This window comes from Variovorax sp. P5_A3 (assembly GCF_056400665.1).
The window spans coordinates 1-57,501 of sequence record NZ_JBFUKW010000013.1 but is presented as its reverse complement, the minus strand read 5'-3'; the positions used below and the strand labels follow the sequence as shown (position 1 = coordinate 57,501).

At 65.4% G+C, this 57,501-nt stretch carries 52 protein-coding genes (1 of these 52 only partly in view); 36 read left to right on the top strand and 16 right to left on the bottom strand.

Translation table 11 applies throughout. The features are described from left to right. Positions 1–1,988, bottom strand: the 5' portion of a protein-coding gene (locus AC1D3B_RS20610; protein WP_478192532.1) for a [protein-PII] uridylyltransferase. The gene continues 598 nt to the left of window position 1, outside the view; only the first 1,988 of its 2,586 coding nucleotides appear in the window; its start codon is at positions 1,986–1,988; its stop codon lies off the left edge, out of view. A 29-nt stretch (positions 1,989–2,017) separates the two neighbouring features. Then, positions 2,018–2,842, bottom strand: a complete 825-nt coding sequence (map, locus tag AC1D3B_RS20605) for a type I methionyl aminopeptidase (protein WP_478192531.1) — start codon at positions 2,840–2,842, stop codon at positions 2,018–2,020. 127 nt (positions 2,843–2,969) lie between these two features. Between map and purL the strand changes: the two genes are divergently transcribed. Continuing rightward, the gene (gene purL, locus AC1D3B_RS20600) at positions 2,970–6,995 is read left to right on the top strand and encodes a phosphoribosylformylglycinamidine synthase (RefSeq protein ID WP_478192530.1); all 4,026 of its coding nucleotides are present in this window, start codon (positions 2,970–2,972) and stop codon (positions 6,993–6,995) included. A gap of 141 nt (positions 6,996–7,136) precedes the next feature. On the opposite strand, the gene AC1D3B_RS20595 is transcribed toward purL, so the two are convergent. From AC1D3B_RS20595 to AC1D3B_RS20575, 5 genes are all read right to left on the bottom strand, one after another. After that, on the bottom strand, positions 7,137–7,922 hold the full coding sequence (locus tag AC1D3B_RS20595) for a peptidylprolyl isomerase (protein ID WP_478192529.1): 786 nt from the start codon (positions 7,920–7,922) through the stop codon (positions 7,137–7,139). A 124-nt stretch (positions 7,923–8,046) separates the two neighbouring features. After that, positions 8,047–8,310, bottom strand: a complete 264-nt coding sequence (locus AC1D3B_RS20590) for a BolA family protein (RefSeq protein WP_478192528.1) — start codon at positions 8,308–8,310, stop codon at positions 8,047–8,049. Continuing rightward, positions 8,307–8,846 (bottom strand): septation protein A, encoded by a 540-nt coding sequence (locus AC1D3B_RS20585; protein WP_478192527.1) that lies wholly within the window; start codon positions 8,844–8,846, stop codon positions 8,307–8,309. The genes AC1D3B_RS20590 and AC1D3B_RS20585 overlap by 4 nt, the downstream gene beginning before the upstream one ends. Continuing rightward, complete coding sequence (msrB, locus tag AC1D3B_RS20580; protein ID WP_478192526.1) at positions 8,843–9,253, bottom strand: peptide-methionine (R)-S-oxide reductase MsrB; 411 nt, start codon at positions 9,251–9,253, stop codon at positions 8,843–8,845. The genes AC1D3B_RS20585 and msrB overlap by 4 nt, the downstream gene beginning before the upstream one ends. Then, positions 9,250–10,731, bottom strand: a complete 1,482-nt coding sequence (locus tag AC1D3B_RS20575; protein ID WP_478192525.1) for a protein adenylyltransferase SelO — start codon at positions 10,729–10,731, stop codon at positions 9,250–9,252. The genes msrB and AC1D3B_RS20575 overlap by 4 nt, the downstream gene beginning before the upstream one ends. A 101-nt stretch (positions 10,732–10,832) precedes the next feature. On the opposite strand from AC1D3B_RS20575, the gene AC1D3B_RS20570 reads away from it, so the two are divergent. The 22 genes from AC1D3B_RS20570 (at position 10,833) to AC1D3B_RS20465 (ending at position 35,266) form a co-directional block, all read left to right on the top strand. Beyond that, positions 10,833–12,497 carry a carboxylesterase/lipase family protein gene (locus AC1D3B_RS20570; RefSeq protein WP_478192524.1) on the top strand — a complete coding sequence of 555 codons (1,665 nt, stop codon included), beginning with the start codon at positions 10,833–10,835 and terminating at the stop codon, positions 12,495–12,497. A 118-nt stretch (positions 12,498–12,615) separates the two neighbouring features. Continuing rightward, a complete protein-coding gene (locus AC1D3B_RS20565; RefSeq protein WP_478192523.1) occupies positions 12,616–14,259 on the top strand; it encodes a 3-(methylthio)propionyl-CoA ligase in 1,644 nt (547 codons plus the stop codon). Between the two features lie 163 nt (positions 14,260–14,422). Continuing rightward, positions 14,423–15,670 carry a branched-chain amino acid ABC transporter substrate-binding protein gene (locus AC1D3B_RS20560; protein WP_478192522.1) on the top strand — a complete coding sequence of 416 codons (1,248 nt, stop codon included), beginning with the start codon at positions 14,423–14,425 and terminating at the stop codon, positions 15,668–15,670. 100 nt (positions 15,671–15,770) lie between these two features. Then, positions 15,771–16,718, top strand: coding sequence for a branched-chain amino acid ABC transporter permease (locus AC1D3B_RS20555; RefSeq protein WP_478192521.1), 948 nt, complete (start codon positions 15,771–15,773; stop codon positions 16,716–16,718). 3 nt (positions 16,719–16,721) lie between these two features. Continuing rightward, a complete protein-coding gene (locus tag AC1D3B_RS20550) occupies positions 16,722–18,026 on the top strand; it encodes a branched-chain amino acid ABC transporter permease (RefSeq protein WP_478192520.1) in 1,305 nt (434 codons plus the stop codon). A gap of 14 nt (positions 18,027–18,040) precedes the next feature. Then, positions 18,041–18,814: an ABC transporter ATP-binding protein gene (locus AC1D3B_RS20545; protein ID WP_478192644.1), complete on the top strand. Its 774-nt coding sequence runs from the start codon at positions 18,041–18,043 to the stop codon at positions 18,812–18,814. A gap of 1 nt (position 18,815) precedes the next feature. Beyond that, positions 18,816–19,511, top strand: a complete 696-nt coding sequence (locus tag AC1D3B_RS20540; protein ID WP_478192519.1) for an ABC transporter ATP-binding protein — start codon at positions 18,816–18,818, stop codon at positions 19,509–19,511. 190 nt (positions 19,512–19,701) lie between these two features. Continuing rightward, positions 19,702–21,807 carry a 3-hydroxyacyl-CoA dehydrogenase NAD-binding domain-containing protein gene (locus tag AC1D3B_RS20535; protein ID WP_478192518.1) on the top strand — a complete coding sequence of 702 codons (2,106 nt, stop codon included), beginning with the start codon at positions 19,702–19,704 and terminating at the stop codon, positions 21,805–21,807. A 19-nt stretch (positions 21,808–21,826) separates the two neighbouring features. Beyond that, positions 21,827–23,296 carry a M20 family peptidase gene (locus AC1D3B_RS20530; protein WP_478192517.1) on the top strand — a complete coding sequence of 490 codons (1,470 nt, stop codon included), beginning with the start codon at positions 21,827–21,829 and terminating at the stop codon, positions 23,294–23,296. Between the two features lie 31 nt (positions 23,297–23,327). Continuing rightward, complete coding sequence (locus AC1D3B_RS20525) at positions 23,328–24,503, top strand: acetyl-CoA C-acyltransferase (RefSeq protein WP_478192516.1); 1,176 nt, start codon at positions 23,328–23,330, stop codon at positions 24,501–24,503. Positions 24,504–24,526: 23 nt separating this feature from the next. Then, a complete protein-coding gene (locus tag AC1D3B_RS20520; RefSeq protein ID WP_478192515.1) occupies positions 24,527–24,970 on the top strand; it encodes a PaaI family thioesterase in 444 nt (147 codons plus the stop codon). A 20-nt stretch (positions 24,971–24,990) separates the two neighbouring features. Beyond that, a complete protein-coding gene (locus AC1D3B_RS20515; protein ID WP_478192514.1) occupies positions 24,991–26,823 on the top strand; it encodes an acyl-CoA dehydrogenase in 1,833 nt (610 codons plus the stop codon). Then, positions 26,823–27,020, top strand: coding sequence for a hypothetical protein (locus AC1D3B_RS20510; RefSeq protein ID WP_478192513.1), 198 nt, complete (start codon positions 26,823–26,825; stop codon positions 27,018–27,020). Before AC1D3B_RS20515 ends, AC1D3B_RS20510 begins: the two co-directional genes overlap by 1 nt. A gap of 10 nt (positions 27,021–27,030) precedes the next feature. Beyond that, positions 27,031–27,315: a Dabb family protein gene (locus tag AC1D3B_RS20505; protein WP_478192512.1), complete on the top strand. Its 285-nt coding sequence runs from the start codon at positions 27,031–27,033 to the stop codon at positions 27,313–27,315. 13 nt (positions 27,316–27,328) lie between these two features. Beyond that, on the top strand, positions 27,329–28,123 hold the full coding sequence (locus tag AC1D3B_RS20500) for an SDR family oxidoreductase (protein WP_478192511.1): 795 nt from the start codon (positions 27,329–27,331) through the stop codon (positions 28,121–28,123). Then, positions 28,120–28,578, top strand: a complete 459-nt coding sequence (locus tag AC1D3B_RS20495; protein ID WP_478192510.1) for a PaaI family thioesterase — start codon at positions 28,120–28,122, stop codon at positions 28,576–28,578. The genes AC1D3B_RS20500 and AC1D3B_RS20495 overlap by 4 nt, the downstream gene beginning before the upstream one ends. 22 nt (positions 28,579–28,600) lie before the next feature. Next, on the top strand, positions 28,601–29,617 hold the full coding sequence (locus tag AC1D3B_RS20490; RefSeq protein ID WP_478192509.1) for an NADP-dependent oxidoreductase: 1,017 nt from the start codon (positions 28,601–28,603) through the stop codon (positions 29,615–29,617). Positions 29,618–29,732: 115 nt separating this feature from the next. Further along, positions 29,733–31,415: an isovaleryl-CoA dehydrogenase gene (locus AC1D3B_RS20485; protein ID WP_478192508.1), complete on the top strand. Its 1,683-nt coding sequence runs from the start codon at positions 29,733–29,735 to the stop codon at positions 31,413–31,415. Positions 31,416–31,438: 23 nt separating this feature from the next. Continuing rightward, positions 31,439–32,377 carry a glutathione S-transferase family protein gene (locus AC1D3B_RS20480; RefSeq protein WP_478192507.1) on the top strand — a complete coding sequence of 313 codons (939 nt, stop codon included), beginning with the start codon at positions 31,439–31,441 and terminating at the stop codon, positions 32,375–32,377. Positions 32,378–32,476: 99 nt separating this feature from the next. Beyond that, a complete protein-coding gene (locus AC1D3B_RS20475) occupies positions 32,477–33,379 on the top strand; it encodes an SDR family oxidoreductase (RefSeq protein WP_478192506.1) in 903 nt (300 codons plus the stop codon). Between the two features lie 104 nt (positions 33,380–33,483). Further along, positions 33,484–33,843 carry a DUF1428 domain-containing protein gene (locus tag AC1D3B_RS20470; protein WP_478192505.1) on the top strand — a complete coding sequence of 120 codons (360 nt, stop codon included), beginning with the start codon at positions 33,484–33,486 and terminating at the stop codon, positions 33,841–33,843. A 142-nt stretch (positions 33,844–33,985) separates the two neighbouring features. Further along, positions 33,986–35,266: a tetratricopeptide repeat protein gene (locus tag AC1D3B_RS20465; protein ID WP_478192504.1), complete on the top strand. Its 1,281-nt coding sequence runs from the start codon at positions 33,986–33,988 to the stop codon at positions 35,264–35,266. A gap of 178 nt (positions 35,267–35,444) precedes the next feature. On the opposite strand, the gene AC1D3B_RS20460 is transcribed toward AC1D3B_RS20465, so the two are convergent. Next, positions 35,445–35,642, bottom strand: coding sequence for a hypothetical protein (locus AC1D3B_RS20460; protein WP_478192503.1), 198 nt, complete (start codon positions 35,640–35,642; stop codon positions 35,445–35,447). 187 nt (positions 35,643–35,829) lie between these two features. Between AC1D3B_RS20460 and AC1D3B_RS20455 the strand changes: the two genes are divergently transcribed. Then, positions 35,830–36,030 carry a hypothetical protein gene (locus AC1D3B_RS20455; RefSeq protein ID WP_478192502.1) on the top strand — a complete coding sequence of 67 codons (201 nt, stop codon included), beginning with the start codon at positions 35,830–35,832 and terminating at the stop codon, positions 36,028–36,030. Positions 36,031–36,077: 47 nt separating this feature from the next. Here AC1D3B_RS20455 and AC1D3B_RS20450 read toward each other — a convergent pair whose 3' ends face one another. After that, entirely contained in the window at positions 36,078–36,287 is a 210-nt protein-coding gene (locus tag AC1D3B_RS20450; protein WP_478192501.1) for a hypothetical protein, read from the bottom strand. 181 nt (positions 36,288–36,468) lie between these two features. Beyond that, positions 36,469–37,650, bottom strand: a complete 1,182-nt coding sequence (locus AC1D3B_RS20445) for an MFS transporter (protein ID WP_478192500.1) — start codon at positions 37,648–37,650, stop codon at positions 36,469–36,471. Positions 37,651–37,795: 145 nt separating this feature from the next. Between AC1D3B_RS20445 and AC1D3B_RS20440 the strand changes: the two genes are divergently transcribed. From AC1D3B_RS20440 to AC1D3B_RS20395, 10 genes are all read left to right on the top strand, one after another. Next, positions 37,796–38,044, top strand: coding sequence for a type II toxin-antitoxin system Phd/YefM family antitoxin (locus AC1D3B_RS20440; RefSeq protein WP_478192499.1), 249 nt, complete (start codon positions 37,796–37,798; stop codon positions 38,042–38,044). Between the two features lies 1 nt (position 38,045). After that, positions 38,046–38,546, top strand: coding sequence for a type II toxin-antitoxin system VapC family toxin (locus tag AC1D3B_RS20435; RefSeq protein ID WP_478192498.1), 501 nt, complete (start codon positions 38,046–38,048; stop codon positions 38,544–38,546). Positions 38,547–38,557: 11 nt separating this feature from the next. After that, on the top strand, positions 38,558–39,478 hold the full coding sequence (locus tag AC1D3B_RS20430; protein WP_478192497.1) for a LysR family transcriptional regulator: 921 nt from the start codon (positions 38,558–38,560) through the stop codon (positions 39,476–39,478). After that, positions 39,475–40,098 (top strand): paraquat-inducible protein A, encoded by a 624-nt coding sequence (locus tag AC1D3B_RS20425; protein ID WP_478192496.1) that lies wholly within the window; start codon positions 39,475–39,477, stop codon positions 40,096–40,098. Before AC1D3B_RS20430 ends, AC1D3B_RS20425 begins: the two co-directional genes overlap by 4 nt. Then, positions 40,095–40,793 carry a paraquat-inducible protein A gene (locus AC1D3B_RS20420; protein WP_478192495.1) on the top strand — a complete coding sequence of 233 codons (699 nt, stop codon included), beginning with the start codon at positions 40,095–40,097 and terminating at the stop codon, positions 40,791–40,793. The genes AC1D3B_RS20425 and AC1D3B_RS20420 overlap by 4 nt, the downstream gene beginning before the upstream one ends. Continuing rightward, a complete protein-coding gene (locus AC1D3B_RS20415) occupies positions 40,790–42,427 on the top strand; it encodes a PqiB family protein (protein WP_478192494.1) in 1,638 nt (545 codons plus the stop codon). Before AC1D3B_RS20420 ends, AC1D3B_RS20415 begins: the two co-directional genes overlap by 4 nt. Positions 42,428–42,429: 2 nt before the next feature. Beyond that, on the top strand, positions 42,430–43,062 hold the full coding sequence (locus AC1D3B_RS20410; protein ID WP_478192493.1) for a PqiC family protein: 633 nt from the start codon (positions 42,430–42,432) through the stop codon (positions 43,060–43,062). A gap of 14 nt (positions 43,063–43,076) precedes the next feature. Continuing rightward, a complete protein-coding gene (locus AC1D3B_RS20405) occupies positions 43,077–43,619 on the top strand; it encodes a methylated-DNA--[protein]-cysteine S-methyltransferase (protein WP_478192492.1) in 543 nt (180 codons plus the stop codon). Positions 43,620–43,686: 67 nt separating this feature from the next. Then, complete coding sequence (locus AC1D3B_RS20400) at positions 43,687–44,892, top strand: multidrug effflux MFS transporter (protein WP_478192491.1); 1,206 nt, start codon at positions 43,687–43,689, stop codon at positions 44,890–44,892. Between the two features lies 1 nt (position 44,893). Further along, on the top strand, positions 44,894–46,297 hold the full coding sequence (locus AC1D3B_RS20395; protein WP_478192643.1) for an MFS transporter: 1,404 nt from the start codon (positions 44,894–44,896) through the stop codon (positions 46,295–46,297). Positions 46,298–46,576: 279 nt separating this feature from the next. Here the strand turns inward: AC1D3B_RS20395 and AC1D3B_RS20390 are convergent, their stop codons facing one another. From AC1D3B_RS20390 to AC1D3B_RS20365, 6 genes are all read right to left on the bottom strand, one after another. Further along, complete coding sequence (locus AC1D3B_RS20390; RefSeq protein ID WP_478192490.1) at positions 46,577–46,876, bottom strand: colicin immunity domain-containing protein; 300 nt, start codon at positions 46,874–46,876, stop codon at positions 46,577–46,579. A gap of 151 nt (positions 46,877–47,027) precedes the next feature. Continuing rightward, positions 47,028–47,501 carry a hypothetical protein gene (locus AC1D3B_RS20385; protein WP_478192489.1) on the bottom strand — a complete coding sequence of 158 codons (474 nt, stop codon included), beginning with the start codon at positions 47,499–47,501 and terminating at the stop codon, positions 47,028–47,030. Between the two features lie 71 nt (positions 47,502–47,572). Further along, positions 47,573–47,962, bottom strand: coding sequence for a toxin C-terminal domain-containing protein (locus AC1D3B_RS20380; protein WP_478192488.1), 390 nt, complete (start codon positions 47,960–47,962; stop codon positions 47,573–47,575). Beyond that, complete coding sequence (locus AC1D3B_RS20375) at positions 47,949–49,229, bottom strand: ShlB/FhaC/HecB family hemolysin secretion/activation protein (RefSeq protein ID WP_478192487.1); 1,281 nt, start codon at positions 49,227–49,229, stop codon at positions 47,949–47,951. The genes AC1D3B_RS20380 and AC1D3B_RS20375 overlap by 14 nt, the downstream gene beginning before the upstream one ends. A 241-nt stretch (positions 49,230–49,470) precedes the next feature. Then, positions 49,471–50,925 (bottom strand): alpha/beta hydrolase, encoded by a 1,455-nt coding sequence (locus tag AC1D3B_RS20370; RefSeq protein ID WP_478192486.1) that lies wholly within the window; start codon positions 50,923–50,925, stop codon positions 49,471–49,473. A gap of 66 nt (positions 50,926–50,991) precedes the next feature. Further along, positions 50,992–52,434 carry an aminotransferase-like domain-containing protein gene (locus AC1D3B_RS20365; protein ID WP_478192485.1) on the bottom strand — a complete coding sequence of 481 codons (1,443 nt, stop codon included), beginning with the start codon at positions 52,432–52,434 and terminating at the stop codon, positions 50,992–50,994. A gap of 44 nt (positions 52,435–52,478) precedes the next feature. On the opposite strand from AC1D3B_RS20365, the gene AC1D3B_RS20360 reads away from it, so the two are divergent. Both AC1D3B_RS20360 and AC1D3B_RS20355 read left to right on the top strand, forming a co-directional pair. Further along, positions 52,479–54,077, top strand: coding sequence for an MFS transporter (locus tag AC1D3B_RS20360; protein ID WP_478192484.1), 1,599 nt, complete (start codon positions 52,479–52,481; stop codon positions 54,075–54,077). Positions 54,078–54,794: 717 nt separating this feature from the next. Beyond that, positions 54,795–57,501, top strand: a 2,707-nt coding sequence (locus AC1D3B_RS20355) for a DUF6531 domain-containing protein (protein ID WP_478192483.1), incomplete at its 3' end; no start/stop codon positions are given.

The following is a 57,501-nucleotide window of genomic DNA, read 5'->3' as shown; positions in this document are numbered from 1 at the left end:
ACGCCGGGATGGGGCACGTGACGCGACAGCTGCCTGGCATGCCATGCGATCTCTGATGCGTCGTGGCGCATGAAGTAGCCGACATCGAGGGTGTCCCAGAGTGCCCTGTGCGAATCCAGCGGCTCGGCGTGGAGCGCGAGTTGCACCAGGGCCTCGCGCTTGCGCGCCTCGATCTCCGCGCCCGGATCGGGCATGCGGCCGCCGAAGGCGCGCAGGGTGTAGCGGTAGAGGTCTTCGAGCAGCTTGCCTTTCCACGCGTTCCACACGCGCGGCGAGGTGCCCCGGATGTCGGCGATGGTGAGCAGGTAGAGGGCAGTCAGGTAGCGCTCGTTGCCGACGCGCCCGGCGAAGGCGCCGATCACCTCGGGATCGCCCAGGTCCTGCTTCTGCGCGACCTGGCTCATCACCAGGTGCTCGGAGACGAGGAACTCGATCAGCTTCGTGTCTTCGCGCGAGATCTCGTGCTGCCGGCAGAAGCGGCGGACGTCGCGCGCGCCCAGGGTCGAATGGTCGCCGCCGCGGCCCTTGGCGATGTCGTGGAACAGCGCGGCGATGTACAGGATCCAAGGCTTGTCCCAGCCGGCCGCGAGTTGCGAGCAGAAGGGGTACTCGTGCGCATGCTCGGCGATGAAGAAGCGCCGGACATTGCGGACCACCATGAGGATGTGCTGGTCGACCGTGTAGACGTGGAACAGGTCGTGCTGCATCTGCCCCACGATGCTGCGGAAGACGCGCAGGTAGCGCCCGAGCACCGAGGTCTGGTTCATCAGCCGCAGCGCGTGCGTGATGCCGCGCGGTTCCGTCAGCATCCGCATGAAGGTCATGTGGTTCGTGCGGTCGTTGCGGAACTTACTGTCCATCACGTGGCGCGCGTTGTAGAGCGCGCGCAGCGTCCGGGCCGACAGGCCGTTGACGCCGATGGTCTTCTGGTAGAGCAGGAAGGTCTCGAGGATCGCGTGCGGATTCCTGATGTAGAGGTCGTCGCTCGCGACCTCGATGAGCCCGCCCTTCTCGTAGAAGCGCTCGTTGATGGGCGTCGGCTCCTCGGCCTGCGGCTGCAGGCGGTCGGCGATGTTGAGCAGCAGGATCTGGTTGAGCTGCGTGACGGCCTTCGCGGCCCAGTAGTAGCGACGCATGAGCGCCTCGCTCGCCTTGCGCTGCGATTCGCCGACGTAGCCGAAGGTGGCGGCCACGGCAGTCTGCAGGTCGAACACCAGCCGGTCCTCGCGCCGGTTGGCGGTGACGTGCAGGCGTGCACGGATCAGGCTCAGCAGTGCCTCGTTGCGCTTGATCTGCTGGATCTCGAAGGTGGTGGCGAGGCCGTTCTTCGCGAGATCGTCCCAGCGCTTGCCGAAGCCTGCGGCCTTCGTCATCCAGAGGATGGTCTGGAGGTCGCGCAGGCCGCCGGGCGATTCCTTGCAATTGGGTTCGAGCGCGTAGGGCGTGTTCTCGAACTTCTGGTGCCGGTGCCGCATCTCCTGCGACTTGGCGGCGAAGAAAGCCTGCGGGTCGATGGCCGCGAGGAAGCTCTTGCGGAAGGTGGTGTAGAGCTTCTTGTCGCCGACGATCAGGCGCGATTCGAGCAGCGAGGTCTGGACCGTCACGTCCTTGGCGGCCTCGGCCAGGCATTCCGCGACCGTGCGTACGCTGGAGCCGATCTCCAGGCCGGCGTCCCAGCAATGGCCGATGAAGGCTTCGAGGCGGCCGGGTTCGATGTCCGCTCCATGCCCTTCGGGCAACAACAGCAGCACGTCGACGTCCGAATACGGAAAGAGTTCGCCCCGCCCGAAGCCGCCGACCGCGACCAGCGCGAGCTGGTTGCCGAAGCCGGCGTCCGACCAGAGCGCGCTCAGCGTTTCGTCGGACAGCGCCGCGAGCTGGCGCAGCACGGTGTGGACGCTGCGGGTGGGCGCGCGGGCGCTGCGAAGCTGGTCGAACAGCGCCAGCTTGTGCGTACGGTAGGCGTCACGCAATGATGGGATGTCCACCTCGAGCGCCCTCGGAAGCCGGCGCCGGGTCAAGCCGCGGCGCTGACGAACGCGGGCGGCGGCGGGCTGCCGGCCGACAGCGTGAGCACCTCGTAGCCGGTCTCGGTGACCAGCACCGTGTGCTCCCACTGCGCCGACAGCGAGTGGTCGCGCGTCACGATGGTCCAACCGTCGTACTGGCCGCCCTTGGCGTCTTCCTTGATGTCGCGCTTGCCGGCGTTGATCATCGGCTCGATGGTGAAGGTCATGCCGGGCTTGAGCTCCTCGAGCGTGCCGGGCTTGCCGTAGTGCAGCACCTGTGGCTCCTCGTGGAAGCCGCGGCCGATGCCGTGGCCGCAGAACTCGCGCACGACCGAGAAGCCGTTGCTCTCTGCAAAGCGCTGGATCGCGAAGCCGATGTCGCCAAGCCGGGCGCCCGGCTTGACCTTGACGATGCCGTGCCACATGGCGTCATAGGTGAAGGTGCACAGCCGCTTGGCCGCGATGGAAGCGTCGCCGACGACGAACATGCGGCTGGTGTCGCCGTGCCAGCCGTCCTTGATGACGGTGATGTCGCAATTGACGATATCGCCCTTCTTGAGCAGCTTGTCGTTCGGGATGCCATGGCAGACGACGTGGTTGACCGAGGTGCAGATCGACTTGGGGTAGGGCACGGTGCTGGCCCCCATGTAGTTCAGCGGGGCCGGGATCGCGCCCTGCACCTGCGTGATGTAGTCGTGGGCGAGCTTGTCGATTTCGTTCGTGGTCACGCCGGGCTTGATGTGGGGCGTGATGTAGTCCAGCACTTCGGAAGCGAGGCGGCATGCCACGCGCATGCCGGCCACGCCCTCGGCGTCTTTGTAGGTAATGCTCATGGCCGGAATTATCCCATCCGGACCGCTAAAATTCAGGGTTGGCGCGGATGGCCCCAGTCAGCGGCTGCCGCCTCTTTCTCTTCATTCTCAACGCGGCCGACCGGCCGATCCGACTGTGACGTTGCCCGTGAACCCGTCTTCCCATCCCGCACCCGTGGTGACTTTCTTCGAGGGCGGCAGCGCACTCAGCGAATTCCGGGCCCGGCAGATCCTGCCCCGCCTCCAGGCGGTCGATCCGCGCATCGAGGGCTTGGGCGCCCGCTTCATGCACCTGGTCGTCACCGAATCGCCGCTGGACGCCGTAGGGCGCGAGCGCTTCGCCGCGTTGCTGGGCTACGGCGAGCCTTTCGTCGCACCGGGCAAGGCGGGGCCGACGATCGTCGTCACGCCCCGGCTGGGCACGGTGTCGCCATGGGCCTCCAAGGCGACCGACATCGCCCACAACTGCGGGCTCGCCCTGCGCCGCGTGGAGCGCGTCACCGAATACCACCTGACGCTGAAGGCGCCGCTGCTCGGCAAGGCCCTGGGCAAGGCCGCCACGCTGGAGGGCGACAAGCTCGCCGCCATCGCCGACCTGCTGCATGACCGCATGACCGAATCGGTCCTCGCCCAGCTTGACCAGGCGGCCAATCTCTTCGCCGAGCTGCCGCCCCAGCCGATGGCGCAGGTCGACGTGCGGGACGGCGGCCGCGCGGCCCTGGTCGAGGCCAACAAGAGCTTCGGCCTCGCGCTGGCGGAAGACGAGATCGACTACCTGGTCGAAGCCTTCACCCGCCTCGGCCGAAACCCCAGCGATGTCGAGCTGATGATGTTCGCGCAGGCCAACAGCGAACACTGCCGCCACAAGATCTTCAACGCCGACTTCATCATCGACGGCGAGGCGCAGCCGCAGAGCCTCTTCTCGATGATCCGCCACACCGAGCGCCAGAACCCGCAGCACACGGTCATCGCCTATGCCGACAACGCGTCGGTGATGGAAGGCACGCAGGTGGAGCGCTTCGTCGCCGCGTCGGAATCGGGCAGCTACCGGAAGCAGGATGCCCTGAGCCATGTGCTGATGAAGGTCGAGACGCACAACCATCCGACCGCGATCTCGCCCTTCCCGGGGGCATCGACCGGCGCGGGCGGCGAGATCCGCGACGAAGGCGCCACCGGGCGCGGCTCCAAACCCAAGGCCGGCCTGACCGGCTTCACGGTCTCGAAGCTCTGGCCGGAAGAGGGCAGCTACGGCAAGCCGGGCCACATCGCGAGCCCGCTGCAGATCATGACCGAGGGCCCGCTGGGCGGCGCCGCCTTCAACAACGAGTTCGGCCGGCCCAACCTGCTGGGCTACTTCCGCGAGTACGAGCAGGCCATCGGCAGCGACGGCGACACCGTGCAGCGCGGCTACCACAAGCCCATCATGATCGCGGGCGGCCTCGGCAGCATCGACGCCGGGCAGACGAAGAAGATCCAGTTCCCGGCCGGCGCATTGCTGATCCAGCTTGGCGGACCCGGCATGCGCATCGGCATGGGCGGCAGCGCCGCCAGTTCGATGGCGACCGGCGCCAATGCGGCAGAGCTCGACTTCGACTCCGTGCAGCGCGGCAATCCCGAGATCGAGCGTCGCGCGCAAGAGGTGATCAACCATTGCTGGCAGCAGGGCGACGCCAACCCCATCCTCGCGATTCACGACGTCGGTGCCGGCGGCCTGAGCAATGCCTTCCCGGAACTCACGAACGACGCGGGTCGAGGCGCGCGCTTCGATCTGCGCGCCGTTCCGCTCGAGGAATCGGGCATGGCGCCGAAGGAAATCTGGTGCAACGAAAGCCAGGAACGCTACGTCCTCGCCATCGCCCCGGAATCGCTCGAACAGTTCCGCGCCTTCTGCGAACGCGAGCGCTGCCCGTTCGCCGTGGTTGGCGTCGCGACCGACGCTCGCCAGTTGCTCGTCGCCGACGAAGGTGCCGAGGCACAACCGGTCGACATGCCGATGGACGTGCTGCTGGGCAAGCCGCCCAAGATGCTGCGCGACGTGAAGACCGTCGAGCGTCGCTTCAGGCCGCTGGACCTCACCGGCGTGGACCTTCAGAAGGCCGCGATCGACGTGCTGTCGCATCCGACCGTCGCATCGAAGCGCTTCCTCATCACGATCGGTGACCGCACCGTGGGCGGCCTCAGCCATCGCGACCAGATGGTCGGACCCTGGCAGGTGCCGGTGGCCGATTGCGCCGTGACGCTGGCCGACTACAGAGGCTTCGCGGGCGAGGCGATGAGCATGGGCGAGCGCACTCCGCTAGCGTCCATCGACGCGCCGGCTTCGGGCCGCATGGCGGTGGGCGAGGCGATCACCAATCTGCTGGCAGCCCCCATCGACCTGTCGCGCGTCAAGCTGTCGGCCAACTGGATGGCCGCCTGCGGCGAGCCGGGCGAGGATGCGGCGCTGTACGAGACCGTCAAGGCGGTGGGACTGGAGCTGTGCCCGGCGCTCGGTATCTCGATCCCGGTCGGCAAGGATTCGCTGTCGATGCGCACCCAATGGCAGGACGGCGGCGAGCAGAAGAAGGTCACGTCACCCGTGAGCCTGATCGTGAGCGCCTTTGCCACGCTGGCGGACGTGCGCGGCACGCTCACGCCGCAACTCGATGCCGGCGAGGCCGACACGACGCTGGTGCTCATCGACCTCGGCCATGGCAAGCACCGCATGGCCGGCAGCATCCTGGCGCAGACGCTGGCGCAAAGCGGCGATACGGTGCCCGACCTGGACGATCCGCAAGACCTCGTCAAGCTCGTCGCCGCGGTCAACGTACTGCGCGCCGAAGGCAAGATCCTCGCGATGCACGACCGCAGCGACGGTGGCTTGTTCGCCGCCGCTTGCGAGATGGCCTTCGCCGGACACGTCGGCGTGGCGCTCAATGTCGACCTGCTGGTCACCGAAGGCGACGGCATCAGCGACAGCCGCGCGGAATACGGCGACGCCAAGAACTGGGCCGGGCAGGTCAGCGCCCGCCGCGAGGAACTCACGCTCAAGGCGCTCTTCAATGAAGAGCTCGGCCTGCTGCTGCAGGTGCGGACCGCCGAGCGCAACGAGGTCATGCAGACCCTCCGCGCGCACGGCCTGAGCGCTCACAGCCACTTCGTCGGCAAGACGCGTCCCGACAACTCGGTGATGGACGCGGGCAAGGGCAAGGTCGAAGTGTGGCGCGATGCCAAGTCCGTCTTCAGCGCCAGTCTCGCCGACCTGCACCAGGTCTGGGATTCGGTCAGCTGGAAGATCTGCCGCGAGCGCGACAACCCCGAATGCGCAGACGCCGAACACGCCGCGGCTGGCGATCCGAAGGACCCGGGCGCGCACGTGCTGCTCGCGGACGGCGCCGCCGAGAACGTCGCAGCGCCTTTCCTGAATCTCGCCCGGCCCAAGGTCGCGATCCTGCGGGAGCAGGGCGTGAACTCGCACGTCGAGATGGCCTACGCATTCACAGAGGCAGGCTTCGAGGCTTTCGACGTTCACATGACCGACCTGCAGACCGGCAGGGCGGACCTGGCCGACTTCAAGGGCGTGGTCGCCTGCGGCGGCTTCAGCTATGGCGACACGCTCGGCGCCGGCATCGGCTGGGCACGCAGCATCACCTTCAACCCGAAGCTGGCGGACCAGTTCAAGGGCTTCTTCGGCCGGACCGACACCTTCGGCCTCGGCGTCTGCAACGGCTGCCAGATGTTCGCCGAACTGGCCGACATCATCCCCGGCGCCGAAGCCTGGCCGCGCTTCACGACGAACCAGAGCGAGCGCTTCGAGGCGCGGCTGTCGATGGTCGAGGTACTCGATTCGCCCAGCCTGTTCTTCGCAGGCATGGCGGGCAGCCGGCTGCCGATCGCCGTGGCGCATGGCGAGGGCTACGCCAACTTCAAGCACCGCGGCGACCCGAGCAAGGCGATTGCTGCCATGCGTTTCGTCGACAACAACGGCCAAGCGACCGAGCGCTACCCGTTCAACCCGAACGGCAGCGCGGGCGGCCTCACCTCGGTCACCACCGCCGACGGCCGATTCACCGCGCTGATGCCCCATCCGGAGCGCGTGTTCCGCAACATCCAGATGAGCTGGACCTCGGGCAACAAGAGCGAGTTGAGCCCCTGGATGCGCATCTGGAGAAACGCCCGTAAGTGGGTGGCTTGAGCGCCGTTGCTTCCAAAGAAAAMGCGGCCCGAGGGCCGCTTTTTCTTCTACGAGGAACACCGCGGAACCGGCTTCGCCGGGCCGCTGGTGTTGCCCCCTGAAAGGGGGTGGGCGGCCACACGAAGTGGGCAAGCCTGGGGGTTATTCCACCTTCGCCTTTGCGCGCAGTTCTTCCTGGTACTTTTGCAGGCGCTGCTGCTGCAACTGCTGCGTGATCTGCGGCTTCACTTCCTCGACCTTCGGCAGTTGCGCCTGGCGGATGTCGTCGACGCGGATGATGTGATAGCCGAACTGCGACTTGACCGGTGCAGGCGAGGTCTCACCCTTCTTGAGTTTGATCATCGCTTCCGAGAACTCGGGCACGAAGCTCGCGGGAGCTGCCCAGTCCAGGTCGCCACCGTTCGCGCCCGATCCCGGGTCCTTGCTTTGCTTCTTCGCGATGTCCTCGAACTTTGCGCCCTTCTTCAGGTCTGCGAGGATCTTCTTGGCTTCGTCTTCGGTGGCGACCAGGATATGGCGGGCCTTGTATTCCTTGCCACTGTTGGCGGCCGCGAACTTGTCGTACTCGGCCTGCACGTCGGCGTCCGAAACGGCGTTGGTCTTGCGGAAGTTGTCGAAGAGCTGGCGGATCAGGATGGCCTGCCGAGCGAGTTCGAGCTGGTTCTTGTAGTCATCGGTGGCGTCCAGGCCTTGCTTGTGGGCTTCCTGCATGAAGACTTCGCGCGCAATGATTTCCTCGCGCAACTGGTCCTGCATCTCCGGCGTGACCGGACGACCCGCGGCGGCCAACTGCTGGGCCAGAACGTCCATGCGTGCCTTCGGCACCGGCTTGCCGTTGACGATGGCCGCATTCTGCGCAAAGGCAGCGACGGGCAGGGCGCCCACGAGTACGGCGGCCGCGACGGCCTGCAAGATCTGTTTCTTCATAGGGGGAGCCTCGGTCGTTGAGGAGAAAACGCGCAGTGTTTTTGGGAAAAGCGCTTAGATGGAATGGGGGGAGTTTTTCGCCGCACGGAGCGGGCGGGAAGAGATCGAAGTGCCTTGAAGCGCTTCAAATTGTCTCGATGGCAATCGCGTGAAGACCCTGTGCGATGAAAAGTTGCAGCGCATCATACACAAGGCGATGGCGCGCCACGCGGGGCTTGCCGGCGAAAAGCGGGGACGCGATGCGCACCCTGAAGTGGGTGCCGTAGCCCTCGGCATTCGCGCCGGCGTGACCGGCATGCGAGGCGCTTTCGTCGATCACTTCGAGCACCGTGGGGTCAAGCGCCTCGCGAAGGCGCGCCTCGAGATCGCTGGCGGTGGGGAGGCTCATGCGGTGGGCTTGTCCGATTTGAGGTGCGGCGAGATATAGAGCCCCTGCGCAACCAGGAAGACGATCGGAAACACGTAGCCCCACAGCTTGAAGTTGACCCAGGCCTCCGTGCTGAAATAAGCGGCCACGTAGCCGTTGATCACGGCCATGAAGAGGCAGTAGGCGATCCACGCCACGTTGAGGCGGTTCCAGATCAGCGTGGGCAGTTCGAGTTGTGCGCCCAGCAGCATCTTGAGGAAATTTCGCTTGAACCCCCACAGTGCGACCGCCAGCGCCAGCGACATGGCGCCATAAAGCACGGTCGGCTTCCACTTGATGAAGCGGTCGTCGTGCAGCGCCAGCGTGAGCGTTCCGAAGAGCAGGATCAGCACCAGCGTCGCCTTCTGCATCGGCAGCAGCTTGCGCTCGGTGTACCAGATGATGGCCATCTGCACGACCGTGCCCGCCATGAGCACCGCGGTCGCAGTGAAGATGTCGTAGAGCTTGAACGCGCCGAAGAACAGCAGGATCGGAAAGAAATCGAGGATGAGTTTCATTTTTTCTGGAATTCCAGGGAAGCGGAATTCATGCAGTAGCGCAGGCCCGTTTCGGTCGGACCGTCCGGGAACACGTGGCCGAGGTGGGCGCCGCAATTGGAGCAGACGTTCTCGGTGCGCACCATGCCATGCGAGCGGTCGACGATGTTGCGGATCGCGCCCGGCACCGCTTCCTGCGAGAAGCTGGGCCAGCCGCAGCCGGCGTCGAACTTGGTGGCCGACTCGAACAACTTCGCGCCGCAGCAGATGCAGTGATAGGTGCCGTCGTCCCAATGGGCTTCGTACTTGCCGGTAAAGGGTCGCTCGGTGGCGGCGTGGCGGGTGACCTCGAAGGCGCCGCGCTCGGCGCCTTTCTCAGCGAGGATGGCCTTCCATTCGGCGTCGGTCTTCTGGATGGGCGAAGTCATGATGAACAGCTGATTTCGATCGTGGAGGCCCAATCGGGCGGGAAACCGGCGAAAGCGTCGTGGCCGGCGTGCTCCTCGAACGGTGTTTCGAGCAGCGCGAGCAATGTGGACACGCCGGAAAAGTCCTTCTGCTGCGCCGCTTCGATCGCCTGCTGGCCCAGGTGGTTCCGCAGCACGAACTTCGGATTGGTCTTGAGCATCAGGTCAGCCGCGCGTGCCGAAGCAGTTTGCGCGCGGCGCTTCGAAAACGATTGCAGCCAGGCATCGAAAGCCGGACGGTCGATGAACAGGTCTCGCACCGCGGCAGGATTGTCGCCTGCCACGTGGCCGGACAGGCGCCGCCAGAAGATCGTGTAGTCCACCTTTTCCTCCGCGAGCAGCTTCAGCACGCCCTCGATCAGTGCGCGGTCGGACTCCGCCTTGTCGACGAGCCCGAGCTTGGCGCGCATGCGGGCCTCGAATTCGTTGGGGAAAACGGTCTTGTACGACTCCAGCGCGGCGACCGCGACTTCCTGGTCGCCGATCAGCGGCAACAGCGCCTGCGCCAGGCAGAAAAGATTCCAGTACGCGACGTTGGGCTGCTGGTTATAGGCATAGCGGCCGCCCGTGTCGCTATGGTTGCAGATATGTCGCGGGTCGAATCCATCGAGGAACTGGAAGGGCCCGTAGTCGATGGTGAGCCCGAGGATGCTCATGTTGTCGGTGTTCATCACGCCATGGCAGAAGCCGACGGCCTGCCACTGGGCGAGCAGCGCCGCGGTACGCTCGCTCACTGCTTCGAGAAGGGCGGCATAGGCGTTGCCGTTGAAGCGATCTGTCGTACGGCAGGCGGGGTAGTGGCGGTCGATCACGTAGTCGGCCAGGGCGCGGAGTTCATCGTCGCGCTCGTTGGCCGCGAAGTGCTCGAAATGGCCGAAACGGATGAAGCTGGGCGATACGCGCGTGACCACCGCGGCGGTTTCGAGCTCTTCGCGCCGAATGCGTGCGTCGGAGCCGGTCACGCACAGCGCGCGCGTGGTCGGGATGCCCAGTCCGTGCATCGCCTCGCTGCACAGGAATTCGCGGATGCTGGATCGCAGCACGGCCCGGCCGTCGCCCATGCGGGAGTAGGGCGTCAGGCCACTTCCCTTGAGCTGCACTTCCAGCCCTCCAGCCGTTTCTCCCAGGAGGATGGCCCGGCCATCGCCGAGCTGGCCGGCCCAGACGCCGAACTGGTGGCCGCTGTAGACGCTGGCCAGCGGGCGCGTTCCCGCGATCGGCACGTTGCCGGTAAAAGCCGCCAAACCCTCCGCCGAATGCAGCCAGCTCTCATCCAGGCCGAGTTCGCGCGCGACTGCCGTGCTACGCCCGACCCAATAGGGATCCGGCAAGGGGCGAGGGGTGATCTCGGTAAAGAATCCGGAACCCAGCGCTGAAAACCCTGGGGTCCAGCGCAGGCCCAGGTCAACGACTTCCGCTTCGTCTGCAAGCATGCTCATGGGGTGGATTGTCCCGCACGGCGCCCGACCCCTTGCCGCGGAGGCCATCCCGGTGAAAACGGCGGTCTCGAAGCGCCGGTTTGGTGCTACCGTGCGCCTCCATGACAGCCAGCCCCGGACCCTCCGATGCCGTCCCTTCTCACCCGACGTTGCGCAACACCATGCAGGGCCAGGTCCTGGGCGCCGACGAGTCGGCCCGCTCCGGCACCTGGTGCTGGAAGGGGATTCCATTCGCCCGGCCGCCGGTCGGCGAACTGCGCTGGCGTGCGCCCGCAGCGCCCGAGCCCTGGGCGGACATCCGGGACGCCAGCCAGTTCGGCCAACCCTGCATCCAGAACGGCCGCCTCTTCGGCCCCGGCGCGAACAACACCTACGACGAGACGATCGCCAGCACGCTGAACACGCCGGTCGGCAGCGAGGACTGCCTGACACTCAACATCTGGCGGCCGGCCACCGCGGACGCGAAGCTGCCTGTGATGCTCTTCATCCACGGCGGCAGCAACATCTCGGGCTACACCGCCGATCCGGTCTATGACGGCGCCAACCTTGCGAGGAAGGCCAACGCGGTGATCGTCACCGCAAACTACCGGCTCGGCATCCTCGGCTTCCTCAAACTGCCGCAGCTACGGACCGGCGGCCCGGAAGGCGGCGACTCCGGCAACTTCGCGTTGCTGGACATCCTCGCGACCCTGCGCTACATCCAGGCCAACATCGCCAGCTTCGGCGGCGACCCGGCCAATGTCACATTGGCGGGACAGTCGGCGGGCGCCATCAACGTGCTGGCCGTGATGACCTCCCCGTTGTCGCGCGGCCTCTTTCACAAGGCCATGCCCTTGAGCGGCGGCATCTCGATGGCCAGCAACCTCCCGCCCGGCAGCCTGCCGACGCTGATTCCGGCCTCCGCCTATCTCGCGCAGGGCCAGGCCCTGCTGCTGAACCTGCTGGTCGCCGATGGCAAGGCGGCGGACCTGGAGGGCGCCGCCGCCTATGCCGCCACCCAGACCGATGCCCAGATTGCCGACTACCTCCGCAGCAAGGATGCCAGGACCATTCTTTCCACCGTCCTGGCCAAGGGACTGACCATCTCCGGTCCGGTCCCGGACGGGACCGTGGTGCCCGCAGACCCGATCGCTGCCATCACGGCGGGCCAGTACGCGCGGGTGCCGATGCTCGTGGGCGTCACCCGGGACGAAGGCAAGCTCTTCGCGCCTTTCCTCTCCCTCTTCGGCGGCAAGCCCGGCTTCAGGATCGACGACGCGACACGCTTCAGGTTGATGCGTGACTTCGATCCCGATGCGCCCACCACGCTGACTTCGGCGGACATCATCGACCCTTCCTACCTCCCCGTGACGACGCCGGACACCGGCTACGACGCGATGACCGCGCGCATCACCGACAGCTTCATGATGGCGAGCCGGGACAACCTCCTCGGCGCCTTGAAGACGCAGCAGTCCGACATCTGGCACTACCAGTTCGACTGGGCGCAGACGCCCGCGCCATGGAACGAGGTCTACGGCGCGGCCCATGCCTTCGACCTGGCGTTCCTTTTCGGCAATTTCGGTCCATCGCTGTTCTCGAACGCGCTCTATGGCGAGGCGAATCGTCGGGGCCGCGTGGCACTGTCGGACGCGATGATGGCGAGCATCGCCGCCTTCCTCCACAAGGGCGATCCGAACACCGGCGCGCTGGGCACGACCTGGGCGCCCTGGCCGGCGAAGCTCAGCTTCGACGCCACTCTCGACGCCCCTCGCATCACTACGCGATAGCCACAGGCCGCCCGGAACCTGCGCACTGCGGGTTTCTGTCATTGTGTGACGCACCGAAGATGAGCGAACCTCACGGTCGTCAGAATTTCCGATGCCCATTTCAAGAAGGAGCCACTAGATGCTGGGTTTGATGCAGGACCAACCGTTGCTGATCTCGTCGCTGATCGAGTTCGCCGAACGCCACCACGGCGACGCCGAGATCGTCTCGCGGCGGATCGAGGGCGACATCCACCGCTCGACATGGCGGCAGATCGCCGCGCGGTCGCGCCAGGTCGCCAACGCGCTCGACGACGAGCAACTGCTGTTCAGCGACCGCATCGCCACCCTGGCCTGGAACGGCTATCGCCACCTCGAGCTCTATTACGGCGTGAGCGGATCGGGCCGGGTGCTGCACACGATCAATCCGCGCCTGCATCCCGACCAGATCGCCTGGATCGCGAACCATGCAGAAGACCAGATCCTGTGCTTCGACCTGACCTTCCTGCCGCTGGTGCAGGCCGTGCACGCCAGGTGCCCGATGATCAAGAAATGGATCGCCTTGTGCGATGCCGACAAGCTGCCAGCCGACAGCGGCGTGCCCAACCTCGTGAGCTACGAAGCCTGGATGGGCCAGCGTTCCACCGACTACGAGTGGCCGAGCTTCGACGAGAACTCCGCATCGAGCATGTGCTACACGAGCGGCACCACGGGCAACCCCAAGGCGGCGCTCTACAGCCATCGTTCGACCTTGCTGCACGCCTATGCCGCCGCCTTGCCGGACGTGATGACGCTGTCGGCGCGCGATTCCGTGCTGCCGGTCGTGCCGATGTTCCACGTCAACGCCTGGGGCATCCCGTACTCGGCCGCGCTGGTCGGCGCCAAGCTGGTGTTCCCCGGCCCGGCGCTCGACGGCAAATCCGTGTATGACCTGCTCGAGTCCGAGAAGGTGACTTTCGCCGCCGGCGTGCCGACCGTGTGGCAAATGCTGCTGGGCCACCTGCAGGCCAACGACCTCCGGTTCTCGACACTCAAGCGCACGGTGATCGGCGGTTCCGCCTGCCCGCCGGCCATGATCAACGCCTTCCAGCAACAGTACGGCGTGGAGGTGCTGCATGCGTGGGGCATGACCGAGATGTCGCCGCTGGGCACGCTCTGCACCCTCAAGAACAAGCACCTCGAGATGTCGCCGGAGCAGCAGACCGCCATCCGGATGAAGCAGGGACGCTCGATCTTCGGCGTGGACATGAAGATCGTCGACGGCGACGGCAAGGACCAGCCCTGGGACGGCAAGGCCTACGGCGACCTGCTGGTCAAGGGCCCGTGGGTGGTCAAGGAATACTTCAAGGGGGAGGGCGGCGACCCGCTCATCCAGGACGAACAGGGACGCAGCTGGTTTCCCACCGGCGACGTCGCGACCATCGATCCCGACGGATTCCTGCAGATTACCGATCGCAGCAAGGACGTGATCAAGTCCGGCGGCGAGTGGATCAGCTCGATCGACATCGAGAACATCGCGGTGGCCCACCCGGCCATCGCGATGGCGGCGTGCATCGGCGTCGCGCATCCGAAGTGGGACGAGCGGCCGATCGTCGCGGTCGTGAGGAAGCCGGGCACCGAGGTTTCGCGCGACGAGTTGCTCGCCTTCTACCAGGGCAAGACGGCAAAGTGGCAGATTCCGGACGATGTGGTGTTCGTCGAGGCGATCCCGCTCGGCGCCACCGGCAAGATCCTGAAGACCAAGCTGCGCGAGTTGTTGCGCGACTACAAGTTGCCCGGCTGCTGAGGAAAGCTACCGACCGGTAGGATTTCGTGGGTCGCGTGTCGCATGGGTGATAGTTTGGCGTCCCGCGCGCCCCACGTTACGGGCATTCCCTGAGGGGTGCCTCTGCAAAGACTTGTACTCTCAGCGCGTCATTGATCGACCATCGACCCAGGAGACAATCGCCATGAAATTCGCACTCAAATCCATAGCCGTCGGCCTCATGCTGGCGGGTGCCGCCGGGGCTTTTGCTCAGAAGGGCGAAACTGTCAAGATCGCCATGATCGAAGGCCTTTCCGGACCCTTCGCCAATGTCGGTCAGAACCAGCTCAAGAGCTGGCAATTCGCGGCCGAACACCTGACGCCCGAAGAGAACCCGGCCGGGGTCAAGTTCGAGATCACTGGCATGGACAGCAAGAGTTCTCCGCAGGAGGCCTTGAACTTGCTCAAGTCCGCCAGCGACCAGGGCTACCGCTACATCACGCAGGGCAATGGTTCGAACGTCGCGGTGCCGCTGTCCGATGCGGTCGGCAAAGCCAACGAGCGCAACCCAGGCAAGGAAATCATCTACCTGAACTACGCGGCCGTCGATCCGGTCCTGACCAACGACAAGTGCAACTACTGGCACTTCCGCCTCGACGCCGACACCTCGATGAAGATGGAGGCGCTGACCACCTTCATGAAGGATCAGCCGAACGTCAAGAAGGTCTACCTGATCAACCAGAACTACTCGCACGGCCAGCAGGTCGCCAAGTACTTCAAGGAGGGGCTGGCTCGCAAGCGGCCCGACGCCCAGATCGTGGGCGATGACCTCCACCCCCTCGGGCAGGTCAAGGACTTCGCTCCCTATGTGGCCAAGATCAAGCAGTCGGGCGCCGACACCATCGTGACCGGCAACTGGGGCCAGGACATGACCCTGCTGATCAAGGCGTTGAACGATGCGGGCCTGAAGGTGCCTGTGTACGCCTACTACGCCGGGGTCTCGGGTACGCCGACCGCGCTCGCGTCGGGCGGGGATCTCGAGGTCTACCAGATCGCCTACAACCACTCCAACTATCCGGGGCGCATGGGCACCTTGACGAACGAGTTCCAGCAGAAGTTCAACGATGACCTCTACACCTTCTCGGTCTACAACGCGCTGGTGATGCTGAGCAATGCCATGGCCAAGGCGAAGTCCACCGACCCGGTCAAGGTGGCGGCGGCGCTGGAAGGCCTGAAGTTCAAGGGCTTCAACGGTGAGAGCGAAATGCGCAAGACCGACCACCAGTTGCAGCAAGGCCTCTGGATCTCCAAGTGGCAGAAGGTCGATGCCAAGAACAAGTACAGCGTGGAAAAGACGGGCTTCACGTTCGCCCCCGTCAAGTACCTCGAGCCCTACGTCGCCAGCACCCCGACTTCCTGCCAGATGAAGCGCCCGGGCGCCTCGACTTCCTAGGACGCACTTCCCGAAACCGCACGCCGGGAGGTGATGGCAATCGCTCCCGGCGTCTTTTTTTTGGGCGTCCGGCGAGGCGCTTGACCATCACCCAGACCTCATGGAATTTTTCACCGTCTCCCTGCTGAACGGGCTCAGCTACGGGCTCCTGCTATTCATGTTGAGTTCGGGCCTCACGCTGATCTTCAGCATGATGGGCGTGCTCAACTTTGCGCACACCAGCTTCTACATGCTGGGGGCGTATTTCGCGTACACGGTCTCGCGGGTCGTCGGCTTCTGGCCCGCCCTTGTCGTCTCGCCCCTGCTCGTGTTTGCACTGGGGGCCGCGTTCGAGCGCTATTGCCTGCGGCGCGTCCACAAGTTCGGGCATGTGCCAGAACTGCTCGTGACCTTCGGTCTTTCCTACCTGATCCTGGAGGTGGTTCAACTGGTCTGGGGCCGATCGGTGGTCCCGTATGGCCTGCCTCCGGCGCTCGAAGGGCCGCTGTTCACCATCTACGGCACCCAGTTTCCCAAGTCCAGGTCCTTCATCATGTTCATCGCCATGCTGATGCTCGTCTCGGTCTGGCTGTTGCTGACGCGCACGCGCATCGGGCTGGTCATCCAGGCCGCGCTCAAGCATCCGGAAATGGTCGAGGCGCTCGGCCACAACGTGCCGCGCGTCTTCATGCTGGTCTTCGGCGGCGGCGCCGCGCTGGCCGCGCTGGCCGGCGTGATCGGCGGCAACACCTACGTGACCGAACCGGGCATGGCTGCTTCGGTCGGTTCGATCATCTTCGTGGTCGTGGTGGTCGGCGGCATGGGTTCCCTGGCCGGCGCGTTCCTGGCATCGCTGCTCATCGGCGTGGTGCAGACGTTCGCGGTCGCGATGGACCAGTCGTTCGCGGGAGGACTCCAGGCCCTGGGCATGACCGTCACGAGCCAGACCTTCGGCTACGAACTCCTCAGTCTCAAGATCTCGCAGATCGCGCCCATCCTGCCGTACATGTTCCTCGTGCTGATCCTGATCTTCCGGCCCAAGGGCCTGCTCGGTACCCGGGAGGACTGACGCATGACGACATCTTCTGTTTCCTACTATCGCTTCACGCCCTGGAACCTGGGCCGCGTCATCGTTTGGACGCTGTTTGCGCTGCTGCTGCTCGTGGCGCCGGTCCTGTTCCGCAGCAGCCTTGCGCTGACGATGCTCTCGCAGATGGGTTATCTCGTCATCATCTGCCTGAGCTACAACATCCTGTTCGGCCAGGGCGGGATGCTGAGTTTCGGGCACGCTGTCTACACCGGCATGGGGGCGTTCATCGCCATTCATGCCATGAACCTGGCGACACAGGGCCACATGGCCGTGCCTCTGGTGTTGATTCCGCTGGTCGGCGGGCTGAGCGGCGCGTTCTTTGCGATCCTGCTCGGCTTCGTGACGACCAAGAAGTCCGGCACGACCTTTGCCATGATCACCTTGGGCATCGGTGAACTGGTGGCGTCCATGGCCCTGATGTTTCCGGGATTCTTCGGCGGCGAGGGCGGTGTGACCACCAACCGGGTGTACGGCGCCTCGTTCCTGGGCCTGACCTTCGGTCCGCAGTTGCAGGTGTACTACCTGATCGCCGCCTATTGCTTCGTCTGCACGGCGCTGATGTTCGCCTTCACGGGCACGCCGCTGGGGCGCATCCTCAACGCGGTACGCGACAACCCGGAGCGGGTCGAATTCATCGGCTACAACACCCAGCGCGTGCGCTACTTCGCTTTCATCATCGCCGGCTTCTTCGCCGGGATCGGCGGAGGCCTGTCGGCCATCAACTTCGAGATCGTGAATGCGAGCGACAGCCTTTCCGGCGTGCGCTCCGGAGGCTATTTGCTGTTCACCTTCCTCGGTGGGGCCGGCTTCTTCTTCGGCCCGATCATCGGCGCGGTGCTGCTCGTGTTTGCGTCGGTCATGCTGTCCGAACTCACCAAGGCCTGGCTGCTTTACCTGGGATTGGTGTTCCTGTTCATGGTCATGTTCGCGCCGGGCGGCGTTGCCAGCCTGATCATGATGAACCTGCGCGTCGCCAAGTTCGGCCTGTTCAAGCCGTTCTGGGTGCTGTATGCCGGCCTCGTTGCGGCGGGTGCATTGCTGGTGGTCGGCGCCGCAGCCCTGGTGGAGATGGTCTATCACATCCAGTTGAATCCGGCGCTCGGGCCGGAGGTTCCTTTTGCCGGGATGATCTTGGACACATCGAGCACCGGCAGTTGGGTCGGCGCCGCGCTGCTGGCCCTGGTGGGCCTCGCGTTGCTCGAATGGGTGCGTCGTCGATTCGCTCGCGCATGGGGTCGTGCGCAGGAACAGATCGAAGCTGAAATCAAACGACGGGCGACCGCATGAGCCAGACGCAGACAATGACGGGCTACGCACTTGAACTCAAGGGCTTGCGAAAGAGCTTCGGCAAGACGGACATCATCCGTGGTGTCGACCTCGCGGTGCGGGCGGGCGATCGGATCGCCATCATCGGACCCAACGGCGCCGGCAAGTCGACACTGTTCAACCTGATCAGTGGACGGCTCGCACCCACCAGCGGCGAGGTGCTCCTCAACGGCCAGCGCATCGACGGCAAGAAGCCGTTCGAGATCAACCGGCTGGGCCTGTCGCGCAGCTTTCAGATCACCAACATCTTCCCGAAGCTCAGCGTCTTCGAGAACCTGCGCTGCGGCGTGCTGTGGAGCCTGGGCTATCGCTACACCTTCCTGCGCTTCCTGTCGAAGCTCGACGACGCCAATGAGCGCACCGAGGAACTCGTCCGCCAGGTCGGCCTCGAGAAGAAGCGTGATGTGCTGGCGGTGAACCTCACCTATGCAGAACAGCGCGCGCTCGAGATCGGCGTGACCATCGCCGGCGGCGCCAGCGTGATCCTGCTCGACGAGCCGACGGCCGGCATGAGCAAGACCGAGACGGCGCACTTCATCGCGCTGATCAAGCAAGTGACCGTGGGCAAGACGCTGCTGACGGTGGAACACGACATGGGCGTGGTGTTCGGCCTCGCCGACAAGATCGCAGTGGTGGTCTACGGCGAAGTCATCGCCTTCGACACGCCCGCCGCCGTGCGCGCCAACCCGCGCGTGCAGGAAGCCTATCTCGGCTCGGCCGTCGCCGACGCACAAGGCGCTGGACACTGACATGCTGAAGCTCCACGACATCCACGCCTATTACGGCAAGAGCCATGTGTTGCATGGTGTTTCGTTCGACGTTGGCCCCGGCGAGATCGTTGCCCTCTTGGGCCGCAACGGCTCGGGCCGCTCCACGACGGCCAAGGCCATCATGGGCTTGGTGCATGCCGAAGGCGCGCTGCGCTGGAAAGAACAGGACATCCTGCGCCGAAAGGCCTACGAGATCGCGCACCTGGGCATCGGCTACGTGCCCGAGAACCGGGACATCTTTCCGAAGCTCACCGTGCAGCAGAACCTGCTGCTGGGCCAGAAGGGCAAGGGGAAGGGCAGTCGCTGGTCCTTCGACGACATGTACGGGATGTTCCCGCGCCTGAAGGAGCGCCAGCACACCGAAGCGGGCGTGCTCTCCGGCGGCGAGCAGCAGATGCTGACGCTGTGCCGCACGCTGATGGGCGACCCCGACCTGATCATCATCGACGAGCCGACCGAGGGCCTCGCGCCCAAGATCGTGGAGCTGGTGGGGCTATACCTCCGCACGCTCAAGGACAAGGGCATCTCGGTGCTGCTGATCGAACAGAAGCTGACCATTGCCATGCAGATCTCCGATCGTGCGCTGGTGATGGGCCACGGCAGCATCGTGTTCGACGGTACCCCCGATAGCCTGAGGGCTGACGCCTCCACCCGCAAGGAGTGGCTGGAGGTCTGATCACCTGATCGACTTCAGTCTTTTTGTCTCGGCAGCGACTTGGGGCCGTTGATTGGTCCCAGGAAACGCCTAGAATTTCACAAAAAAAGAACACTCGTGCTTTTTAAGTGCGAGGGCGTCGGCGCCCACTGAGGTTGCCGGGCCCTCGAACCCTTTTTTTCGATCCTCTCCCATCCCAAAGGAACGCAGCATGACGGCTGAATACAAAGTGCTCGGCGATGTCGCCGTGATCACGATGACCAACCCCCCGGTCAATGGCCTCGGTTTCTCGACACGCATCGGCATCACCGACGGTCTCTCCAAGGCCATCGACGACCCGGCCGTCAAGTCGATCGTCATCACCGGCGCGGGCAAGGCCTTCTCCGGCGGCGCCGACATCAAGGAGTTCGGCACGCCAAAGGCGTTGCAGGAACCCAATCTGCTGAGCGTGATCCTGGCGCTCGAAGCATCGCCGAAGCCCATCGTGGCGGCGATCCACTCCGTGTGCATGGGCGGCGGCCTCGAACTGGCCCTGGGTTGCCACTATCGCGTGGCCGCACCCGGCACCAGCGTTGCATTGCCCGAAGTCAAGCTCGGCCTGCTGCCCGGTGCCGGCGGCACGCAGCGCCTGCCACGCGTCCTGGGCGTGGAAACCGCACTGAACATGATCGTGAGCGGTGAAGCCGTCAAGAGCGAGATGCTCGCTTCGCTGCCCGGCCAGAAGCTGTTCGACAAGCTGGCCGCATCGCCGGAATCGCTGTTCGACGAGGCCGTCGAATTCGCGAAGTCTGTCGCCGGCAAGACGGGCGAGGCGCTGCCGCTGGTGCGCAACCTGCCGTGCAAGCACCCGCAAGGCGATGCCTATTTCCAGTTCGCTAAGAACATGGTCGGCGGCATGTCGAAGAATTACCCCGCGCCCCTCAAGTGCGTCGATGCCGTGCAGGCCGCGACCAAGCTGAAGTTTGACGACGGCATGGCCGAAGAGCGCCGTCTTTTCACGGCGCTGATGTTCACGCCCGAATCGATGGCGCTGCGCCACCTGTTCATGGCCGAGCGCGCCGCTTCGCGCATTCCGGACGTGGCCGATGACACGCCGCAGCGCGCCATCAAGTCCATCGGCGTGATCGGCGCCGGCACCATGGGCGGCGGCATCTCGATGAACTTCCTGAACGCGGGCATCCCCGTCAAGATCCTCGAGATGAAGCAGGAAGCCCTCGACCGCGGCATCGCCACCATCAAGAAGAACTACGAAGCCCAGGTCAAGAAGGGCAAGCTCAAGCAGGACAAGTACGAGCAACGCATGGCGCTCTTGAGCACCACGCTGAACTACGACGACCTGAAGGACGCGGACCTCATCATCGAAGCCGTGTTCGAAGAACTCGGCGTCAAGGAAAAGGTCTTCAAGGAACTCGACCGTGTCGCCAAGCCCGGCGCGATCCTGGCCTCGAACACCTCCACACTCGATGTCGACAAGATCGCTGCCTTCACGAAGCGCCCGCAGGACGTGGTCGGCATGCACTTCTTCAGCCCGGCCAACGTGATGAAGCTGCTCGAAGTCGTGCGCGGCAAGCAGACCGCCAAGGACGTGCTCGCGACGGTCATGTCCACCGCCAAGAAGATCAAGAAGACCGCAGTCGTCTCCGGCGTGTGCGACGGCTTCATCGGCAACCGCATGATCGAGCAGTACTCGCGCCAGGCCGGCTTCCTGCTGGACGAAGGCGCGACGCCGCAGCAGGTCGACAAGGCCATCGAGAAGTTCGGCTTCGCGATGGGTCCGTTCCGCATGGGCGACCTGGCCGGGAACGACATCGGCTGGGCGATCCGCAAGCGCCGCGCCACCGAGATCGCCGACATGAAGTACAGCCGCACGGCCGACAAGCTTTGCGAACTGGGCCGCTTCGGCCAGAAGACCGGGGCAGGGTGGTACGACTACCAGGCCGGCAAGCGCGACGCGATCCCGTCCGACCTGGTCAACAAGATGATCGAGGACCATCGCAAGGAAATCGGCATCACGCCGCGCAAGATCTCCGACGAAGAGATCGTGCAGCGCCTGGTCTACGCCCTGGTCAACGAAGGTGCCCGCATCCTCGAGGACGGCATCGCCTCCAAGTCCGGCGACATCGACATGGTGTACCTGACGGGCTACGGCTTCCCGATCTGGCGCGGTGGCCCGATGCACTACGCATCGCAGGTCGGCCTCTACAACGTGGCCGAGTCGATGAAGCGCTTTGCGAAGAACCCGCGCGACGACGCGAGCTTCTGGCAGCCGGCGCCGCTCATCCAGAAGCTGGTGGCCGAAGGCAAGTCGTTCAGCTGACCGGAGGCGAGACCGCTCTATGCTGAAACGCGTCTTCCTTGCGTTGCTGCTCGCGCTCGTGGTGCTGGTGGCGGCGGTGGCGGTCAACACCTGGCGCACGCCGTCGCGGCAGCTTGCCGTGGCGCCTGCGCCTGCACTGGTCATCGACAAGGAGGCCGCTGCGAAGCGGCTGTCCGGTGCGATCCAGTTCCATACGGTGTCCAGTCTCGAGAATCCGACCGCCAACGACGCCGAGTTCGACAAGCTGCATGCCTACCTGGCAGCGCAGTTCCCCAAGCTGCATGCCACTCTCAAGAAGGAAGTGGTAGGCCAGAAGGCGCTGCTCTACACGTGGACCGGTTCTGATCCCGCCGCCAAGCCGATCGCGTTGATGGCGCACCAGGACATGGTGCCCATCGCTTCCGGGACCGAAAAAGCCTGGTCGGTCGATCCCTTCGCGGGCGAGATCAAGGACGGCTTCGTCTGGGGCCGAGGCGCGCTCGACAACAAGGGCAACCTGATGGCCCAGATGGAAGCCATCGAGATGCTGATCGCCAGCGGTTTCCAGCCGAAGCAGACGATCTACCTCGTGATGGGCGACGACGAGGAGGTGAGCGGCCTGCGCGGCGCGTTGCCCATCGCCGAACTGCTCAAGTCGCGCGGCGTGCGTCTCGACTGGGTGCTCGACGAAGGCCTGCTGGTGCTCGATGGCGTGCTGCCTGGCCTCTCGAAGCCGGCGGCGCTGATCGGCCTGGCGGAGAAGGGCTACGGCACGTTCTTCCTGTCGCTCGACACGGCTCCGGGCCACTCGTCGATGCCGCCGGCGCACAGCGCCATCGGCACCATGAGCGCGGCGCTCGCGCGGCTGGAAGCGACGCCGATGCCCGGCGGCATCCAGGGCGTCGCGGGCGAGATGTTCAGCACGCTCGCGCCGGAGATGAGCGGCATCAACCGCGTAATGCTTTCCAACTTGTGGCTCACCCGGCCGCTGGTCGAGAGCCAGCTCCAGAAGAGCCCGAGCAGCAACGCCATGCTGCGCACGACGACAGCGCTCACCATCGTGCGCGCCGGCAACAAGGACAACGTGCTGCCGGGCCGCATCGAAGCCGCCGTCAACTTCCGCATCCTGCCGGGCGACACGATCGACAGCGTCGAGGCGCATCTCAAGCGCGCCCTCGGCAATGATGCGATCCAGGTCAAGCGCTATCCGGGCAACTCGGAGCCTTCGCCGGTCTCGCCGACCGACGGCGTCGGTTACCGCTCCATCGAGCAGGCTCTGCGCCAAGTGTTTCCGGACGCCATCGTCGCACCGGGCCTCATGACCGCCGCCACCGACTCGCGCCACTTCAGCATCCTGAGCGATTCGGTCTACCGCTTCTCGCCGTTCCGCGTGAAGAGCGAGGACCTCGCGCGCTTCCACGGCACCAACGAGCGCATCTCGATCGCCAACTACGGCGAGGCGATCCAGTTCTATCACCAGCTGCTGCAGAACACCGCACAGCCCCAGTAACCGTCATTCCTCTTCTTCAAAGGACCTCACCATGACCAGCGCCGTCATTGTTTCCACCGCCCGCACGCCGCTCGCCAAGAGCTGGAAGGGTGCCTTCAACATGACGCACGGCGCCACGCTCGGCGGCCACGCGGTGCAACACGCGGTGCAGCGCGCCGGCGTCGATCCCGCGACGGTGGACGACGTGATCATGGGCTGCGCCACGCCCGAGGGCGCGACGGGTTCCAACATCGCGCGCCAGATCGCGCTGCGCGCCGGCCTGCCGATCACCACGTCGGGCATGACCATCAACCGCTTCTGCTCGTCGGGCCTGCAGACCATCGCGACCGCCGCCCAGCGCATCATCGCCGGCGAAGGCGAGGTCTACGTGGCCGGTGGCGTCGAAAGCATCTCCTGCGTGCAGAACGAAGCCAACAAGCACATGCTGGCCGACCCCTGGCTCGTGAAGCACAAGCCCGAGATCTACTGGAACATGCTGCAGACGGCCGAGCAGGTCGCCAAGCGCTACAACATCGGCCGCGATGCGATGGACGAATATGGCGCCGCCAGCCAGCAGAAGGCCACCGCCGCGCTCGAAGCCGGCCGCTTCAAGGACGAGATCGCCCCGATCACGGTGCTGGCCGGCGTCGCCGATCCGGTGATGGGCCTGCGCACCAAGGAAGTCACGATCGAGAACGACGAAGGCATCCGCGCCGGCACGACCAAGGAAGGCATCAGCGGCATCCGCCCGGCCATCCCGGGCGGGCTGATCTCGGCCGGCAATGCCAGCCAGTTCTCCGACGGCGGCGGCGCCTGCGTGCTCGTCGATGAAAAGTACGCGGAGCAGAAGGGCCTGAAGCCGTTGGGCCGTTTCCTCGGCTTCGCGGTCGCGGGCTGCGAGCCCGACGAAATGGGCATCGGCCCGGTCTTCGCGATCCCGAAGGTGCTCAAGCGCCTCGGGCTCAAGGTCAGCGACATCGACCTCTGGGAACTGAACGAAGCCTTCGCGGTGCAGGTGATCTACTGCCGCGACAAGCTCGGCATCCCGGGCGAACTGCTGAACGTCGACGGCGGCGCGATCGCGGTGGGTCACCCGTACGGCGTGAGCGGCCAGCGTCTCACAGGTCACGCGCTCATTGAAGGCAAGCGCCGCGGCGCGAAGAAGGTTGTCGTGACGATGTGTATCGGCGGTGGCATGGGCGCGGCAGGCGTCTTCGAAGTCCTTTGACGCCATAGCAAAAGGAAAAGGCCATGGCGTCGAAAACGCAGCAGGCCTCGCCCGAGCAGTTCCTCGCCATGGGCCGGCAGGTCCTGGCGTCGCAGCCTTTCAGCGCACTCATCGGCGCTGAAATGCACGCGCTGTCGCCGGGATTCATCGACCTCCAGTTGCCGGTGACCGACAAGGTCCGGCAGCAGGACGGGTTCGTGCATGGCGGCGTGGTCAGCTATCTTGCAGATAACGCGCTGACCTTCGCGGGCGGAACCGCGATGCAGGTGCCCGTCGTCACCGCCGAGTACAAGATCAACTACGTCCGGCCGGCCATCGGCGAGCGCCTGATCGCGCGCGCCAAGGCCGTTCACGTCGGCAAGTCGCAATCGGTGTGTACCTGCGAAGTCTTCGCGGTCACCGGGGGCGAGGAAAAGCTCTGCGCCATCGCGCAGGGCACCATTGCACGGTCGCCTTCCAAAACATAGATCGCGTAGCGAACAGATCCATGAGCCTTCGTTCCACCCTCGATTTCCTTCTCTACGACTGGCTCCATGCCGAGTCGCTCAGCGAGCGCGAGCGCTTCGCCGATCATTCGCGCGAGACCTTCGATGCGGTGCTCGACACCTGCGAGCGCATCGCGCGCGACAAGTACGCGCCGTTCAACCGCACCGTCGATACGCAGGAGCCGCATTTCGACGGCGAGAAGGTCATCCTGCCGCAGGCCACGCACGACGCGCACAAGGCTTTTGTCGAATCCGGCATGCTGAGCGCGGCACAGAACTACGACATCGGCGGCATGCAACTGCCCTACACCTTGTCCGCCGCCGCGAACAGTTTCTTCGCCATGGCCTCGGTCAGCATCGGCTCGAACATGCTCACCAGCGGCAACGCCAACCTGCTGATGGTGCACGGCACCGAGATGCAGAAGGACGTGTTCGCCAAGAACGAATTCGCCGGGCGCTGGGCGGGCACCATGTGCCTGTCGGAGCCGCAGGCTGGTTCCAGCCTCAGCGACGTCGCGACGCGCGCCGTGCCCGATGGCGCGGACTTCCAGGACGATCCGCTCGGCCCGCGCTACCGGCTGACCGGCAACAAGATGTGGATCTCCTCCGGCGACCATGAGCTGACCGAGAACATTGTGCACATCGTGCTCGCGAAGATCCCCGACGAGAACGGCAAGCTGGTCCCGGGCACGCGCGGCATCTCGCTTTTCATCGTGCCGAAGAAGATGGTCGACACCGAAGGCCGGCTGACCGGCGAACGCAACGACGTCGCGCTCGCGGGCCTGAACCACAAGCTCGGCTGGCGTGGCACGACCAACACGCTGCTCAATTTCGGAGAGGGCAAGTTCCCGGTCGGCGGCAAGGCCGGCGCCGTGGGCTACCTGGTCGCGCAGCCCGGCAAGGGCCTGCACTGCATGTTCCACATGATGAACGAGGCGCGCATCGGTGTCGGCACCGCGGCGACCATGCTCGGCATGGCCGGCTACCACGCCTCGCTCGACTATGCGAAGAACCGCCCGCAAGGCCGACCCGCTGGCCCCGCCGGCAAGGACTCGGGGAAGCCGCAGGTGCGCATCATCGAACACGCCGACGTGCGCCGCATGCTGCTCGCGCAGAAGGCGTATTGCGAAGGCGCACTGGCGCTGGAGCTCTACTGCGCGCGCCTGGTCGACGAACAGAAGACCGGCGATGCACAGGCCGCCGACGACGCGCGCCTGCTGCTCGAAGTGCTGACCCCGATCGCCAAGAGCTGGCCCAGCGAATGGTGCCTCGAAGCCAACTCGCTCGCGATCCAGGTGCACGGCGGCTACGGCTACACCCGCGACTTCCCGGTGGAGCAGTACTGGCGCGACAACCGTCTCAACATGATTCACGAGGGCACGCACGGCATCCAGGCGGCCGACCTGCTGGGTCGCAAGGTGCTGATGGAAGATGGCCGCGGCCTGCAACTGCTGGCCGGGCGCATCACCGAGACCATGCGGCATGCCGGCGCGGTGCCTGCGCTGAGCGCCCATGCGAAGGCGCTGGGCGAAGCCCTGCAGCGCATCGGCTATGCGACGAAGGCTGCATGGTCCACAGGCAATCCGCAGGAGGCGCTGGCCAATGCCGTGCCCTACATGCAGGCCTTCGGTCACGTGGTGCTGGCGTGGATCTGGCTGGACGTCGCGCACCGCGCGCTCGAACGAGACGCCGCCAAATCGTCGCCTGCCACGGCAGGGCGCGTCGCAGCGGCCGACTACTTCTTCCACTACGAACTGCCGAAGATCGGAGCCTGGCTCAACGTGGTCGAGAGTCGCGACCCGACCTGCACGGCACTGCCCGAGGAAGCTTTCTGATGGCCGAAGCCAAGCCGCACGCCGCGCTGGAGAAATGGATCTGGATCCTGATCTACGGCGGTCTTTTCATGATCATCATCGGTATCGCGACCGGTCGCGAGGTGGCGGCCCTCGGCTGGTCGCTCGCCGTTCCCGGAGGCGTACTCACCGCGGTCGGCGTCGTGCTGATCTATGTTCGCTCCCGTTTCAAGAACTGAAGGACTCGCCGTGATCAAACACATCGTGATGTGGAAACTCAGGAAGGCCAGCGACGCGGCGCAGTTCAAGGCCAAGCTCGACAGCTGCAAGGGCCTGGTGCCCGGCATGCGCGAGTTCGAGGCCGCCGTGCGTACCGAAGGCCTCGAAGCCAACTGCGATGTCGTGCTCGTCTCGTCCTTCGACGACAAGGCGGCATTGCAGGCCTATCTGGAGCACCCGACGCATGTCGAGGTGTCTGCAGTCCTCGGCGGCTTGCGCGAATCGCGCAGCGTGCTCGATTTCGAAACCCATTGATCCCGGAGACACCATGACTGCACGCAGCATCCAGAAGCTTTTCGACCTCACTGGCAAGGTGGCGCTCGTCACCGGCGGCTCGCGCGGCCTCGGCCTGCAGATGGCGCATGCGCTCGGCGAAGCCGGCGCGAAGATCATGCTGAGTTCGCGCAAGGCCGACGACCTGGAGCAGGCGGCCGCCGAACTGCAATCCGCCGGCATCGATGCGCGCTGGATCGCGGCCGACTGCTCGAAGGAAGAAGACACGCGCCGGCTCGCCACCGAGACGCTGGAGCGCATGGGCGCCGTCGATATCCTCGTGAACAACGCCGGCGCGAGCTGGGGCGCCCCCGCCGAGGACCATCCGGTCGAGGCCTGGGACAAGGTGATGAACCTCAACGTGCGTGGCTACTTCATCCTCGCACAGCAGGTGGCACGCGCCTACATGATCCCGAAGAAGGCCGGGCGCATCATCAACATCGCGTCCATCGCCGGCCTCAACGGCAACCCGCCCGAGATGCAGACGCTGGCCTACAACACCTCCAAGAGCGCGGTGATCGGCTTCACGCACACGCTGGCGGCCGAGTGGGGCAAGTACAACATCAACGTCAATGCGATTTGCCCGGGCTTCTTCATGACGAAGATGGCCGCAGGCCTGATCAAGTCGATCGGCGAGGAGAAGATGGCCTCGCATGCGCCGCTGGGCCGTCTCGGCGACGACGAGGATCTGAAGGGCGTCACGCTGCTGTACGCCAGCGATGCCGGCAAGCACATCACCGGCCAGTGGCTGGCGATCGATGGCGGCGTCAGCGTGGTGTTGGGAGCATGACCACGTCCGACGACCTCAACCTGCGGTCCTACGTGGACCGCATTCCCTTCGCGCGCCACCTGGGCTTCGAGATCGCCAAGTTCGAAGGTGGCGAGTCCGAGCTGCACTACACGGCCAAGCCCGAGCATCTGAACACTTTCGACGTGACGCACGGCGGCGCCTGCATGACGATGCTCGACATCGCCATGGCCGCCGCGGCGCGCAGCGACACGCCAGAGATCGGCGTGGTCACGATCGAGATGAAGACGACCTTCATGGCGCCCTCCGTCGGCCCGCTGATCGCGCGCGGCAAGCTGCTGCATCGCACGGCGACGATGGCCTTCACCGAAGCGAAGATCTACGACGCACAGGAGCGTGTCTGCGCGCACGCGACCGGCACCTTCAAGTATGTGAAGCGGCGCTTGCCAACCGGTCCGGCGAGCGCCAACGAAATGCGTCCTCCGTCCACCGACTGACCCTGTTTTACCGAGACACACCATGCCCACCAACAGACAACAGATTCTCGACAACCGCCCCGAAGGCGAAGCCGTCGCCAGCAACTTCAAGCTGGTGACCACCGAGACGCCCGCGCTCAACGACAACCAGGTGCTGGTCCGCCATCACTACATGAGCCTGGACCCCTACATGCGCGGCCGCATGAACGACGCCAAGAGCTACGCGCAGCCTCAGCCCCTCGGGCAGGTGATGCAGGGCGGCACGGTCGGCGAAGTGGTCGAGAGCAGACACCCGAAGTACGCGGTCGGCGACAAGGTCGTCGGCTTCGGCGGCTGGCAGGAATACAGCGTGGTCGATGCATCGCAGCCCGGCGCGCTCAAGAAGGTCGACACCACGCAGGTGCCCCTGTCCCACTACCTCGGCGCGGTCGGCATGCCCGGCGTCACGGCCTGGTACGGGCTCGTGAAGATCATCAATCCGAAGGCGGGCGAGACCGTCGTCATCACGGCCGCCAGCGGCGCGGTCGGCAGTGCCTTCGGTGCGCTGGCCAAGGCGCGCGGCTGTCGGGTGGTTGGCATTGCCGGCGGTCCGGACAAGTGCAAGTACGTCACCGACGAACTGGGCTTCGACGCCTGCATCGACTACCGCCAGCACCCCGACGTGAAGAGCATGAGCGCGGCACTGAAGGAAGCCTGCCCGAAGGGCATCGACGGCTACTTCGAGAACGTCGGTGGCTACATCTTCGATGCGGTGCTGCTGCGCACCAACGCCTTCGCGCGCATCGCGCTGTGCGGGATGATCGCAGGCTATGACGGGCAGCCGCTGCCGCTGGCCAACCCGGCGTTGTTCCTGGTCAACCGGCTCAAGCTGGAAGGCTTCATCGTCAGCGAGCACATGGAAGTCTGGCCGGAAGCGCTGGCCGAACTCGGCGGGCTGGTGGCGAGCGGCAAGCTGCGGCCGCGCGAGTCGGTTGCGCAAGGCATCGAATCGGCACCAGAGGCTTTCCTCGGTCTGCTCAAGGGCAAGAACTTCGGCAAGCAACTAGTCAAACTGATCTAGGCTCGCCCCCAGGCTGCGCGCACTTCGTGTCGCTTCGCCTACCCCCTGCCGGGGGCAACACCGGCGGCCCGGCAAAGCCGGTTCCGCGGTGTTTCACGAAAGAAGGAGGCTCTTGATGAGTGACGTTGGAACGCATGAGGTCTTCAACCAGCCGGCCCCGCTGTCCGGCTACAACCTTTTCGAAACGAACCGCCCGCTGCGGGATGCGTTGAAGTTCAATGCGCCACAGTTGGAGGTCGCGCCGCTCCAACACCTGGGTGCCGTGGTCGGTACTGCGGAGATGCAGACGCATGCGCGGCTTGCGAACACGCAGACGCCGGTGTTGCATACGCATGATCGCTTCGGGCGGCGGATTGATGAGGTGGAGTTTCATCCGAGCTATCACGCGCTCATGGCTGCGGCCGTGGGGGCGGGACTGCATGGGGCGCCTTGGGGGGCCTGCCCCCACCCCAGCCCTCCCCCGGAGGGGGAGGGGGTTCGGACGTCGCCGCATGTTCAGCGAGCCGCCGGCTTCATGCTCTTTACCGAGCTGGAGCCATCGATGCTTTGCCCGATCTCGATGACCTATGCGGTGACGCCCGCATTGCGCGGCAACGCGGCCCTCCATGCAGACTGGGGGCCGAAGCTCACGAGCCTCTGGTACGACCCCGCGCTCAAGCCCTGGCACGCCAAGCCCGGCGTGACGATGGGCATGGGCATGACCGAAAAGCAGGGCGGCTCGGACGTGCGCGCCAACACGACGCGGGCCGTCCGCGCGGGCAGCGACAACTGGGGCGAGCGCTACGAGATCACCGGCCACAAGTGGTTCTTCTCCGCGCCGATGTGCGACGCCTTCCTGGTGCTGGCGCAGGCGCCGGCCGGGCTGTCGTGCTTCTTCCTGCCGCGCGTGCTGTCGGACGGCACCCGCAATGCCATTCACATCCAGCGCCTGAAGGACAAGCTCGGCAACAAGGCCAATGCCAGTTCCGAAGTCGAGTTCCATGGCGCGAGCGCCTGGCTGGTGGGCGAAGAGGGGCGCGGGATTCCGCAGATCCTCGAGATGGGCACGATGACGCGGCTCGATTGCGCGCTCGGCACCAGCGGCCTGATGCGCCAGGCGCTGAGCCTCGCGCTGAACCACACGACGCAGCGCCAGGCCTTCGGCAAGCCGCTGATCGAGCAGCCGCTGATGAAGAACGTGCTGGCCGATCTCGCGCTCGAAAGCGAAGCGGCCACCGCGCTCGCCATGCGCCTCGCGCGCGCCTTCGATCACCAGGACAGCGAACACGAACGCCTGATGGCGCGCCTGCTCACGCCGGTGGCCAAGTTCTGGATCTGCAAGCGCGGCAGTCACCTCGCGCAGGAAGCGATGGAATGCCTCGGCGGCAACGGCTACGTGGAGGAGGGCGGCGAAGGCGTGATGGCGCGCGTCTACCGCGAGATGCCGCTCAACTCCATCTGGGAAGGCGCAGGCAACATCATGGCGCTCGATCTGCTGCGCGGCCTGCGCAAGGGCGACGCCGTCGCCGCGCTCGCGCAGGAACTCGCGCCGGCGCGCGGCATCGACGCAGCGCTCGACCGGCTGGCCGACGCGCTGCCCGCCCGCATCGAGGCGATGGCGACGGAGGCCGAGGCCCGCCGCCTCGCGCAGGACGTGGCGCTGGCGGTGCAGGGCGCACTGCTCGCACAGACCGCGCCGGGCGCCGTCACCGGCGCCTTCTGCGCATCGCGCCTCGGCGGCGATTGGGGTCACGCCTTCGGCACGCTGGGTGCGGGCGTCGATTTCGATGCGATCATTGCGCGCGCGCAGCCTCGTTGATCACGACCCCACGAAGGACTTCCATGGCAGACCTGATCCTCCACCATTACGCGACTTCGCCGTTCTCCGAGAAGATCCGGCTGATCCTCGGCTACAAGAAGCTCGCCTGGAAGTCGGTGATCATTCCGCAGATCATGCCCAAGCCCGAGCTCGTGACGCTCACGGGCGGCTACCGCAAGACGCCCGTGCTGCAGATCGGCGCGGACATCTACTGCGACACCGCGCTCATCTGCGACGTGCTCGAGCACGTGGCGCCGACGCCGTCGATCTACCCCGAGCCGGGCAAGGGCCTCTCCCGCCTGGTTGCCCAGTGGGCCGATACCTCGCTGTTCTGGGCCTCGATGGCGTACAGCTTCAGCGGCAAGGGCGCGGCCGACGTCTTCGGCAAGGCGCCGCCCGAGTTGGCCAAGGCCTTCGGCGACGACCGCAAGGCGATGAGCGTCAACATGGTCCGGCTGCGGCCCGGCGATGCCGCAGCGGCCTACAAGTCCTACCTGCGGCGCCTGTCCGACATGCTGGACGACACCGACTACCTGCTGGGCGCCTATCCGACGGTGGCGGACTTTGCCAGCTACCACCCGCTGTGGTTCACCCGCAAACGGACGCCGTCCATGGCCGGCATCCTCCAACTCACGCCGGCCGTGGTCGACTGGCTGGATCGGATGGCCGGCATCGGCCACGGCACGATGGAGACTTTCGACGCGGCGCAGGCCATCGAGGTGGCAGCCGCTTCGGAACCCCACACCTTGCTTTCGGACAGTACCTTCCAGGACGAGCACGGCATCGCGCTGGGTTCGCGGGTGACGATCGCGGCCGAGAGCTTCGGGCCGGAGCCGACGGAAGGCGAACTGATCGCCGCTTCGCGCACGCACTACACGCTGCGCCGCACCGCCGACCGGATCGGCACGGTGCATGTGCACTTTCCGCGCATCGGCTACGTCCTGAAGGCGGTCGAAAGCTGACCACCGAGGACGCAGCGCGGGCACCTAGGCGACTGCGTCTATCGCCAATCCGTCATTCAATAGCGTCTCCGCAGAACAGAGACGAAAGGACACGCGCAAATGATTCAGGACTTCAAGGGCACGACAGCCGTTTTGACCGGTGCAGGCTCCGGCTTCGGCCTCGAATGCGCGCGCATCGGCGCGGCGCGCGGCATGAACCTCGTGCTGGTCGACGTGCAGCAGGATGCGCTCGACAAGGCGCAGGCGGAAATGGAAGCCGCGGGCGCGCAGGTGCTCGCGCGCAAGGTCGACGTGGCCGATGCCGCGCAGATGGAAGCGCTGGCGAAGGACGTGAAGGCGCGTTTCGGCGCGCCGCATTTCGTCTTCAACAATGCCGGCGTGGGCGCGGGCGGCCTGGTGTGGGAGAACACCGTGGCCGATTGGGAATGGGTGCTTGGCGTCGACCTGTGGGGCGTGGTCCACGGCGTGCGCCTTTTCACGCCGATGATGCTGGAAGCAGCCGCCAAGGACCCGGCCTATCGCGGCCACATCGTCAACACCGCGAGCATGGCCGGCCTGCTGACGCCGCCCAACATGGGCATCTACAACACGGCCAAGGCGGCCGTCGTGAGCCTGACCGAGACGCTCTACCAGGACCTGAAGCTGGTCACGGACCAGGTCGGCGCCAGCCTGCTGTGTCCGTACTTCGTGCCGACCGGCATCACGCAGAGCGAGCGCAACCGGCCTGGCGCTCTGCCGACCGGCGAACTCACCAAGAGCCAGTTGATCGGCCAGGCCATGAGCAACAAGGCCGTGAGCAGCGGCAAGGTGACGGCTGCCGAGGTCGCGCACAAAGTCTTCGAGGCGATCAGCGCGAACCAGTTCTACGTGTTCAGCCACCCCAAGGCGCTGGGCAATGTGAAGAGCCGGATGGAGAACATCGTGTCGATCACGAACCCCGCCGATCCCTTCCTGGAGCGGCCGGAGATCGGCGCGAACCTGCGCGCGCAACTGCGCTCGTAATCCCGCATCGGCCTTCGGGGTTTGGGTGGGACGGGGAGGTGGGGCTGGCTAGACTGGACGCCACGATTCCCTACCGTCAACCCGACCTCCAAGGAGATCCCCGCATGGCCTACGTCGATGGATTTGTGCTTCCGGTTCCCAAGAGCAATGTCGAGAAATACCGCGAGATAGCCACCAAGGCGGGAAAGATCTGGCGCGAGCACGGCGCGCTCGAATACCGCGAATGTCTCGCCGACGACGTGAAGCCCGGCGAGCACACCTCCTTTCCACAGAGCGTGAACCTGAAGGACGACGAGACCGTCGTCTTCGCCTACATCGTCTACAACTCGCGCGCCCATCGCGACGAGGTCAATGCCAAGGTCATGAGCGACCCGCGCCTCAACGACATGATGGACATCAAGAACATGCCCTTCGACGGCAAGCGGATGTTCTGGGGCGGCTTCGAGACCCTGGTCGAACTCTGAGACTCTGGGCATTGGGACCGAACGGTCTCGCACTGCAGAGGAAGAGTCTGAATTCAATTTGACGGAATTGCCGCCTGATTGCTGCTCGATAGCATGAATCGCTTTTTGGCCCGCGTTGTCCGGGCAGCAAAAAGGGAGCGTCATGAGCATCAAGAAGAGCGTGCGGCCGTCGCCGGCGCGAGGCCCGTCGGCGCAGCTCGCGCGCCAGTTCCAGTTGCATGCCCGGCGTTTCACAGAAGCGATGGCGCGTGCGGACTACGCCGTTGCCGTCCAGGCGGCCGAGGCCGCGCTGAAGATCCAGCCGAACAACCCGGGCGTCATGGCCGACCATGCGCTGAGCCTCATGCGGCTGAAGCGCTACGACAAGGCGCACGAGGTCTACCTGCGGATCTACCAGGCCAACGCAGGTCGGATGCAGCCGGGCCAGACCTGGCTGGATGGCCTGGCCGAAGTCTGCGGCTGGCTGGAACGGCCCGACGATGTGCGGCGGTACGGCAAGGCGTCGCTCGAACAGGCCGATGCGCGGCTGGGGCAGGGGCCGGCGCTTCCCATTCCCGCATCCGCCCCGCCGGCTTTCGAGACGGATCGTCCCGAGCGGAACATCATCGCCTACACCCTGTTCGGCGACAGCCCGCGCTACTGCGAGCCGGCCGTGAAGAACGTGGAGGTCGCGGCCGATCTCTTTCCGCAATGGCGTTGCAGGGTCTACCTCGACGACACGGTGCCGGCGGACATCCAGCGCCGCTTGCGCGAAGCGGGCGCACAGGTCGTGGACATGTCGGGGCAAGCGCGCGACGGCGTCCATCCGTTGATGTGGCGCTTCCTCGTCGCCGATGACCCCGGGGTGACGCGCTTCCTGGTCCGCGATGCCGACTCGCTGCTTTCCGAGCGGGAGCAAGTGGCGGTGGCCGAGTGGATCGAGAGCCCGCTCTGGTTCCATCACATCCGCGACTACTTCACGCACACCGAACTGATCCTCGCCGGACTGTGGGGCGGGTGTCGGGGCGTGCTGGCGCCATTGAAACCCTTGATGCAGGGCTGGCTGGCGAAGCAGAGCGACGTCACGCGCTTCGCCGACCAGATCTTCCTTCGCGAAGTCGTGTGGCCCACTTTGCGCCAGAGCGTGCTGAACCACGACGAGATCTTCGGCTTTCATGGTGCGCGTCCGTTTCCTGGGCATCCGCCGATCCGATGGGGCACTTCGAAATTCCACGTCGGCAGCAACACGAGCTACCAGGACATCCAGGGGTCGAGCGACATGGCCGACGGGGAGCGGCAGACCTGGACGGTGCTGGACGACCAAGGCCAGGCGGTGTGTACGTACAGTTCGCCGGTTCAAGGCCGGCGCTGGCGCGCCGACCTGCCGTTCTTCCTGGGCGAGCCGATTGCCGCCGGTCGCTGGAAGGTGGAACTGGCGTCGTAGCACTCGCCGGTCAGGCCGAGTGGGTCGCCACCGGCACCGGGCTGCATTCCGCGAACTGGCGGTTCCAGTAAGGGTAGTAGGGGTAGAGCGGTGTGACGGCGCTGCGCCTTCTTCCAATGAAACGCCTTGGTCAAGCCTCGACAGGTCGCGCGGCGACTCTGCCGCAGCCTCGAGTTCGTCAGTAGCGGTACGGGTTGTCCGGACGGCGGTCGTAACGATCCGGCACGCCATCGCGGTCGTAGTCTCGGCGTGCGCTTGGCGGTGGCGGCGCCGGGCGGCTGTAGTAGGCGCCGGGCGGCGGCCCGGCGTCATAGGGCACCGCAACGCAACCCGCAAGGGCTGCAGCGGATGTCAGGAGGGCAATGAGTACTTTCATGCCGACAAGGTGCGCCGTTCCGCGTCGTTCGACCATCGGCCCGTCCGCCCGTGTTCAAGTAGGCGGATGCCGTGTGCCGTCGTCATGGCTGCATGTGTTCCTCGTCGCGGCTCGAGAGCGCAATCATTCGCCGTGCTTTCGACGATTCCATCACGCGCCGTCTGGGCCGGAAAGCGCAAACTGAACCATGTTCAAAGCACTCTTTCTCCTGGTGGCCATCGTTGGTCCACTCTGGCTCGTCTACCTGTTGGGCTTCTGGGTGCTTGCCGCGACCGGCGCGATGTTGGCAGCCACGATCGCATTCTCGACGGGGAAGGCGAATCCCTCGGAAGAACACAAGGGCGGTGGTCTCACAGGCTATCGAACCAGCTTCTACGCAGACCTGTAGGACGAATCGACGGCGCGCCGAATCAGGCGCGGTTCGCGGCTACGGACTTACCAGCCGGCCAGCGACTTCAGAGACCAGACAAATGCCGTCATGAGCAGCACGATGAGCAACGCGGTGCTCCAACTGAATCCGCTGCTTTCGGGTGGCCGGGATGCCCAGTTGAGAGGGGCGTGAAAGGTCGTGGGGCGCTCCTCCCGGTCGGGCTTGTCCACCCACCATCCGAAGTTGGTGTCGCTGTCGTCGGCATCGCGTTTCATGCATTTATTCTAAAAATGTAATGAATAGGTATTCGTTGATTTCGCCTCGTGCTGCAGGCCGAATGTGACTTTGTGCGCACTTCATGCGCATTCGAAAGATTGACGCCGGCGTCGAGGCAGATGTCGACGATGCGGTGCGCACCCGTGACGTCCGTGTTGCCCAATCCGGGGGAGGAGGGGTTCAGGCGCTGGCCGTGGCGGGCGCCGGCAGCGTTTCGCGCCGGTCCAGCGCGCGGCTCCACAGTGCGATCGCGAGACCGGCCAGCGTGAGCAGCCCGGCAACCCAGCCGAGCGCACCGAGCCCCGGCCCGCGCTCGATCACGACGCCGCCGACCCAGGCGCCGAGCGCATTGCCGAGGTTGAAGGCCGCAATGTTGAGACTCGACGCCAGGTTCTGGCCCGCGCCGGCAGCCTTCTCCAGCACTCGCAGTTGCAGCGGTGCCACGGTCGCGAAGGATGCGATGCCCAGCAGCACGACGAAGACGACTGCCGTCACGGGCGTATGGATCACCCATTGCATCGCGCCGAGCACCACGGCCAGCGCCACCAGCGTGCCGAGCAAGGCCGGCATGAGCGAACGATCGGCCAGCTTCCCGCCCAGCAGGTTGCCCACGGCAAGACCGCCGCCGAAGAGCAACAGGATCGGCGACACCGCCGCCGCGGAGACGCCGGTGATCTCGGTGAGCAGCGGCTGGATGTAGGTGAACACGGCGAAAAGTCCCGCAAAGCCGAGCACCGTCATGGCGAGCCCCAGCAGCACCTGCGGTCGCGCCAGCACGGCGAGTTCATCGCGCAGGGGCGATGGCCGTTCGTCGGCCTTGCCGCGCGGCACGAACACCGCCAGCACCGTGAAAGCCAGGACGCCGATCAGCGCCACGGCCCAGAAGGTCGCGCGCCATCCGTAGTGCAGGCCGAGCCAGGCGCCCGCCGGCACGCCGAGCAGCGTGGCCGCGGTGAGGCCGGTGAACATGATCGCGATGGCCGACGCGCGGCGCTCCGGCGGCACGAGGCCCGTGGCGACGACCGAGCCGACGCCGAAGAAGGTGCCATGCGCGAGCGAGGTGATGACGCGCGCCGCCATCAGCATCTCGTAGTTGGCAGCAAGCGCACAGGCGATGTTGCCGAGCGTGAAGATCGCCATCAGCGCGAGCAGCACCGTCTTGCGCGGAATCCTGCGCGTGGCGATGGTGAGCACTGGCGCGCCGACCGCGACCCCGAGCGCATAGCCCGAGATCAGCAGGCCGGCGGCCGCGATGGAGACATGAAGATCCGTCGAGACCTGCAGCAGCAGGCCCATGATGACGAACTCGGTGGTGCCGATCCCGAAGGCACCGGCGGTGAGGGCGAGGAGAGCGATTGGCATGATGTCCCGTACTGTGCGGGCGCTGGCTCTCCTTGACTAGGATGCGATCGGGACCAGCATTGATGAGTTCAAGTCAAAAATGGCGCGCCAGGGCCGAATCCATCGCTTTCATCTAAGATGTACGGTCTGTACGGAAATATTCGCCATGACCTTGCACACCGTCGGCCTCGAGCAGGGCCGAAATACGCTGCCACTGCTCGCATCGCGCGCCCATGCCGGGGAGCCGAGCCTGCTCACACGACACGGCAAGCCCTATGCGGCCATCGTTTCCTCGGATGTCCTTCTTAAAGGTCGATCGGGCCCGCGTTTCCTGAGCTTGCGAGGCAGCGGCAAGGGCCTGTGGGGCAAGTCGCCCGCACAGTCGATTGCCGACTCCCGCAACGAATGGGACTGAAATGGCTGGAGCGCCCTCGAAGAAGCCGAGTCGCAAACCACGGGCGCGCAAGGCCGCAAAGTCCGCATCGCTATGGGGCGGGCTGCACGATGGCGATCTCGTCGTGGTGGATTCGGCCCCGCTCATCTATTTGCTCGACGACCATCCGGACTTTGCCCCGGCCTTCGAAGGCGTGTTCGAGTTGCATGCACAGGGCCTGGTCCAGATCGCGATCTCCACGATCGCGATGGCGGAAGTGCTCGCCGGTCCTTTCAGACACCGCCAGGATGTCCTCGCCAAGCGCTACGAGAAGGCCTTGTCCGGCTTCGACGTGGTGCCTGTCACCCAGGAAATCGCGGTGACCGCCGCGCGCCTCCGGGCGGGCGCCGGCCTTCGGCTCCCCGACGCGCTCCAGGCCGCGACGGCGCTGGAGATCGGCGCCGCAGCACTGGTGACGCACGATCGCGACTTTTCGCGCCTGGCCGATCTGCGCGTGATCCTCGGCGACGCCGGCTGGAAATAGGCGAACACGACATGCCCCGCATCGAGGTCAACCGTTCCGGCGAAATGGAAGCCTTCGTCCAGGTGGTCGACCGCGGCAGTTTCTCGGCCGGCGCCCGGGTGCTGGGCATGACGCCCTCGGCCATCAGCAAGCTGATCGGACGGCTGGAGGCACGCCTGGCAACTCAACTGGTGCACCGCTCGACCCGCAAGCTGCAACTCACGCCCGAAGGGCGGCAGTTCTACGAGCGTAGCGTGCGCGTGCTGGCCGACCTGGACGAGGCGGAGCGTTGCGCCGCCGCCGGGGCCATGCCGCGCGGGCGCGTGAGCATCAACGCCAGCGTTCCTTTCGGCCAGCATGTGTTGATTCCCCTCGTGCCGCGCTTTCTGGAACTGCATCCGCAGGTGACGCTGGAGATCGTGCTGACCGACCGCGTGGTCGACCTCATGGACGAACGCATGGATGTCGCGATCCGCTGGGGCGAACTGCCGCCATCGGACCTCGTCGCGCGCCGCCTCGGCGCGACCGGGCAGGCCATCGTGGGCTCGCCCGACTACCTGGAACGCTACGGCACCCCCCGTACGCCCCAGGAACTGGAAGCACACAACCGGCTCGGCTTCAACTACCGGCGCAGCGTGCCCGACTGGCCCTTGCGCGTCGACGGCCGGGTGTTCGACTTGCCCATCGTCGGCAATGTGCGCTGCGGCGACGGCGAGACGCTGCGCTCGCTCATCCTGGCGGGCGTCGGATTGGCACGGATGTCGCTTTATCACGTCCAGTCCGACATCGACGCGGGCCGGCTGGTACCGGTGCTGGAGGAATTCAACCCGGGCGACGAGGCGCCCATCCATGCCGTTTACCTGGGCAAGGCCGGGCGGCTTCCGGCGCGGGTGCGCGCCTTGCTTGACTTCCTGGTCACTCACGTGGCCGACAATGGGCGGCCCAAGCCATGACAGAAGTCCCTGACGCCATCCTCTGCGAAGGTTGCGACGCGATCTACCAGCGTGTGCCCCTGCGCCGGCGCGAAGTCGCGCATTGCCCGCGATGCGGGACGGAGCTCGACCGGCATGCGGGCGACCAGAGCGCCCGCGTTCTGCCGCTCACGGTCGCCTGCCTGATCCTGTTCGCCATCGCCAACCTGTTCCCGATCGTCGAGATCGAACTCCAGGGCCTGACCAGCCAGACCACGCTGGCGGGCGCCGTGGTGGCGCTCAGCTCCGAAGGCATGTCGCCCGTCGCGCTGCTGGTGCTGGCGACGACCATCCTCTTTCCGCTGATGCAGCTTTGCATCCTGGTCTATCTGCTCGTGCCGATGGCCTACGAGCGCCGGCCGGTCGGCTTCGCCATCCTCGTGAAGGCGCTGCAGGCATTGCGGCCCTGGGGGATGGTGGAGGTGTTCCTGCTCGGGGTGCTGGTGGCGATCATCAAGCTGGGCAGCATGGCGCAGGTCATACCCGGCCCCGCGCTCTGGGCGTTCGGCGCGCTCACGGTGCTCCTGACGGCGGTGCTGTCCTTCAATCCCAAGACTTTCTGGGAAATGGCCTTCGAGCCGCGACCGGGGCAGAAACCATGACCGAACCCACATCGCCGACCGAGACGGGCGCGAAGCGCGGCCTCATGAGCTGTCATCACTGCGGCTCGGTGTGGAGGGATGCCGAGGAGGGCGAGAGCTGCGAGCGCTGCTCCACGACCCTGCATATCCGCAAGCCCGACAGCTACAACCGCACCTGGGCGTACCTGATCGCAGCCGCCATCCTCTACCTGCCGGCCAACATGCTGCCGGTGATGATCACCCGGAGTCTCTTCGGCACGCAGCAGGACACGATCCTGAGCGGGGTGATCTACTTCTGGGTTTCCGGCGCCTACGGCCTGGCGGCGCTCATTTTCGTCGCGAGCTTCCTGGTGCCGCTGTTCAAGCTGACCGCGCTCACCCTCCTGACCTACACGGCCCAGCGCGGCAGCGACTGGCGCCAGCTGGAGCGCGCCAAGCTCTATCGCATGCTCGAAGTGATCGGGCGCTGGTCGATGCTCGACGTCTTCGTCGTGGCGCTTCTGGCTGGCCTGGTTCGCATCCACGGCTTTGCCGAGATCACCGCCGGGGTCGGCATCGCCGCCTTCGGCGGGGTCGTGGTGCTGACCATGCTGGCCTCGCTCAGTTTCGATCCGCGCCTGACCTGGGACACGCGAATCCGATCGAAAAGGCAGAAGAAGCAGAAGAAGCAGAAGAAGGGGCCGGACGGCATGGCGCGAGATGAAGGAATCGTATGAGCGATGAAGACAAGGGGTCCGCACCCCCTCCATTGGGCCGGCCCAAGGTCGTGAGGCGGCGCAACTGGCTGCCATCGCTGATCTGGGTGATCCCCATCGTGGCGGCGCTGGTCGGCATCACGCTGGTCGCGCGCATCCTGATGGAGCGGGGGCCCGAGATCGTGCTGACTTTCAGGACCGCGGAAGGCCTCGAAGCCGGCAAGACGGCGGTCAAGTACAAGGACGTGCAGATCGGCACGGTACAGAGCATCCGCCTGGCCCATGACCGCTCCCACGTCCGGGTGCTGGTGCAACTCAAGAAGGAAGCCAGCGCCTTCACCGCGAGGGACACCCGTTTCTGGGTGGTCCGTCCGCGGCTCGACACCTCCGGCATTTCAGGGCTGGGCACCTTGCTCTCCGGGGCCTACATCGGCGCCGATGCGGGAATCTCGGAAGAATCGGCGGGCGAGTTCACCGGCCTGGAGGTGCCACCCATCGTCACCCGCGACGATTCGGGGCGGCAGTTCCTGCTGCACTCTCGCGATGTCGGTTCGCTGGACATCGGCTCGCCGGTGTACTACCGCCGCATCAAGGTGGGCCAGGTGGCGGCGTACGAGCTCGACGGCGACGGTCGGGGCGTGACGCTGCGTGTCTTCATCAATGCGCCGTACACCAAGTTCGTCGGCCTCAATACGCGCTTCTGGCATGCCAGCGGTGTCGACCTGGAGCTGAATGCGAGCGGCGTCAAGGTGCGCACGCAGTCGCTCGTGACCGTGCTGCTCGGCGGCATTGCATTCCAGTCACCCGACGATGTGTCGGGGCCGGTCGCCCAGGAGAACGCCGCTTTCGCACTTGCTGCGGACGAGGGCGCCGCCATGAAGGAGCCGGACGGCCCGTCCCAGACGATGCTGCTGTACTTCAACCAGTCGCTGCGCGGTTTGTCCCCCGGGGCGGCGGTCGACTTTCGCGGTGTCGTCATCGGCGAGGTCAAGTCGATCGGCGTCGAGTTCGATCGCGACGAGCGCGAATTCAAGATGCCGGTGGTCGTGACGATCTATCCCGAGCGGATGCGGCGCAGGGTCGCGGGTGGCATGGCGAGCGAATCCCGTTACACACCGCTGGAGCGGTGGCAGTTCCTCGTCAGCAAGGGCCTGCGCGCGCAATTGCGCACAGGCAATCTGCTGACCGGTCAGGTGTACGTGGCCATCGACTTCTTCCCCGAGGCCAAGCCCGCGAAGATCGACCCCGGCCGGACGCCGCTCGAGTTGCCGACGACGCCGAACAGCCTGGACGAACTCCAGTCCCAGGTCGCCGATATTGCGCGCAAGCTCAACAAGGTGCCCTTCGACGAGATCAGCACCGACCTGCGAAAGACGCTGGGCAGTCTCGACAAGACACTGTCCGCGACCGAGCAACTCGCGAAGAGCCTGAACAACGATGTGACGCCGGAAATGGCCGCCGCCATGAAGGACATCCGCCGCACGCTCAGTTCCGCGGAGAAGACGATCGCCAACGATTCGCCGCTGCAACAGGACATGCGCCAGACCCTGCAGGAGGTCACGCGTGCGGCCGCATCACTGCGCATCCTGACCGACTATCTGGAGCGCCATCCCGAATCCCTGATCCGCGGCAAGCCGGAGGACAAGCAGAAATGAGAATGACGAACTTCCGCCTTGCGGCTGCGACCTTCGGTGCCGCCTTGTTGCTGGCAGGCTGCGCCAGCAACACCGGGCCGCAGTACTACAGCCTGGCCGAAACGAAGGCACCCGCGCGCACGCCTGTCGTGCCTGCCGCCGGCGCGATGCCGATTTACATCGAGTTCGCGCCGATCGCGATGCCCGAACGCTTCGCACGGCCCCAGATGGTGGTTCGCAAGAAGGCCGCGCCGGAAAGCCCCGCGGTCGATATCCTGGAAGACCACCGCTGGTCGTCCTCCTTCGAGTTCGAGTTGCGCGACGCGTTGGGCAGCGGCATCGTGAGCCGCCTGGGCGCGGTCGATGTGACCCAGTCCGGGCGCCAACGCGGCCAGCCGGTGACGCGCATCGCTGTGCAGATGGGGCAATTCGACGCCGTGGAAGGCAGCCGCGTCGACGCCAGCTTCACCTGGACCGTCCGCCGCACCGACGAGGGCCAGCCGACCGGATGCCAGTTGTCGATCTCCGAGCCGGTCGGCAGCGGCTTCGACGCGTTGGCGCAAGGCGCCCAGCGTGTGACCTCGAAGCTGGCCGATGCCATTGCCGGCAGCATCTCGGCGCTCAACGCCAACCAGGCGCCGCCCTGCGCGGCCTGACCCGCGCTTACCCGATGAGCCCAGCCGGCTTCGCCTTGTTCGCCACGCCCATCGGCGCGTGCGGCATCGCGTGGGGTCCTCGCGGCATCGTGGGGGTTCAGTTGCCTGGAGCGACAGAGAACGCGACGCGCGCTCGCATGGCGCGTTCTTTTCCGCACCTGCAGGAAGCCGATCCGCCGCCCGAAGTCCGGCAGGCCACATCGGCCATCCGCGCTCTGCTGGAGGGCGAGCCGCTCGATCTGGCAGAAATCGAGCTCGACCTCGAAGGCGTCAGCGACTTCCATCGACGCGTCTATGCCATCGCGCGCCGCATCCCTCCCGGCCGAACCCGCACCTACGGCGACATCGCGGCCGAACTCGGCGACAAGGGCCTGGCTCGCGCGGTGGGCCAGGCGCTCGGCCTCAACCCCTTCGCGCCCGTCGTGCCTTGCCATCGCGTGCTGGCGGCGGGCGGCAAGTGGGGCGGCTTCTCCGCACCGGGCGGCACGACCGCCAAGCTGCGCATGCTCGCGATCGAAGGCGCCCGGCCGGACAGCGACACCGAGCCGCTTTTCTGAACAGCTAGCACAGCGCGTCCCATCTCGCTGCCGGCGGCCCATTGCCGCCTTGGCGACAATCGAGTGAATGACTTCATCGCGCTTCTTCCGGATCGCGCTCGTGCTGGGCCTGTTGTCGGCCATCGGCCCGTTCGCGATCGACATGTATCTTCCCGCCTTGCCCGAGATCGGCAACAGCCTGGGCGCCGGCATCGGCCCCGTGCAGATGAGCCTCACGGTCTTCTTCATCGCGCTCGGCGTGGGCCAATTGCTCTATGGCCCGGTGTCGGACATGGTGGGGCGCAAACCGCCGCTGTTCTTCGGGCTCGGCCTGTTCGCGCTGGCCAGCATCGGCTGCGCGCTGGCGACCGATATCCAGACACTGATCGCTCTGCGCTTCGTGCAAGGCCTGGGCGCGGCTGCGGGCATGGCGATTCCGCGTGCCGTGGTGCGTGACCTGCACACGGGCAACGACGCTGCGCGCCTGATGTCCCTGCTGATGCTGGTGTTCAGCGTGTCGCCGATCCTGGCGCCGCTGGTCGGCAGCGCGGTGATCGCCTTCACCGGCTGGCGCGGCGTGTTCTGGGCGGTGATGATCGCCGCCGTGATCGGGCTGGCGACGGTCGCGACCGTCCTGAAGGAAACCCGCCCCGCCGAAGAGCGCGTCGAAAGCAGCCTGGGCGGCGCGCTCAAGGCCTACGGCGTACTGCTGCGCGACACGCATTACCTCGGCCTGGTGTTCATCGGCGCCTTCGCGATGGCGGGCTTCTTCACCTATCTCGCGAACTCGTCCTTCGTGATGATCGACCACTACGGCCTGTCGCCGACGCTCTACAGCATCGCCTTCGGCGTCAACGCGGCAGCCTTCTTCGGCGCCGCGCAACTCAACGGGCATCTGTGCGAGCGCTTCGGCATCGTGCGCGTGGTCAAGGCCGGCGTCAGCGCCTGCGGGCTCGTCATGACCGCCATGTTCGCCTACTACCTGAGCGGCGGCGACCGACTGGCCGTGCTCATCGTGCTGTACTTCATCGCCAGCGGCCTGATGGGTTTCGTGATCCCGACCACCTCGGTGCTCGCGCTCGAGAAGCACGGCGCCATCGCCGGCACGGCGTCGGCCCTGCTCGGCACGCTGCAGATGCTCACGGGTTCGGTGATGATGGCGGTGGTCGGCGCCTTCACGAACGGCAAGCCGCTGCCCATGGTCGCCGGCATGGCGGCCGGGGCGCTCATCGCTGTCGTGCTCACATGGTCCACGCTGGGTGGACGGAAGCGGACGGTCTATGTTGCGGGCTGAGATGGTCGCGACGCCGGGTCCCGTATCCGTCGTCGTCGACGGACTGCCGCAGCCGCAGCGCTGGCACGCGATGCTGGTCATCATCCTCGGCATCGCGGTGGCGGTGCTCGACGGCACCATCGTCAACCTAGCGCTGCCGGGCATCGCGCGCGAACTCCACGCGGATGCGTCGCACGCGATCTGGGTGGTCAACGCCTACCAGATCGCCACGCTGGTGATGCTGCTGCCGCTGGCCTCGCTGGGGGATCTCATCGGCTATCGGCGCGTGTACCTGGTCGGCATCGCCCTGTTCGCGGCAGCGTCGCTCATCGCGACCTTCGCCGGCTCGCTCGGCATGCTGATTGCCGGGCGGGCGCTGCAAGGGCTCGGCGCCGCCGGGATCATGAGCGTCAACGCGGCGCTGGTGCGGCTGATCTATCCGCGCGAGCAACTGGGCCGGGGCATGGCGATCAATTCGATGGTGGTGGCGACCGCATCGGTCGCCGGCCCGACGGTGGCCGCGGCGATCCTGTCGGTGGCTTCATGGCCCTGGCTCTTCGCGCTCAACGTGCCCTTGGGAGCGCTCGTGCTCGTGCTCGGCCTGCGTGCGTTGCCGGCCAATCTCGTGAAGGCGCACTCGGATTCGCGCTTCTCGGCATTCGACGTGCTGCTCAACGTGTTGATGTTCGCGCTGATCTTCATCGGCGCCGACCGGTTGGGCGTGCGCGGCGATGCAGGGCAGGGCGCCAGTCCGTGGGCGTGGGCGCTGCTGCTGGCTGGCGTGGCGGTCGGCTTCGTCTACCTGCGGCGGCAACGGGCACTGACCTTGCCGCTGTTTCCGGTCGATTTGCTGCGCATCCCGGTGTTCGCGCTGTCGATGGGCACGTCGATCGGCGCCTTCTGCGCGCAGATGCTGTCCTTCATTGCGCTGCCCTTCCTGCTGTTGGAGACCTACGGACGCTCGCACTTCGAGGCGGGTCTGCTGATCACCGCATGGCCGCTGGCGATCGTCGTCATGGCACCGATCGCGGGCCGGCTCATCGGCCGGTATTCGGACGGGTTGCTGGGCGGCATCGGCCTTGCGCTGCTGGCTACCGGCCTGGTGCTGCTCGCGGCCTTGCCCGCGCATCCCGGCAATGCCGACATCGTGTGGCGCATGGCCTTGTGCGGCATGGGCTTCGGGCTGTTCCAATCGCCCAACAACCACACCATCGTCACCTCGCCGCCGCCCCATCGCAGCGGTGCCGCAAGCGGCATGCTGGGCACGGCGCGACTGACAGGCCAGACATTGGGCGCAGTGCTGCTGGCCGCAATCTTCAGCGTCTGGAGTCCGCACGACGGCAAAGGCCAGGTCATCGCACTCGGCTTAGCCGCGTGTTGTGCCGGCATCGCCGCCGTATGCAGCACCCTCCGCACGAGGACGTGACCCGTCCCAAATCCAGGAATGCCGCGGAACCGGCTCGGCCGGGCGGCCGGTATTGCACGATAGGGGCTTCGTGAAAATAGCAGCAGGCTGAATCTGGCTCGAACGCTCGTCGGAAGAGAACTTCCCAGCGATTTGTGTAATCAGCCGAAATTCGCCATCAGATATTGATCTCATACTTGGTTTTCGCCGCCCCCGCGAGATCAGCGCCCCGCTCAACAGCGGCAACCTGCTGATCGAGCAGATATAGGGTACCAGAAGTCGCACGATGAAAACAGTGACTCATCCATTTCGATTCAATATCAAAAGGCGAGCAAGCGCAACTTGAATCCTCTCTCTAAGCCTGGTTTCATCTAAATAAAAAGCTGGATTTGCAGTCAATAGTGCGGAGTCAGTGCTGTATGAGTCAACTTCACCGAAGACCGTTTCAAGAAGATCAAAACAACTCGACGTCAAGTGGTTTTTTTCGTTCTTGAAGCGATCTAGATATTCTCTTTGGAATTCTGTCGCCGGCAACCCTCCAGAAAGAAAATTAGCAAATAGCGTTTGATATTCGATCCCCGCATTTATTGAGGTTCTCATAGCTTTCCTCTCATCATTTCCCTTGGCTGAGTTGGAGTGGGCTCCTTCCTAGTGGACTCGTAGCAGTCGGTGAAGCGCGGTTGATCTCGACAAGGTAGGCACTCCCCCAGGGCGGGTTCAGACCAAGGTCTCCGCAAAGAATCACCGTTCGCTATCCGTCTTCTGGATGAAGCGGCGACCGCATTTCTTCAACAAACAAGCCAGCGTTCGTCGCCAGAGCCTGTGCTTTCGGACAAGGCGATGGCACCCCGACGTACATGTAGTAGTCCCATCCAAAGTGGATGAACCCCCTATCGCTGTCAAGCCTGCACCAGAGTTCCTCGCGAAGCACCTTGGTCATGATCGCCCCGATATCCATAGGCGAGATGGAATCTCCATCGGTATAGGAGGGCTCTTCGTCCTTTCGGTATTCCAAGCCGCGAATTGACAGCGAACCAACTTTCGCTTCTTGAAGGAACGCGATGGCGGCAGAAATGTACGCCGACTCGACCTTTTCGTAGGCCGCTTGAGTCAGCACTGTTCCATCGAAAATGGCTCCAACATCACTGAAGGAGGTCCACTCGGTGTACTGGCAACCATCCTTACGGACTGCCGGGTTGTATTTGGTAACTCGATACTCGAACATCTTGCTTTCTCCTCGCGGCACATAACGGTTCAGTCGCCCACCCATGGGCCACCCTCTCTCGCTCTACGCACTCAATCCCCGATACGTAGGGTAAGGTCCGCATTCCAAGTTCCAGATCGCGTATCCTTAGATCCGAGCCCATTGACGGAATCTGCAACTTTCCATGCCCCGCCATTGTGGCCGTCCACATCCCTAGTGATGTACTGGTTCCCCTTCTTGTAGACAGCCTGGCCTTTAACGGTTTCGTTGATGCGCACATAGCCGAGAGCTTGCGCCGCCTGCGTGGCTTCCCTGCTCGTTTTGAAGATCGGACCATCCAATGCCCGCAACACGGACGTCAAGGTCTCCACCACTGGCTCACCAACCTTGCGGACCATCCCCCCCGCAATGGGCACCAATCCAACGGCCGCCCAGACGCGGTTCGCCTCCTCGCCAGTCAGGCTGCTCTTACCCGTGATCAACTGAAGCGCCGACTCGCCTGCCGTCGAGGGTGGCCGCGCCGATGAATTCGCGGTGATTGAGACCAAGCTCCCAGCCGCCGACGATGCGGCGCTGGTTGCCGATTTCGGTGTCTTCGAAGTAGTTGTGCGAGGAGCGTCGGAAGCCGCGCAGGTTCACGCTGGTCTTGCGGTGCTTGTCGCGGTAGACCAGGCGGGAGAGCCTGGCTTCGGCGTTGCTGGTTTCGCCCGAGTACTCGTAGCTTTCCCAGATGCCGACGGCGCGCTGGTGGTAGCTGCTTTGCGAAGTAGTGGCGCTCAGCAGCCAGTTGCCGTAGGGCACGGAGTAGTGGACGACCTGGTTGTCGGTGCCCTTGTCGGGGTTGCCGAAGCCATGGTCATCGATGCTGTGGCCGGCGCTGACATAGAAGAGGTCATTGAGGCCGAAGGGATTGTCGAGAGACAAGGTCGCGCCGGCCTGGTACTTGTCGGTGGCCTCCGTGCCACTGTCGTCGAGACTGACACTGCCGCGCCAACGCTCCACTTGTGCGTACTTGACGACGAGGTCGCTGTCGCCGGGCTGCGCATTCGCGGCATTCGATGGCACGATCTGGATGTCGGCTTCGGCGGTGGGTACGCGCTTGAGATTCTCCAGGCCCTGCTCGATGTCGCGCAGATTGAGGAGGTCACCCACTTGCGCGGGGATCGCGGTGCGAAGACTGGTGGGAGCGGCTTCGCTGTCGAACCGGATGGCGGCGATGCGCCCCGGAATCAGCGTGAGGGTGAGATTGCCCGTGGTGAGGTCCTGAGAACCAGCCAACACGCGAGTGGTCACGAAGCCGCGCTCGATGACCGCCTGCTGCACGCGCGTGAGCACGATGTTGACTCCCTCGGTGCCCAGGCAACGGCCGACAGGTGAGTCGTCGCCCTGCGGGCCAGCGATGGCGTCGAGCGCCCACTGGAATGCGTCGGAGCGCTTGCCGGAGAGCACCACGCGATCAATGCGGAAGCACGGCATTTCGTCATCGGGCAGGCGCTGCGTTTCCACGGCTGCCTGGCGAGGCAGGCGTGCGTCGACAGTTCGCTCCTGCTCCTCACGCAACGCGCGTTCACGCTGCTGCTGGCGCTGCTCCTCGATGACGGGACGGGGTGTCGACGCGATCTGCGCGTGAGCCGCGAACGACCCGGCCAACCCCGTCAAAAGGAGAGGCGAAAAAGCAGAAACCGAGAGTTCCGGAACGCGGCAAGCAGCCACCGTGGGACGCACCCACAGGCGGAAAAGAAAGATCATTGTTTTTCTTGCCGCGTTGAAGGGCGCGGATATCAGCTTTTTGGCGCGCAGGAAAGCGGACGCCTCTTGCCGGTCAGTCTATGGATGGCCGCGACAAACAGCTCATCAGATCAGTCTAAAAAAACAGCCGAGATTTCTCGTCTTCAGGCGAATTCGGAGGAATCGTCGGATTGACCGAAGACCGCGGCCAAGTCCCTCTGCCTCACGCCCACGTTGTGGGCGAGTGAGCCTGGGGGCGAGCCTAGTTGGTTGGGATGACTTCCAGGATTCGGTCGGCCATGTAGGGAAAGAAAGGGTTCGAGGACAGGCGTGTCAATGAATCCAGGCTGACGATGAGCGCGCCGCGTTCGCCCCGGACCGCCAGGGCGCCGAGGTTCACGCCGAAGTCTTCCTTCATGTCGGGCCGTATGCCGTAGAGCGAATCGGTGACGGGGAAGGGCAGTGCGAGGTGCGACAGCGAGAACACTTCCTGCGGAAACTCAAGGTCCAGGGTCCGCGTCTTCTCGACTACTGCACCGGCCTCGGTGACGCGCTCGACGACCTGGCGGCTGTCCGGCCCCGAGTTGGTGATTAGCGTCGAGCGGAACTGCCGCGGCGCGGGCGGTAGAACGCGATCCGGCCGCAGGTCGCTCCCCGATCGCAACAGCGGACCAAACTTGATGCTGCGGTTCATGTCGAACAGCACCAACTCGCTGCCGTTGTTCGGGAGCCGCGCGTACAGGTTGGTCACGATCGCGCGCGTGCTCACCGTGAAATCGATCAGCGACTGGAAGGTCAGGATCGGCGGCAGCTTCGCGAGGCGGCCCGCGCGCTCCTCACGCGCGACGTGGGAGCGCAGGTCGCGCGTGAGCAGCGACGACTGGCGTGCCCCGTTGACCGGAAAGGAGTTGTACTTGAAGGGATTGAACTCCGGCACGATGCCCAGCCACGCCGCCTTGGCGAACGCCGGGAAGATCGCGGGCCAGCCGAACACGCCCGCGAAACGCGAGAGTTCGGTGATGCCGATCATCGGCGCGATCAGGATCACGCGGTCCGGCCGCGCCAGGCCCGGGTCGTCCAGTCCGTCGAGGGCGAACTTCATCGCCAATGCGCCGCCATTGGAGAAACCGACGATGTGCAGCGGCAACGGCGCGGCTGCGCGGCGGCGCGCTTCCCGCACCGCGAGGCGCGTGGCCTCCGACCAATCCTCCCATTGCACGCGCGTCAGGCCCGCGGGCACGGTGCCGTGGCCCGGCATGCGGATCGCGACGACGACAAAGCCGCGGTCACGATAAAGCGTGGCGATGTGGCGCAGGCTGAAGGGCGAATCGGTCAGTCCATGCAGCAACACCACGGCGCCGCGGGGCGTGCCTTCGGGTTCCTGCACGTAGGAACGGTTCCAGTCCTGCACGAATCGCCCGGGATAGATCGGGCTGCCTTCGAAATAGCGGTTGCCCGGTACGCGCGCCTCGGCTGGCAACTTGTCGGTCACCTCGGCGCGCACTTCGGCGAAGGCCTTGTCCTCGGCGGCGAGATAGCCGGCCCAGTCCGTCCTGGCGAGTTCGGCGCGGGACAACTCCTGCGGCGCGTGCGTGTGCCAGAGTTCGAGGGGCGGTCCGCGCTGCACGTCGTAGGTGCGCAGCGCGATCACGGTGACGAAGACCACGCCGACCACCAGCGCAGTGCGCTTCAGAATCCTCGCCAGCCGGGGTAGCATTTCCGTCCTCTCACTCGTGGCTCGATCGGGCAATCGACCCTGTGTCGCTTGCCGGCGTGCAATCTATCACGAGGCTTCTGACGCAAGGTCGCGCATGCAGGCCTCGGTCGCGATGCGACCCAGCGTCGCCACGGCTTGCTCGCTGCGCGCATCCCACGCATGGCCGTAGTTCAGCCGAAGGCAGTTCGTGAACTCGCTTTGCGCCGAGAAGATCGGTCCCGGTGCGATGCTGATGCCTTGCGACAGGGCCTGTCGATGAAGCGCCAACGCGTCGACCTGCGTCGGCATCTCGATCCAGAGAAAGTAGCCTCCCACAGGTCGTGTGGCCCGGGTGCCGGGCGGGAAGTGTTCGGCGATGGCCTGGGCCAGGCGGGTCTGTTGCTCTGCGAGCGTGCGGCGCAGTTTGCGCAAATGCTTGTCGTAGCCGCCCTTTTCGAGATAGGCCGCAAGGGCTGCCTGCGCGGGGGCCGATGCGCCAAGTGTGGTCGTCAGCTTGCCGCGCGCCACCGCGCGCACGAAGCGGCCCGGTGCCGCCCAGCCGATGCGATAGCCGGGCGCAAGGCACTTCGAGAACGATGAGCAATGCATGACGATCCCTTCGGTGTCGAAGGCCTTCGCCGGCAGCGGGCGCTTGTCGCCGAAGTAGAGCTCCCCGTAGACGTCGTCCTCGATCAGGGGCACGTCGTGGCGCGTGAGCAGTTCGACCAGCGCCTGCTTCTTCGCGTCGGGCATCAGGCTGCCCAGCGGGTTCTGGAAGTTCGTCATCAGCCAGCACGCCTTGGGGTGATGCCGCCGGATCGCGCGATCGAGCGCGTCGAGGTCCATGCCTTCGCGCGGATGGGTCGGCACCTCGATCGCTTCGAGGCCGAGGCGCTCCAGCGCCTGCAGCGCTGCGTAGAAGGTGGGCGACTCGATCAGCACCGCATCGCCGGGGCGAGTCACCGCGGACAAGCAGAGATTCAGCGCTTCGAGCGCGCCATTGGTGATGACGATCTCATCCGTGTGCACCTGCATGCCGTCGGCGAGGTAACGCAGCGCGATCTGCCTGCGAAGGCGCGCATTGCCGTGCGTGAGATCGTCCACCGTGCTCCACGGATCGAGGTCCTGCGCGCTGGACGCCATGAACCGGCCCAGCCTCGGAAGCGGAAAGAGCAGCGGACTCGGAAAGGCCGAACCCAGCGGCACCACATCCCGCACCATCGACGATTCGAGGATCTCGAACACGCGCTCGCTGACGTCGAGCGATACCACGTCATCCTCGGGCTGCGATGCGGCTTCGGGTTCAGGCGGGAGATGCCGCGCACCGTCCGCCACGTAATAGCCCGAGCGCTCGCGCGCACGAATGAGCCCCTGCGCTTCAAGCAGGTAGTAGGCCTGGAACACGGTGGACGGACTCACGCCACGGCTGGCCCGCGCCTGTCGGACGGAGGGCAGGCGGTCGCCCGGATGGAGCAGACCGGTCCGGATGGATTCCGCGATCTCGGTGGCCAGTGCTTCGTAGCGTGTCATGGCGCGGGATTGTCCAGCACGGGGCCGCGCTTCATACTGGCGGCATGACCCAGATCGGCAAGCCACCCGGGGACGACAACCAGATCCGCCACGGCTGCGAACAGGCGGATTGCCCACCGGCCTCCAAGCCCTGGGTGCTGGCCGCGGCGATCATCGGGTCGAGCATGGCCTTCATCGACGGCACGGTGGTCAACGTCGCGCTGCCTGCCATCCAGGCGGACCTGCACGCGACGGCTTTCCAGGCGCAGTGGGTGGTGGAGTCGTATGCGCTCTTCCTTGCGGCGCTGCTGCTGGTCGGCGGATCGCTCGGCGATCACTTCGGGCGCAGGAAGATCTTCGCGATGGGCGTTGCGCTCTTCGCGGCGTCGTCGGTGGGTTGCGCGCTGGCAGGCGATGTGCATCAACTCATCCTCGCGCGGGCTGTGCAGGGCATCGGCGGGGCGATGCTGGTTCCTGGAAGCCTGGCGCTCATCAGCGCTTCGTTTCCAGAGAAGGAACGTGGTCGCGCCATCGGTACGTGGTCGGGGTGGAGCGGCATCACCGCCGCGATCGGGCCGGTGGCAGGGGGCTTTCTTGTGGACCACTACTCGTGGGTCTGGGCCTTTCTGGTCAATGTGCCGATGGCGGTGATCGTGCTGCTGATCGTGTGGCGTCATGTGCCTGAAAGCAAGGGAGGCGGTGCCGCCGCGGGACTCGACTTCTGGGGCGCGGCGCTCGCGACCATCGCGTTGGGCGGCATCGTCTATGCGTTCATCGAGGCGCCGACGCAGGGCTGGGCTTCGCCTGCCGTGCTGGGCGCACTCATTGCGGGCATCGTGGCGAGCTTCGCGTTCGTCGGTGTCGAACTGCGTGTGCGATCGCCGATGCTGCCGCTTTCGTTGATGCGCATCGGCAACTTCGGCGGCGCGAACCTGTTGACGCTGCTGCTGTATGCGGCGCTCGGGGGCGGGTTGTACTTTTTCCCGCTCAACCTGATCCAGGTGCAGGGCTATTCGGCGACGGCCGCGGGTGCGGCGCTGTTGCCTTTCATCCTGATCATGTTTGCGCTTTCGGGGTGGGCGGGGCAATTGGTCGACCGATTCGGCTCGCGGCTTCCGTTGGTGATCGGGCCGAGCATTGCGGCGGTGGGGTTTGTGTTGTTTGCTGTGCCGGGGGTGGGGGTGAATTACTGGACTGCCTTCTTTCCGGCGGTTGTCGTGCTGGGTCTGGGGATGGCCATCACTGTTGCGCCGCTCACGACGACGGTGATGAATGCCGTCGGGCCCGAGTCGGCGGGTATTGCATCGGGCGTGAACAACGCGGTGTCGCGTGCGGCGTCGGTGTTGGCGATTGCGGTGTTCGGGGTGGTGATGGCGTTGGCCTTTGACATGCGCCTTGGAGAAGGCTTGCGCGACATCGGCGCCTCTGTCGAGACCACCGCTTTTCTCGACGCGCAGCGAAGCCAGCTTGCTGGTGCGAAGCTGCCGGCGGGCGTGGATGCCGCTGCGGGCGCGGCGCTCAGGCAGACGGTGAATGCGTCATTCGTTTCGGGGTTCAGATGGGTGATGCTGATCTGTGCTGGGCTGGCGTTGATGAGTGCTTTGAGCGCATGGGTCCTGATTGGTCGAGGGCCGCGCGCGGTGGCTGTTTCCGCGGAAAGTTGAGCAGAGATATCAAGAGTCGAATTGTGTCAACTCAGTGAATCAAATAGCGCCCCTTAGTTGACGCCACATAGCGCAAACTCTATAGTCCGCCGCTTTGTAACAATCGGTGCGGGCGATCAGATGCAGTTGGATTCACTGGAGGGATTGGGGACGCCCAAATATGTGCGGGGCACTTGTTGCGGACTTCTTGCTTCAATCTGCGCGGTTCGGTTTTGTCACAAGGCTCATGTTGTTCGCCTGATTGGTTTTTTGGCGGTTTTCGTGGCGCTGTCGTGGTGCTGTGCCGCTTCAGCATCCATTGCGCCGAGCTATCTTTGGTCGGTTGGTGGTAGGCCGGTGTGTGGCACCGGCGTTGATCCGGTGCCTTTGGCCGAATGTTCAACGAAAGCTACCTATAGCTATCCTGCCGCGTGGACCAATGCGCACAGTTTTTCGTGTTGGAAGAACACCGTGGACAGCACCGCGAATTTTTACAGCGTCAACTGCCATTGGATCGCGAACGGTGGCTATGACTACTACGGTGTTGGCGCGGCGAAGCGTGAGACTACGCCGAGCAGTTGCCCGGCTAGTAGCACGCTCGTGAATGGTGCGTGCTATTGCAATATCGGGTACTCCGAAGACATTGGCTCGGGCACCAACACGCCCGCATGCACGAAGACAATTCCCGAACCGCCGCCCATGATGTGTATGGCCGGCGGTCCCCAAGGCAACCCAATATTGCCTTTCACCGCTGAAAAATACCGGGCCGAGCTGGACTGGAGCGAGGGCGGCCCGGCGCCGCTGGCCTTCACGCGCTTCTACCGCAGCAACTGGGGAGCAGGAACCAGCGGCCCGTCATCCGGCCTCGGCCAAGTCTGGTCTCACAGCTACAACGCTGGCTTGAGTGCTGTCCCGAATTCGGGGCCGTTGCTCGTCGTCATCACGCTGCCGGAAGGTTACCGGCGCTCATTCTCGCGCGCATCGACCAGCGCGGCATGGTCGGCCGACAACAGCGCCGACACCTTGACCCAAGCCGGCGGCGCTTGGTCCTGGCGCCGTACCGACAACGAGAGCGCCTACAACTTCGACAGCTCCGGCAAGTTGCAGACCGTGGTCGCGCGCAACGGCTGGACCACCAGCTACGCCTACAACGGCTCGGGCCAGCTCGTCAGCGTCACCAACGCCTTCGGTCGCACCCTGCTGTTCACCTACTCCGACGGCAAGCTCGCCACGGTCACCACTCCTGACGGGCGAGTCGTCGGCTACAGCTACGACAGCTCGGGACGTCTGTCGATGGTCACCTACCCCGACAGCAGCACCCGGACGTTCCTGTACGAAAACGCTACCTACATCCAGGCGCTGACTGGCATCCTCGATCAGGCGGGTACCCGCTGGGGCACGTTCGGCTACGACAGCCAAGGCCGAGCTACCAGCACGCAATTGGCGGGAGGCGTGGAGAGCTACCAAGTCTCATACCCATCCCCTGGAGTAGCCACGGTGCTCGACCCATTGGGCACCACGCGCAACTACAGCTACATGGCGAACAAGGGTAGGCTGGCCGTCACAGGCGGTTCGCTTCCTTCAGGAACTGGAGAGGCCGACGCCGCTTCGCGCGTTCAGGACGTCAACGGCCTGATCACGAGCGAAACCGACTTCCAAGGCGTGACGACCACAACGACTTGGGACGTCGCACGCCGCCTCCCGCTCTCAGTCACTCGCGCCGTCGGGACACCCGAGGCAACGACAGTAGCGACGCAGTGGCACGCGACCTTTGCCTTACCGGTTCTGGTCACGGAGTCAGGCCGTACGACCGCATATACCTACGACAGCCTAGGCAACGCGCTGTCGCAATCCATCACCGACACAAGCGCGTCGCCCAATACGACCCGCACCTGGCAGTGGACCTACAACCCTCAAGGCCTCGCGAGCACGCAAACGGACCCCCACGGCGCAGTCACCACCTACGAATACGACACTCTCGGCAACGTCACGAAGGCCACCAACGCCCTCGGCCACGTCACCCAGTACACCTACGACTCTGCCAACCGCGTCGTCAGCACCACCGCCCCCAACGGCCTCGTCACAACCTACACCTACGACCCGCGCGACCGCTTGCTGACGCGCACCGTAGGCGGCCAGCAGACCACCACGCTCACCTACAACCCCACTGGCCCGATCGCCACCCTGGCGCTCCCCACTGGCCTGGTGCTGACCTACACCTACGACCCCGCCCACCGCCTGACCGGTTGGAGCAACAACCGGGGCGAGCAGGGCAGCTTCACCCTCGACGGGATGGGCAACCGCACCGCCGAGCAGGCCAAGGACGCCTCCGGCGCCATCGCCTGGACGGCCGTGCGCAGCATCAACAACATCAACCGCGTCTACGCCCGGACCGACGGCCCCAACCAGACCAGCGGTTTCGGCTACGACGCCAACGGCGAACTCATCACCGAGACCAACGGCCTGAATCAGAGCACCCGCTACGGTCTGGACGGCCTGCGCCGCGTGACCGCCATCACCAACGCGGCCAACGCCACCGCCACGCTGGCCCGGAACGCGCTGGACGACGTCACCCAGGCCAAGGACTTCAAGGGCGTGGCCACCAGCTACGCCCGCGACGCCCAAGGCAACGCCACCAGCGAGACGAGCGCCGACGCCGGCCCGCGCAGCACCCAGTACGACAGCCTGGGCCTGCCCAGCCGCATCGTGGACGCGCTCGGCCAGGCCACGCAGATCGAGCGCGACGCGCTCGGCCGCCCGACGAGCCTGGCCTTCGCCGACGGCAAGACCACCACGCTGCGCTACGACCTCAGCCCGTCGAGCATCGGCTACCTCTCAGAGATCGTCGACCGCAGCGGGGTCACCGAATWCACCCGGGACAGCTTCRGCCGCGTCACCTCGAAGCGCCAGACCCTCGCCAGCGGCCTGGTGCAGCARGTGGGCTACGGCTACGCCGCCAATGGCCTGCTCACCACCCTGAGCTACCCCAGCGGCAGCGTGCTCACCTACCTGTACGACGCCACCGGCCGCCTGAGCCAGCTTAACTGGAACGGCGCACCGCTCGTCACCGGCATCGGCTGGAACCCGCTGGGCCGGCCCACCGGCTGGAACTGGGCCTTCGCGTCTCCGGGCCTCCAGGCCAGCCGCGCCTACGACACCGCGGGGCGCCTGACCGCCACCGAGTTCAGCAGCTACGTCTACGACGCCGCAGGCCGCATCACCAGCCTGACGCAGCAATTGCTGCAGCCGGCGGACGCCGATCCCACGCACAGCACCATCACCAGCGTCAACACCACGTGGAGCGTCGGCTACGACGCCGTGGGCCGCATCACCGCCTTCAATGCCACGGGCAACACGGCAGGGTTCGGCTACGACGCCAACGGCAACCGGGCCAGCAGCACGCGCACCCTCGACGGGGTGACGACCAGCCGCGGCTACGGCATAT

Coding starts and splice junctions, on each gene's coding strand:
- AC1D3B_RS20550 (WP_478192520.1), top strand. CDS start 16,722: ATGACGACATCTTCTGTTTCCTACTATCGCTTCACGCCCTGGAACCTG.
- AC1D3B_RS20430 (WP_478192497.1), top strand. CDS start 38,558: ATGCCCCGCATCGAGGTCAACCGTTCCGGCGAAATGGAAGCCTTCGTC.
- AC1D3B_RS20560 (WP_478192522.1), top strand. CDS start 14,423: ATGAAATTCGCACTCAAATCCATAGCCGTCGGCCTCATGCTGGCGGGT.
- AC1D3B_RS20565 (WP_478192523.1), top strand. CDS start 12,616: ATGCTGGGTTTGATGCAGGACCAACCGTTGCTGATCTCGTCGCTGATC.
- AC1D3B_RS20595 (WP_478192529.1), bottom strand. CDS start 7,922: ATGAAGAAACAGATCTTGCAGGCCGTCGCGGCCGCCGTACTCGTGGGC.
- AC1D3B_RS20400 (WP_478192491.1), top strand. CDS start 43,687: ATGACTTCATCGCGCTTCTTCCGGATCGCGCTCGTGCTGGGCCTGTTG.
- AC1D3B_RS20425 (WP_478192496.1), top strand. CDS start 39,475: ATGACAGAAGTCCCTGACGCCATCCTCTGCGAAGGTTGCGACGCGATC.
- AC1D3B_RS20370 (WP_478192486.1), bottom strand. CDS start 50,925: ATGCTACCCCGGCTGGCGAGGATTCTGAAGCGCACTGCGCTGGTGGTC.
- AC1D3B_RS20495 (WP_478192510.1), top strand. CDS start 28,120: ATGACCACGTCCGACGACCTCAACCTGCGGTCCTACGTGGACCGCATT.
- AC1D3B_RS20485 (WP_478192508.1), top strand. CDS start 29,733: ATGAGTGACGTTGGAACGCATGAGGTCTTCAACCAGCCGGCCCCGCTG.
- AC1D3B_RS20385 (WP_478192489.1), bottom strand. CDS start 47,501: ATGTTCGAGTATCGAGTTACCAAATACAACCCGGCAGTCCGTAAGGAT.
- AC1D3B_RS20390 (WP_478192490.1), bottom strand. CDS start 46,876: ATGAGAACCTCAATAAATGCGGGGATCGAATATCAAACGCTATTTGCT.
- AC1D3B_RS20450 (WP_478192501.1), bottom strand. CDS start 36,287: ATGAAACGCGATGCCGACGACAGCGACACCAACTTCGGATGGTGGGTG.
- AC1D3B_RS20480 (WP_478192507.1), top strand. CDS start 31,439: ATGGCAGACCTGATCCTCCACCATTACGCGACTTCGCCGTTCTCCGAG.
- AC1D3B_RS20570 (WP_478192524.1), top strand. CDS start 10,833: ATGACAGCCAGCCCCGGACCCTCCGATGCCGTCCCTTCTCACCCGACG.
- AC1D3B_RS20530 (WP_478192517.1), top strand. CDS start 21,827: ATGCTGAAACGCGTCTTCCTTGCGTTGCTGCTCGCGCTCGTGGTGCTG.
- AC1D3B_RS20410 (WP_478192493.1), top strand. CDS start 42,430: ATGACGAACTTCCGCCTTGCGGCTGCGACCTTCGGTGCCGCCTTGTTG.
- AC1D3B_RS20500 (WP_478192511.1), top strand. CDS start 27,329: ATGACTGCACGCAGCATCCAGAAGCTTTTCGACCTCACTGGCAAGGTG.
- AC1D3B_RS20520 (WP_478192515.1), top strand. CDS start 24,527: ATGGCGTCGAAAACGCAGCAGGCCTCGCCCGAGCAGTTCCTCGCCATG.
- AC1D3B_RS20405 (WP_478192492.1), top strand. CDS start 43,077: ATGAGCCCAGCCGGCTTCGCCTTGTTCGCCACGCCCATCGGCGCGTGC.
- map (WP_478192531.1), bottom strand. CDS start 2,842: ATGAGCATTACCTACAAAGACGCCGAGGGCGTGGCCGGCATGCGCGTG.
- AC1D3B_RS20460 (WP_478192503.1), bottom strand. CDS start 35,642: ATGAAAGTACTCATTGCCCTCCTGACATCCGCTGCAGCCCTTGCGGGT.
- AC1D3B_RS20535 (WP_478192518.1), top strand. CDS start 19,702: ATGACGGCTGAATACAAAGTGCTCGGCGATGTCGCCGTGATCACGATG.
- AC1D3B_RS20540 (WP_478192519.1), top strand. CDS start 18,816: ATGCTGAAGCTCCACGACATCCACGCCTATTACGGCAAGAGCCATGTG.
- AC1D3B_RS20420 (WP_478192495.1), top strand. CDS start 40,095: ATGACCGAACCCACATCGCCGACCGAGACGGGCGCGAAGCGCGGCCTC.
- AC1D3B_RS20590 (WP_478192528.1), bottom strand. CDS start 8,310: ATGAGCCTCCCCACCGCCAGCGATCTCGAGGCGCGCCTTCGCGAGGCG.
- AC1D3B_RS20490 (WP_478192509.1), top strand. CDS start 28,601: ATGCCCACCAACAGACAACAGATTCTCGACAACCGCCCCGAAGGCGAA.
- AC1D3B_RS20555 (WP_478192521.1), top strand. CDS start 15,771: ATGGAATTTTTCACCGTCTCCCTGCTGAACGGGCTCAGCTACGGGCTC.
- AC1D3B_RS20365 (WP_478192485.1), bottom strand. CDS start 52,434: ATGACACGCTACGAAGCACTGGCCACCGAGATCGCGGAATCCATCCGG.
- AC1D3B_RS20445 (WP_478192500.1), bottom strand. CDS start 37,650: ATGCCAATCGCTCTCCTCGCCCTCACCGCCGGTGCCTTCGGGATCGGC.
- AC1D3B_RS20455 (WP_478192502.1), top strand. CDS start 35,830: ATGTTCAAAGCACTCTTTCTCCTGGTGGCCATCGTTGGTCCACTCTGG.
- AC1D3B_RS20470 (WP_478192505.1), top strand. CDS start 33,484: ATGGCCTACGTCGATGGATTTGTGCTTCCGGTTCCCAAGAGCAATGTC.
- AC1D3B_RS20435 (WP_478192498.1), top strand. CDS start 38,046: ATGGCTGGAGCGCCCTCGAAGAAGCCGAGTCGCAAACCACGGGCGCGC.
- AC1D3B_RS20585 (WP_478192527.1), bottom strand. CDS start 8,846: ATGAAACTCATCCTCGATTTCTTTCCGATCCTGCTGTTCTTCGGCGCG.
- AC1D3B_RS20525 (WP_478192516.1), top strand. CDS start 23,328: ATGACCAGCGCCGTCATTGTTTCCACCGCCCGCACGCCGCTCGCCAAG.
- AC1D3B_RS20545 (WP_478192644.1), top strand. CDS start 18,041: ATGACGGGCTACGCACTTGAACTCAAGGGCTTGCGAAAGAGCTTCGGC.
- AC1D3B_RS20395 (WP_478192643.1), top strand. CDS start 44,894: ATGGTCGCGACGCCGGGTCCCGTATCCGTCGTCGTCGACGGACTGCCG.
- AC1D3B_RS20510 (WP_478192513.1), top strand. CDS start 26,823: ATGGCCGAAGCCAAGCCGCACGCCGCGCTGGAGAAATGGATCTGGATC.
- AC1D3B_RS20515 (WP_478192514.1), top strand. CDS start 24,991: ATGAGCCTTCGTTCCACCCTCGATTTCCTTCTCTACGACTGGCTCCAT.
- AC1D3B_RS20440 (WP_478192499.1), top strand. CDS start 37,796: ATGACCTTGCACACCGTCGGCCTCGAGCAGGGCCGAAATACGCTGCCA.
- AC1D3B_RS20575 (WP_478192525.1), bottom strand. CDS start 10,731: ATGAGCATGCTTGCAGACGAAGCGGAAGTCGTTGACCTGGGCCTGCGC.
- AC1D3B_RS20375 (WP_478192487.1), bottom strand. CDS start 49,229: ATGATCTTTCTTTTCCGCCTGTGGGTGCGTCCCACGGTGGCTGCTTGC.
- AC1D3B_RS20465 (WP_478192504.1), top strand. CDS start 33,986: ATGAGCATCAAGAAGAGCGTGCGGCCGTCGCCGGCGCGAGGCCCGTCG.
- msrB (WP_478192526.1), bottom strand. CDS start 9,253: ATGACTTCGCCCATCCAGAAGACCGACGCCGAATGGAAGGCCATCCTC.
- AC1D3B_RS20415 (WP_478192494.1), top strand. CDS start 40,790: ATGAGCGATGAAGACAAGGGGTCCGCACCCCCTCCATTGGGCCGGCCC.
- AC1D3B_RS20475 (WP_478192506.1), top strand. CDS start 32,477: ATGATTCAGGACTTCAAGGGCACGACAGCCGTTTTGACCGGTGCAGGC.
- AC1D3B_RS20360 (WP_478192484.1), top strand. CDS start 52,479: ATGACCCAGATCGGCAAGCCACCCGGGGACGACAACCAGATCCGCCAC.